Source organism: Methylobacterium sp. J-070, from assembly GCF_022829385.1.
GTDB lineage: Bacteria > Pseudomonadota > Alphaproteobacteria > Rhizobiales > Beijerinckiaceae > Methylobacterium.
The window spans coordinates 1-57,671 of the sequence record NZ_JAKSXX010000101.1 but is presented as its reverse complement, the minus strand read 5'-3'; the positions used below and the strand labels follow the sequence as shown (position 1 = coordinate 57,671).

Here is a 57,671-nt window from a genome sequence, read left to right as displayed (position 1 = left end):
GCCGACGCGCGCAGGCTGGCAGAGGCCGACATCGTGGTCGTCAACGGCCTCGGGTTGGAGGGCTGGCTCGACCGGCTGATCCGCGCGTCCGGCACCCGCGCCCGGGTGGTGACCGCTTCGGCCGGCGTCCAGCCGATCGCCGCACCCGACGCGCATGCCCGGGGCAGCCAGGATCACGGCGAGGAAGATCACGGCGGCCCGGATCACCGGGATCACGCCGTCGATCCCCATGCCTGGCAGGACGTCGCCGACGCGCGGATCTACGTGGCCAACATCCGGGACGGCCTCGCGGCGGTCGACCCGCCCCATGCCGAAGCGTACCGGGCCGCGGCCGCCGACTACCTCGCGAAGCTCGACGCCCTGGACCGGGACGTGCGCGCGGCGATCGCCGCCATCCCCCCGGAGCGGCGGCGGATCATCACGACCCACGACGCCTTCGGCTATTTCGCGGCGGCCTACGGCCTGCGCTTCGTCGCGCCGCAGGGCCTCTCCACGGACAGCGAGGCGAGCCCTCGGGACGTGGCGGCGATCATCCGGCAGATCCGCCGCGACCGTATTCCCGCGGTGTTCCTGGAGACCATCAGCGACTCGCGCCAGATGGAGCAGATCGCCCGCGAGAGCGGGGCGCGCATCGGCGGCAGGGTCTATTCCGACGCCCTTTCGGGACCGGACGGACCCGCGTCGAGCTATCTCGCCATGATGCGGTCCAACCTGCGGGTGTTCTCGGCGGCGCTGGCCCCCGACTGAGGATCCGGACGCCGCCGAACCTTCGCCTTCACGGCGTCGGACATGACATAGCGTAAACCGGCGGTTAAGAGGCCACCTCTAGCCTTACGGAATGGGTGCCAGCCGACCTCGTGCGCGAGGGCTCAGGGCCGTGGGGCCTTGTCAGAACGCGTAGCTCGGAGATCGCGTGGCTTGGGGGCCTGACCGCTGGCGCTTCTATCGGCTCGTCGCGCGCGAGATCGCGCGCGCGGCCCGCGCGACCGGTGCCAGCCTCACCGCGTCGCCCGACATCCTGGCCCGGATGCGCGTCAGCGGGCTGGTGATCGCCCCGCACGACCTGCGCACCTCCGACGCGACCTTCGCGGACGACATCTATGCCGGGCTGTTCGTGTTCGCCGGCCGCTCCCTGGCGGCGAGCGGCGGCTCGCCCTTCGATTACGCCGCGCCGTCGCCGGAATGGGCCGACGAGCTCTACGGCTTCGGCTGGCTGCGCCATCTGCGGGCCGCCGACACGGCGCTGGCCCGGGCCAATGCCCGCGCCTTCGTGGCCGACTTCATCGCCGGGCGGGGCGACCCGGCGCTCGCCCGCCAGACCCCGGTGGCGGCCAGGCGGCTGATCTCGTTCCTGTGCCAGTCGCCCCTCGTCCTCGAGGGCGCCGACCACGCCTTCTACCAGAACTTCCTGAAGGCCATCGCGCGCAACGCGCAGCAGCTGGAGCGCGACATCCGGCGCGGCGTGCCGCCGCAATGGCGTCTGAACGCCGCCGTGGCACTCTGCTACGCGGGCCTGTGCTGCGAGGGGATCCAGCCGATCCTGCGGCGGGCGACCCGGGTCCTGTCGCGGGAGCTCGACCGTCAGATCCTCACGGACGGCGGCCACCGCTCCCGCGATCCGCGCTTCGCCATGGAGCTGCTGCTCGACCTGCTGCCGCTGCGCCAGAGCTATCTCAGCCGCAGCGTCGAGCCGCCGATGGCCTTGCTGCGGGCCATCGACCGAATGCTCCCGCTGCTGCGGCTCCTGCGCCATCCGGACGCCTCCCTGAGCCACTTCAACGGCATGGGCGCCACCGACGCCGACCACCTCGCGACCCTTCTGGTCTACGACGGCGCCCTGGCGCGACCGCTGATGCACGCGCCGAATTCCGGCTACGAGCGCCTGGAGGGCGGGCGGGTCGTGATCGTGGCGGATGTCGGCGCCAGTCCGCCGCTGCCGTACTCGGTGAACGCCGGGGCGGGCTGCCTCGCCTTCGAGATGTCGAGCGGCCCGCAACGCATCGTGGTCAATTGCGGCCTCCCGGCGAGCGGACCGGACCTGCGCCTCCTCGCCCGATCCACGCCGGCGCATTCCACCGCCTCCGTCGCCGATGCCTCGTCCTGCCGGTTCCTCACCCGCACCGGCTGGTGGGGCGAGCGCCAGCTCGCCGGGTGGCTGATCCGGCGGCGCGGCGCCGTCGTGCTCAGCGGCCCGTTGGCCGTCGCGGCCGAACGCGCCGAGGAGGCCGACAGCGTGACGCTGGCCGCCCGCCACGACGGCTACGCGCCGACTTTCGCCATCGTCCACGAGCGCCGCTGGCAGCTCTTCGCCGCGGCCGCGCGGCTGGAGGGGCGCGATGCGTTCCTGCGTCAGGGCAAGGGGCGGAACCGGGGACGCCAGCGCGCGCACGACGTGGCGATCCGCTTCCATCTCCATCCCGGCATCGCCGTGCGCGGCGTGCCGGAGGGGCTCGAACTCGCCTCGGCCCTCGGCGAGGTCTGGACCTTCCGTGCCGAGAACGCCGAGATCGCCCTGGAGGAGAGCGTCTACTTCTCGGGCCTCTCCGGGCCGCGCCGGACCGACCAGATCGTCCTCCATCTGCGCGTGTCCGAGGATGTCGAGGTGCGCTGGAGCTTCGAGCGCCTCGCGGCCGCGCCCCCGCGGCGGGGCACGTCGCCCTGACGCCGGGGTGACGAACGCCGCTTCACGGCCGCGCGCAGGCCCGGCGGAGATGGCGCGTCTCCTGGCGTCCGGCGCGGGGCGAGACTGAACCGGCCTTCGTCGCCTCGGCCCCCCGCATGCGGCTGGCCGGGTTCCCCGGTTTCATGCTACCGGCGCCGGACTTACGGATTTCGGCACGAAGCTATGGCGCACGATCTGGTGCGGGTCTCCCGCGCGCTCCTCTCGGTCTCGGACAAGACCGGCCTCGTCGACTTCGCCCGCGCGCTGCATGCGCGCGGCATCGCGCTGGTCTCGACGGGCGGGACGCACCGCACCCTGCAGGAGGCCGGGCTTCCGGTGACGGAGGTCGCCGACCTGACGGGCTTCCCCGAGATGATGGACGGCCGGGTGAAGACCCTGCATCCGGCGGTGCACGGCGGCCTGCTCGCCATCCGCGACAACCCCGAGCACCAGGCGGCGCTCGCCGCACACGGGATCGGCGCGATCGACCTTTTGGTGGTCAACCTCTACCCGTTCGAGGCGACCATCGCGGCCGACAGACCGGATGCCGATTGCATCGAGAACATCGATGTCGGCGGCCCGGCGATGATCCGCGCGGCGGCCAAGAACCACGCCGACGTCGCCGTCGTGACCGACGTGGCGGATTACGCGGCCGTTCTCACCGCGCTGGAAGCGGATCACGGTGCCACCGGGGGCGCGCTGCGCCGGCGACTGGCCCAGAAGGCGTTCGCGCGCACCGCGGCCTACGACGCGGCCATCGCGAACTGGATGGCCGGACGTTTCGGCGCCGATGAGCCGGCCCGGTTCCGCGCCTTCGGGGGCACGCTCGCCCAAGCGCTCCGCTACGGCGAGAACCCCCACCAGGCGGCCGCCTTCTATCGGGCACCCGGCCGGGCGCGCCCGGGCGTGGCCACCGCGCGCCAGCTTCAGGGCAAGGAGTTGTCCTACAACAACTTCAACGACACGGACGCCGCCTACGAGTGCGTGGCCGAATTCGACCCCGACCGGACGGCGGCCGTCGCCATCATCAAGCACGCGAACCCGTGCGGCGTCGCCGAGGGCGCGAGCCTGCTGGAGGCCTACGAGCGGGCGCTGGCTTGCGATCCGACCTCGGCCTTCGGCGGCATCGTGGCGCTGAACCGAACCCTGGATGCCGATGCCGCCCGCAAGATCGTCGAGATCCTGACCGAGGTGATCATCGCCCCGGATGCGACGCCGGAAGCGGCGGCGATCGTGGCGGCCAAGAAGAACCTGCGGCTCCTGCTGGCCGGGAGCCTGCCCGACCCGCGGGCACCCGGCGAGACCGTGCGCACACTATCGGGCGGCTTGCTGGTCCAGAGCCGGGACGCCGTGGTGGTCGACGAGATGCCGCTCAAGGTCGTCACCCGGCGCGCTCCGAGCGAGGCGGAACTCGTGGATCTCCGGTTCGCCTACCGGGTGGCCAAACACGTGAAGTCCAACGCCATCGTGTACGCCAAGGGCGGCGCCACGGTGGGCATCGGCGCCGGGCAGATGTCGCGGGTCGACTCGTCGCGCATCGCCGCCTGGAAGGCCGCCGAGGGCGCCAAGCGCCTCGGATTGTCCGAGAGCCTTGCGGTCGGGTCCGTCGTGGCGTCGGACGCGTTCTTCCCCTTCGCGGACGGCCTGATGGCCGCCGCCGAGGCGGGGGCCACGGCCGTCATCCAGCCCGGCGGCTCGCTGCGCGACGCCGACGTGATCGCCGCGGCCGACGAAGCCGGCCTCGCCATGGTGTTCACCGGCTATCGCCACTTTCGCCACTGACGGCGCCGTCCGGCGCGTCCGCCGATCTCCCGGCTGAACCGGTTTTCGAGCCTGCGCCGCGGCCGCGGGACCGCGCGCCCTCCTGATCCGTCCCTTTGAGGCCCGACGTGATGCCCGGACGGAACGGTCCAGGGTCGATGGCCGCCCCTGCTTACGGCCGCGCTCGGAACCGCGCGCGGGCGCCCGGCCGTTAACGATACATCGAGATCCACCGGCCGGATCGGTGCGGTGCGGCCCGGCCGCGAACGCCCCTGGATCGCCAGTCATCTGCTTATGAGCTGCGAAATCAATACCCGTATTAATTTCTGGTCTCTCAGCAAAAAGTCGAATAAGTCTTCGCGGCTCGATCGCACGAAGGGAGAAATCTCCGCCTCTTTTCGTAGAGTGCTTGATCTTTTCCAGTCAGACCGGCATATTTGCCCGCCAGATCCGCGACTGAGGCAGAATTTATATCAAAATAGGTACTTCAAGGTGGTGATATGCTTGTCGCTGCAATGTTGTTCGGGGTTGGATGGCTCATCGGACGTGTCTTCACGGTGATCATACTGGGAATGACGTCCTGCGTCATCATGTTCACCGCACTGACCATCTTTACGAGCGTCTATGGCATGGACGGTCTCCATGTCCTGATCACCTTAGGCTATCTAACGGCCCACCAGTCGGGATATCTGCTGGGGGCTTACTGGAGCGGCTATCAGCAGGATCACTGACGCTGCGGCCATCACCACAACCACACGAGCCGCCCCGCTGCGTTGTTGACGGCAACCCAGATCGCGATTGTCACGACGGTCCAGCCGATCACAAGCATAAGTGGTGGCTTGGCATTGGCTTTGCGCCGCAAGGTCATAAGGCGATCGTTCACGTTCCGGATCCGGCTATTTGCTCTAGGCCGCTCTATACGATCCAGAACCTCTTATGGTTCCGTGAAAGGCGATTTTCCCCGTCGAAAAGTGCTTATTTCTTTATAACTAGAAACGACAATATCTCTTCCGATTTTGAATAATGCGGGATTAAAATCGGAGCCACGTAAATCGAAAGCAGTTTTGCTTTTCGTAAACATCGTTATGACCGTCGCAACGAATTTCACATCTTAAGGAAAGACGCCGGGATTTGCCTCCATAAGCGGTGGCGTGAGGCTCGTTCCGTGACGCAGCGCACGCGACGCGACGACCCGCGGGCTCCGTCCCGGTCCGCGGGATACGGAACGGCGGCTCTGGTCCGCTGACGCGCGGCCCGGCAGTTCGACGCGGCCGGGTTGGGGCCCGACGCGCCGACACGCCGGACGCGCGGTGGTACAATCCGCGGCTCGATCATGCTCCGCCGACAGGGATGCCGGTGCAGTTCCGGCCTCCACAGCGAGCGTGTTCCGGAATCCGACGACCCCGGAAGGCGCTTCAGGCCGGGCCGCGGCGCTCCCGGCCTGGGTGTGCAATCCGGACGGTCGCCCTCAGGTGTCCGCGAAGATGTCGCGGTCCTTGGTCTCGGGCACGAAGATCAGACCGATGATCACGGTCGCGACCGCGATGACGATCGGGTACCAGAGCCCGAAGTAGATGTCGCCGGTCTGCGCCACCATGGCGAAGGCGGTCGCCGGAAGCAGGCCGCCGAACCAGCCGTTGCCGATGTGATAGGGCAGCGACATCGAGGTGTAGCGGATCCGCGTCGGGAACAGCTCCACCAGCATGGCGGCGATCGGGCCGTATACCATGGTGACGAACAGGACCAGGATGAACAGCAGGCCGATCACTCGGGCGACCTGCGGCCGGAAGACGTCGAACGGGTTCGACATCTTCACGATTCCCGGGTCGCCGGCCTTCGGGTAGCCCGCGGCCTGGAGCGCTACTGTGGCCGCCTTGTTGGCCTCGGCCGCGCCACCCTGGGGATAGGGGATCTCGGTGTCGTTGATCCGGATCGTCGTCGGCTGGCCGGCCGCTCCGGGGGCGGTGGCGTAGCGCACCGACGCCTTCGACAGGAAGTCGCGCGCGAGGTCGCAGGGCGCGGAGAACACGCGGGTCCCGACCGGGTTGAACAGGGTCCCGCAGGCGGCCGGATCGGCCGTCACCGTGACCTGCACGCTCTCGATCGCCGCCTCCAGCTTCGGGTTCGCCGCGGAGGTGATGCCCTTGAAGATCGGGAAGAAGGTCGCCGCCGCGATGGCGCAGCCCGCCAGGATGATGACCTTGCGGCCGATCTTGTCGGACAGCCAGCCGAACACCACGAAGAAGCCCGTCCCGAGGAGCAGCGACCACGCGATCAGCAGGTTGGCGGTGTAGCCGTCGACCTTGAGGATCGATTGCAGGAAGAACAGCGCGTAGAATTGGCCCGTGTACCAGACGACGCCCTGGCCGGCGACGAGGCCGAACAGGGCGATGATGGCGAACTTCGCGTTGCGCCACTGGCCGAACGCCTCCGTGAGCGGCGCCTTCGAGGTCGTGCCCTCTTCCTTCATCTTCTGGAAGGCCGGGGATTCCGAGAGCTGCAGGCGGATCCACACGGAAACTCCGAGGAGCAGCACCGAGACCAGGAACGGGATGCGCCAGCCCCATTCGGCGAAGGCCGCCTCGCCGGTGAAGCTCCGGGTCGCCAGGATCACGAGCAGCGACAGGAACAGGCCGAGCGTCGCGGTGGTCTGGATCCAGCTCGTGTAGAAGCCGCGCCGGCCGTTGGGGGCGTGCTCGGCCACGTAGGTCGCCGCCCCGCCGTATTCGCCGCCCAGCGCCAGGCCCTGCGCCAGCCGCAGGACGATCAGGATGACCGGTGCCGCGATGCCGATGGTGGCGGCGTTCGGCAGGACGCCGACGATGAACGTCGACAGGCCCATGATCAGGATCGTGACGAGGAAGGTGTACTTGCGCCCGACCAGATCGCCGAGGCGGCCGAAGACCAAGGCGCCGAAGGGCCGGACGATGAACCCGGCCGCGAAGGCCAGCAGGGCGAAGATGTCGCGCGTCGCGGGCGGATAGGCCGAGAAGAACTGCGCGCCGATGATCGCCGCCAGCGAGCCGTAGAGATAGAAATCGTACCACTCGAACACGGTGCCGAGGGAGGACGCGAAGATCACGCGCTTCTCGGCCGAACTCATCGGCCTCGGGGCTCCATCGGTCCGCGGGATCGCGGTTGCCACAGCCATGACTTGGTCCTCCCAGACGACTTGAGCCTTCCGGCGGTCGACAGAAGGCTGACCGATCCGCCGCGCTGCCTCGCCTTGCGCGACGCGCAGATCACCAATGCGTTACCGGAAGAGGCGTCGGGGTCAATTGGTAAAGCGTTCGTGATCGGAGCCATCAACACGGGCGGCTGCGGACGTGTGCGGCCCGACCCCGGAAACGACGAGGGGCGCGGCTCGCGCCGCGCCCCACCAGTTCGGAATCTTCGGCGGTGTCGTCAGTGCGCGTGCGCGCCGGACGCGCCGATCCCGGTCTCGGAGCGCACGAACTGCGCCTCGAAGGCCGCGCGCTCGCGCTGAGCGCGCCGGGACCGGTCCATCAGGGACACGACCCAGATCGTCGCGAAGGCGAGCGGCATCGAGAACAGGGCCGGGTTGTCGTAGGGGAACAGCGGGGCGGGGTTGCCCAGGGTCGTCACCCAGACGGCCTTCGACAGCACCACCATGATGACCGCCGCGAGGAGGCCGACGAGACCACCGGCGAGCGCACCCCAGGTTGTGGTGCCGCGCCAGAGGATCGACATGGCCAGCACCGGGAAGTTGCAGCTCGCCGCCACCGCGAAGGCCAGCCCGACCATGAACGCCACGTTCTGGTTCTCGAAGATGTAGCCGAGGAAGATCGCCACGATCCCGATCACCACGGCCGAGATCTTCGACAGGTTGACCTCGTGCTTCTCGGTGGTGCGCCCGCGGGCAATGACCTGGGCGTAGAGGTCGTGGCTGATCGCCGAGGCGCCGGCGAGCGTCAGACCGGCGACGACCGCGAGGATCGTCGCGAACGCCACCGCCGAGATGAAGCCGAGGAAGTACGGGCCGCCCACCGCGTTGGCGAGGTTCACCGCCACCATGTTGGTGCCGCCGATCATGTCCTTCAGCTTGTCGAAGGTCCCGGCCGCGCCGAGCTTGAAGTAGCTCGGATCCGACATCAGCAGGGCGATGCCGCCGAAGCCGATGATGAAGGTCAGGATGTAGAAGTAGCCGATCAGGCCGGTGGCGTAGAACACCGACTTGCGTGCCGCCTGGGCATCCGAGACCGTGAAGAACCGCATCAGGATGTGCGGCAGTCCGGCGGTGCCGAACATCAGGCCGACGCCGAGCGAGATCGCCTCCACCGGGTTCGACACGAGGCCGCCCGGCGCCATGATGGCGTCGCCCTTGGGATGGACCTGCACCGAGGCGGCGAACAGCGTCTCCGGGTTGAAGCCGTAGCGGTACAGCACCGCGCCGGCCATGAAGGTCGCGCCGCCGAGCAGCAGGCAGGCCTTGATCACCTGCACCCAGGTGGTCGCCTTCATGCCGCCGAAGGCGACGTAGACGATCATCAGCACGCCGACGATGATCACCGCGTAGAGGTAGGGCAGTCCGAACAGGAGCTGGATCAGCTTCCCGGCGCCGACCATCTGGGCGATCAGGTAGAAGGCCACCACCACCAGCGTACCCACCGCCGAGATGATGCGGATCGCGGTCTGGTCGAGGCGGAAGCTCGCCACGTCGGCGAAGGTGAACTTGCCGAGGTTGCGCAGGCGCTCGGCGATCAGGAACAGCACGATCGGCCAGCCGACCAGGAAGCCCGTGGAGTAGATCAGCCCGTCGAAACCCGAGGTGTAGACGAGACCGGAGATGCCGAGGAACGAGGCCGCCGACATGTAGTCGCCGGCGATCGCCAGGGAGTTGGTCCCGGCCGAGATGCCGCCGCCCGCCGCGTAGAAGTCCGCGGCCGACTTGGTGCCCATGGCCGCCTTGTAGGTGATGCCGAGGGTCATCAGCACGAAGAACAGGAACATGCCGATGGCCGGCCAGTTCGTGGCCGATTGCTGCACGGCGCCGAGATCCGGGCCGGCCGCATAGGCGGCGCCGGCCGCGATCGTGGCGAGCGCGACGCCGAGGAGGAGGCGGTTCATCGGGCGACGCTCCGCTTGAGGGCGGCGCTGAGCGCATCGAAGCGCGTGTTGGCCCGGGCCACGTAGACGCCGGTGAGCGCGAAGGCGAACAGGATCACGAACACGCCCATGAACAAGCCGAGGGACGCGGTGCCGCCGACCTTCACGGCGAGCAGCGACTTGTCGAAGGCGATCAGGCCGATGAAGCCGAAATAGACGACCAGCATGAGGATCGTGAGGGTCCAGCCGAATCGCGTGCGCTCGGCGACGAGCTGCTGGAATTCCGGCGTCCGGGCGATGCGCTCGACCTGCGGGTCGAGGTCCGTCCCCAGGTTGCCTGTCGCCGAGGCCGCCGTGCGCCCCCGGAGGTCGAGTGTCGTGCCGCTCATGGCGTTTTCCTCCCGCGAGGGCACTCCGAGGCCCTCCGGTTCGTCGTGTTGAAAATTCGTGGTTCTTGTTGGAGGCGGCCGCCGGACCGGCGGCCGCCCCGGTCGGTTCCGCGCCGCCGGTCCGGCGGCGCGGATGCGATCAGGCGCGGTTCTGCCGATTCTCGATCAGGTCGTCGACCACGGCGGGCTCGGCCAGGGTCGAGGTGTCGCCGAGCGACCCGAAATCGTCCTCGGCGATCTTGCGCAGGATGCGGCGCATGATCTTGCCCGAGCGGGTCTTGGGCAGGCCGGGGGCGAACTGGATCAGGTCCGGCGAGGCGATCGGACCGATATCCTTGCGGACCCAGGTCACGAGTTCCTTGCGCAGGGCGTCGTCACCCTCCTCGCCGTCGTTGAGGGTGACGTAGGCGTAGATGCCCTGACCCTTGACGTTGTGCGGGTAGCCGACGACCGCGGCCTCGGCGACCTTCGGGTGGGCGACCAGCGAGGATTCGACCTCGGCGGTGCCCATGCGATGGCCCGAGACGTTGATGACGTCGTCGACCCGCCCGGTGATCCAGTAGTAGCCGTCGGTGTCGCGGCGTGCGCCGTCCCCGGTAAAGTACTTGCCCGGATAGGTCGAGAAGTACGTCTGCTCGAAGCGCTCGTGGTCGCCGTAGACGGTGCGCATCTGGCCCGGCCAGGAATCGGCGATGCAGAGGTTGCCCTCGCAGGCGCCCTGCAGGACCTTGCCCTCGGCATCGACCATCTCGGGCTTGACCCCGAAGAACGGCCGCGTCGCCGAGCCCGGCTTCAGCGCGGTGGCACCCGGCAGCGGCGTGATGAGGATGCCGCCGGTCTCGGTCTGCCACCACGTGTCGACGATCGAGCAGCGCCTGTCGCCGACAACGTTGTAGTACCAGTCCCAGGCCTCCGGGTTGATCGGCTCGCCGACCGAGCCCAGCACGCGCAGGGACTGGCGGGAGGTCTTCTTCACCGGGCCTTCGCCGGCGCCCATGAGCGAACGGATCGCGGTGGGCGCGGTGTAGAAGATGTTGACCTTGTGCTTGTCGATCACCTCCCAGAACCGGGCGTTCGACGGGTAGGTCGGGATGCCCTCGAACATCAGCGTGGTCGCGCCGTTCGCCAGGGGGCCGTAGACGATGTAGCTGTGGCCGGTGACCCAGCCGACGTCGGCGGTGCACCAGTAGACCTCGCCCTCGCGGTAATCGAAGACGTACTCATGCGTCATCGAGGCGTAGACCAGATAGCCGCCCGTGGTGTGCACCACGCCCTTCGGCTGCCCGGTCGAGCCCGAGGTGTAGAGGATGAACAGCGGGTGCTCGGCCTCCACGGGCTCGGCGGGGCACGCGTCCGTCACCTGCTCGGCAGCCTCGTCGTAGTAGACGTCGCGGCCGGCCTCCATGGCGACGCCGCCGCCGGTGCGGCGCACGACGATCACGTGCTCGACCAGATCGGTGCCGATGCGCTTGATCGCCTCGTCGACATTGGCCTTCAGCGGCACCTTGCGGCCGCCGCGCAGGCCCTCGTCGGCGGTGATCACCACCTTCGAGGCGCAGCCCTGGATGCGGGAGGCGAGGGAATCCGGTGAGAAGCCGCCGAACACGATGGCGTGGATCGCGCCGAGGCGCGCGCAGGCCAGCATCGCGTAGGCCGCCTCCGGGATCATCGGCATGTAGAGCGTGACGCGGTCACCCTTGCCGACGCCGCGGTTGCGCAGGACGTTGGCCATCCGGCCGACCTGCGCGTGAAGCTCGCGATAGCTGATGTGCTTGGATTCGTCCGGGTTGTCGCCTTCCCAGATGATCGCGGTCTGCTCGCCGCGACGTTCCAAGTGGCGGTCGACGCAGTTGTAGGCGACGTTGGTCTTACCGTCCTCGAACCACTTGATCGAGATCTTGCCGGGCTCGAAGCTAGTGTTCTTGACCTTGGAGAACGGCGTCATCCAGTCGATGCGCTTGCCGTGCTCACCCCAGAAGGCGTCCGGACTGGAGATCGACGCCTCGTACATCTGTCGATACTTGGCATCATCGACGTGAGCGCCCTCGCGCCACGTCGGCTGAACCTCAATGACCTTGCCTTCCATGGCGTTTTATCCCTGCTTGGCGCCCGATCGTATCGCGGCCTTCGCCGCGCAGCCAGGACTTCCAAAGTAACGTAGCCTACATTCCACGATGACGATATCGCCGCCGATCCGCTCGCGCGAATTGCACCTTCACGAGATGAATTGGGCGCAATGTAAGGGGGTGAGGCTTCGGCTTCGCGCTGTCAACCCGAGCGCGGCGGCCGCCTCTCCGACCCGAAGCCCTGAGACTAGGTCGGCGGCACGGACACGCTCCATCCCGCCTCAGCCGTTCACCGCCCGCCGCGTCGGCATGATGATCTCCACCAGGGTGCCGTCCTCGGCCGGAGCCGACAGCCGGAGCCGCCCGCCATTGGCCTCCACGAGGGCGCGCGGCAGGGCGAGGCCATCCTCGCCATCCCCCGCGGGATTGGCCGCCCGGGGGCCCGCGCCGGCCCCCGTGTCGCGCACCCGCAGGGCGATGGCCGCCTGCTCGGTCGCGCCGGTGGAAACGATGACCTGGCCCCCGGCCGTCGAGCGCCGGATGGCGTGCTCGATCACCAGGGAGGCGGCTCGGCTGACGGAGCGCTCGTCGGCCTCAAGGTCCGCGAGGTCGGTGGAGAAGCTCGTCCGCACGACGATGCGTCCGCGCGCCGCCTCGGCCTGAAGTTGCGCGATGCACCCGGCCGCGACGTCGTTGAGGTCGAGCGGACGTGGCTCGAGCCGCAGGGAGCCCGCCTCGACGGCGGCGAGATCCAGAAGCGTCCCGACGCGCTCCAGCATCGTCTCGCCCGACGCCCTGATCTCGCCGAGGCAGCCGCGGTAGCGCGAGTCCCCCAGGGGGCCGAACGGCTCCTTCAGCATCGCGTCGGCCAGCTCGATCATGCCGGTCAGGGGCTCGCGGAACGCCCGGTCGAGGCGGCCGAGCGCTGCGCCGGGTGCCGTCGGAGCCTGGCCGTCGGGGTCGTTTCCGATCGGGTGCAGGATCCCCGGACGACGGGCCGGCTGGTCGAGCACGGCGACCCGCAGGCCGTCGGCGCGTGCCGCCGTCACGTCGAGGGCGACGGTCCGGCCGGCGAGCGATACGGCCCGCGGCCCCCGGACCGCACCGCGCAGGAGATCGGCGACGGCCAGCACGCTGTCCCGATCGAACAGCGCGATGAAGCTGCCGCCGACGATCTCCCGGGGATCGCAGGCGAGCAGACCCGCGGCGGCGCGGTTGATCGCGACGATGCGCGCGGTCCCGTCGATGGTCACGACCCCGGTTTCCAGGGCGTCGAGGGCGGCCTCGGCGCTGGCCGTGCGCTCGGCCTGGGCCGCGCGGGCCAGACGCTCGGCCGTGAGCGCGCCGGCTGTGTCGGCCTCGTCGAGCGGACGGACGATCAGGCATTCGGCGGGCTCGCCGGCCCATGTGCAGGGCCCCGGAAGGGCTTCCACCGGCCGGGCGCGCCCGTCGGCCGCCGCGAGGGTCGTCCGCCGCGCGGCGGATTCGGGAGCGTCCGCCTGCGGAAGGCCGGGGAACAGACCGGCGAGGCCCGCCGCCGTCAGGCTCGCGAGATCGTCGTGGCCGCTCAGTTCGAGGAGCTTGCCGTTCGCCGCGAGGATCGCCCCCGCCCGATGCACGAGGGCCGGCAGGGGCAGGCCGGCGAGCAGGCCCGATTCCGCACCCGCGGTGCCGGGACCATGCGGGTCCGGCGGAGCGGATTGCGGTCCCGGGAACGGCATGATCGCGCCGCCCTCCGGCCTCGACGCCGCGGTGTCGGGCCCGACCTCGTCGCCGGCGTAGCGCGCGCCGAGCGCCCGGGCGATCTCCCGGAAAGCGGCATGCTCGTCCGTGGACAGGGGCACCGAGACCGGACCGGGAGCCGTCGCGGCGGAGGGCTGAACTCCCGACGGCACCGGCGGTGTCTCGGGCGCGATCGGGCGCGTCGCATCCGAACCTGCCTCGGACCGGGCCGGCGGCGCGCTGCGGATCAGGCCGAAGCCGGCAAACCCCGAGTAGGCCGCCTCGCCGCGTCCGAGCGGCGCGCCCGACATCTCGACCTGAAACGAACCGGTGCCGACATCGAGGGTCGCCCGCTCGCCCCGGAAGGTGCGCCTCGCGGCCAGGGCCGCGAGGATCCCGTCCGCGCCGGCGATCCGGCCGGCTGCCGCCAAGTCCTGTACCGTCCGCCCTACGAGATCCGCCAGGACCTGCGGGCCGCTCAGGGTCGTCAGCGTTCCCGTCGCATCGATCCGCCAGAGGAAGCGGTCCTCCCGCTTCGCCGCCCCATCGGATGCCCCGGGGTCCGGCGGCGTCGACGGGTTCGGCGGATCATCCGCACGGGCGGATTTCCCCCGGGGCAGCGTCAGGGGCGTGGTCGGCACGATGAGGATCGCCGCCGCCCGGTCCTGGTCGAAGCGGGCGAGCCAGCACAGCATGGGCGGGGCGAGCCGGCGGGCATCGAGTCGCAGGCGGGCGAGCCGCGGCGGCGCATCGGCGGGAGCGATGGCGGCGATCCGCCGGCAGAGGTCCGCGAGGCCGGGACCCGCCAGGCCATCGGCCAGCGGACGCGCGTTCTGCGAGGCGTGCAGGATCTGCCCGGCGTCGGGATCGATCACCAGATGGGCGGATCCGGGCTTCGCGAGCGCATCTGCCAGCGTCGGCAGGCGCTGCCAGGCCGCGAAGGCGGCGGCGAGCGCCGGACCGGCTGCTCCGGCAGGCGGTGTCAGTGTCGTCTCCAAAAGCCGCGACCTCGAACCCACACCCGGTCGCGCATCCCCGGAACCGTCCGCCCGAGAAACGCGCGCGACCACGACGTCTTTGTAACTCCCTTACGCCGTGACGCTGGACTCTGGCACCAACCGTCACACGTTTACGTCATGTCAACCTTAACGCCATTGGCGCGGGTGGCATATGGTGCCGAATCGGTTATTTTGCACTGCACAAAGCGCCATCCACAGATCAAAATCGAGAGGAGACGACACATGAGCAACCCCCCGAACTACGAAGTCCCGGCCGAGATGCGCGACTTCGCCGAGAAGAGCGTCGAACAGGCCCGCAAGGCGTTCGACAGCTTCATCGGGGCCGCCCGCCGCACGGCCGATACCGTGCAGGGCTCCGCCGAAGTGGCGCGGTCCAACGCGCTCGACGTCTCCTCGCGCGGCTTCGAATACGCCGAGCAGAACGTGAACGCTGCCTTCGATCTGGCGCAGAAGCTGGTCCGCGCCAGAGACATGCAGGAGGCGATGCAGCACCAGGCCGAGTTCGTCCGCAGCCAGTTCGCCGCCATCCAGGCGCAGGCCAAGGAGTTCAGCGGCTTGGCGCAGAGCGCGATGCAGCAGGGCGCCGAGCGCGCCAAGTCGGCGATGCAACAGGGCGCCGACGAGGCCCGCAAGGCGATGGAGCAGGGCCAGGACGCCGCCAAGCAGGGCGTGCAGAACGTCCAGGACGCCGCTTCGCACTGACGCCGATGAGTCGGTGACAGGGCGGCGGCCCGCTCCCGGTCCCCGGGGGCGGGCCGTCTCGTTTTCGCCCGTATTGCCGCCGAGATCCCGCCCGGCGGACGGGATGGATCCGCGCCGAGCGAAGGATTCAGGCATGCGCCTCACTGTCTCCGGCCGGACCGGCCTGCGTCATCCGCTCCGCGTGGGCCTCGCGATGCTGGCGCTCGCCGCAACGCTGCCCGGCACGACGGCGCGGGCCCAGTACATCGAACGACCCGGCTACGGCGCGCCGCCGTCCGACGAGGTCGAGCCGGGCTACGAGCGCGGCTACCGCCGGGCGCCGCGCCGCTCGGAGCGCGCCCCGGTGGGATTCAATTGCGATGCCGTGCAGCAGGGCATCACCGGCCCGAAGCCGTATTCCTGCCCGCTGCCGGGCCCGCGCCCCCTCGGCGTGCGCTGCTTCTGCGACCTGCCGATCGCCTCGTTCAGCCCGCCGCAGACAGCGGTCGGACGCGTGGTGCCGTAGGGTCCGACGCAAAGACCGCGCTCACCCCTTGCGGGTGGCGCGGTCCTTGGCGTGGGTCCGAGCCGAAACCCCTTGGGGATCCGGCCGACCGATCAGTTCAGAACGACAACCTTGGCGCCGACCTTCACGCGCTCGTAGAGGTCGGTCACGTCGTCGTTGGTCATCCGGATGCATCCCGACGACACGGCCTGACCGATCGTGTCCGGCTCATTGGAGCCGTGGATGCGGTACTCGGTGTGGCCGATATACATGGCGCGGGCGCCCAGCGGGTTCTCGATGCCGCCGGCCATGTAGCGCGGCAGGTCGGGGCGGCGGGCGATCATGGCCTTGGGCGGCGTCCACGACGGCCACTCGCGCTTGGCCGTGATGGTGTTGGTCCCGCTCCAGCTGAAGCCCGGGCGACCGACGCCGACGCCGTAGCGGAGCGCCTGGCCGTTGCCGAGCACCAGGTACAGGCGCCGCTCCGCGGTGGAGACGACGATGGTGCCCGGCGCGTAGGCCGCGTCGAACGCCACGACCTCACGGGGGATCGGCTGGACCTGGGCCTGCGGGGCCGCCTGGACGCCCTGGCCGTAGCCCGGAGCGTAAGTGCCCTGGTAACCGTACTGGCCCTGATCGGAATAATAGTCGTCGGCGCCCTCGGTCCCGAAGGGATCGTACGACGAAGCTGCAAGCACCGGCGAGGCGGCAAGAACAGCGACGCCGAGGAGTGCGGCGAGTGCGGTGACCCTGGTCTTCATGAGTGGCCTACCTGTGCAATAACCTTTGCCATTACAAGCGTGAGCATAGGCAGGCAGTTCCACGCACATGCCAAGATTTTGTCGACCGGGGGAATACGCAGGGCCGCCCGACCGTGCGGGCCCTGTCAGGCGACCTCGTCGGTGTGGACGTCGAAGCGCGCGAGATGCGCGTAACCGAAATTCGTCGAGATCGCGCAGTCGGTGGCATCGCGGCCGCGGGCCATGACGATACGGCCGATGCGGGGCTTGTTGTGCCGGGCATCGAACGTGTACCAGCGCGGCCCCTCGGGGCCGGCGAGGTAGACCTCGAACCAGGCGGAGAAATCCATTGGTGCGGGGTCCTTCGGCACGCCGATGTCGCCGAGGTAGCCGGTGGCGTAGCGCGCCGGGATGTTCATGCACCGGCAGAACGCCACCGCCAGATGGGCGAAGTCCCGGCACACACCCTCGCGCTGCATGAACCCGTCATGCGCGCTGCGGGTGGCGTCGGCGCGCTGGTAATCGAACCGGATGCGCTCGTGGGTGTAGTCGACGATCGCCTGGACCCGCCCCCAGCCTTCCGGCGTCGTGCCGAACAGCGACCATGCGGTTTGCGACAGCTTGTCGGTGTCGCAGTAGCGGGAGCCGAGCAGGTAGATCATGACCTCGTCCGGCAGGTCCTGGACGGGGATCTGGCGGGCCTCCGGGACGACGACGTCGGGCAGGCCGGAATCCTGGACCGTCACGTCGGCCGAGACCGTGAGCTGCCCCGGCGGCGCGATGATGCGGTGGCAGATGTTGTCGAAGCCGTCCCGGTACTCCCGGGCCGGGATCGGCGGATCGAAGGTGAGCACGTGCGGTGTCAGCACGTCGGACATCCGGGAGGGATGGACGCTCAGCATCAGGATCATCGGGGTCGGCTGCGACAGCGTGAAGGCGATATCGAAACCGGTCTTGATCTTCATTGCGGCCACCTTGCTCTGTCGCCATTCGCGCGGGGTCGCCACGCACGCTCGTTCCGGGTCCGGGGGCTCAACGCGCCAGAGTCGGCGGTGCCCCGTGGGGGGCGCGGGTCGTGAGGGTGTCGTCGAGCCGTTCGATCACGTCGACCTCGACGCGCATGCCGAGATCGTCGCTGGCGAGGCCGAAGAACGATCCGTGCAGCGGCACCGCCTGCGCGGGGCTGCGGGCCACTGCCACGCGGATCAGGTCGCGGTTGCCCACGATGCCGTTGGTCGGGTCGAACTCGACCCAGCCGGCACCGGGCAGGTAGACCTGCAGCCAGGCATGGGTCGATCCGCCGCCCACGTGGCGGGCGCGGTCGTTGCGGGGATTGTAGAGGTATCCGGAGACGAAGCGGGCGGCCATGCCGAGGGCCCGCACGCCCTCCATCATCAGAACCGCGAAGTCGCGGCACGAGCCGATCCTGCCGCGCAGGGTCGTCAGCGGATCCTGGACGCCCTTCTCGGACCGGGCGAGATAGGTGAAGTTGGCGCGTACGCCGCGGGTCATCGCCGCCAGCAGATCCTGCGTGGGAATGCGCCCCTGCGCGGGCAGGAACCCGCGCGCCCAGGCGTCGACCTCGTGGCGCGGATCCGGCCATTGCCGCTCGATCGATCGGGCGAGGTCCGGCATGTCCTCGGCGCCGTAGCCGAAGGGATAGTGGGTGGCGTGAGGGGCCAGCGGGAAGACCGGCGCGTGCTCGGGCGTGTGTTCGAGGGTGATGCCGCAGTCGAACGTGAGCGTCTCGGCGCGGGTCTCGAAGGTCGTCACCGCCACGCAGTTACCGAAGACGTCGAACATCCAGCGCAGGCTGGCCGGCTCCGGCGTGACGTCGAGGGTCGCCTCGATCAGGCGCTGATCGTAGCTGTCGCGCGGGCGGAACATGATCCGGTGCTCGCCAAAGGAGACCGGTCGCCGATACCGATAGACCGTTCGGTGACGGACAGACAGGATCGGCAAAGTCGACAGCTCCGGGCTCGTGCCGAGTCGATCGCCGGCGATGCAAGGCTCGGGCCCGGCGCGGGCGACCCGCCATGCCGGGGCGACTCTCGGCAACTTGGACGGCCGGCGAACGGGGCCGCATTGCGGGCAGACCGCCGTCACAGCACCGGCGGTGGCGACTCCGCGGCGGCGCGCTCGGCCTCGACCAGGACGTCGAGGGCGCGCCAGGGCTTGGCAATGAAAACCGCTTCCGCCGGCAGGTCGGGCCGGGGCAGGTGGTGGCCGGAGGTGATCACCAGCCGCGCCCGGGGCCACAGCGTCGCCACGGCCCGGGCGAGCTGCAGGCCGTCCATCTTACCGGCCAGACGGATATCGGCGAAGACGAGCGCAACGTCGCCACCCCGGGCCTGCAGGACCGAGAGGGCGGCCTCGGCGCTGTCGCACCCGACCACGTCGAGTTCGGTCTCCTCCAAGAGCGTCTCCGCGAGGGCACGGATCTCGGGTTCGTCCTCGACCACGAGCGCAAGGCGCGGGTGCTCGTGGACCGTCGGCGCGGGGGCCGCCTCGCGCAGGGTGGGCGCCCGGTCGTCAGCCTGGCGGACGCGACGCACCAGAGCCGCGAGATGCTCCGGCACACCCTCGGACACGAGGTCGTCGTAAATCGACGCGAGTTTCAGACCGATCTGATCGAGCGGAAGACCCGGTGACAGCGTATCGGTGAGCGGAAGGGGCGCGCTCGTCTGGTGCTTTTTCAAGGACTTCCCCCGAAGTCGGACCACCGCGCCTATCGTGAAAGCGGCGCCTGGGGAGGAAAGTCGGCAATCCGTCGCTGGTTGCGCAAGATATCCCGAAACCCGCGGCGTCTCACCGACGCGTTACTGCGTGGCGGTGCTGGCTTCGGCATCCGCGTAGGCCATGACGCCGGAGACCGCGCGGACGTTCTGGTAGCGTGACCCGCGGGTGCTCATCATCGCCTCGAACTTCTCGTGGACCTGGGCCACCGACAGGCTCAGCGGCTTGCGGTGACGGCCACGGCCGACGAATCGACCGGCTGCGAAGAAGATCGAGCGGTTGGCCCGGGCCGGGCCGGGCAGCAGGGCGGCCGCGGCGGCGGCCGGCTTGTTGACGACGTTGGCGAGGAACTCCCCGGCATCGTCCGGCCCCAGGAAGTGGGCGAGGTAGACCTCGCCGAGGGTCAGTTCGCGCCCGATCCGCAGCGCGATGCGGGCGGCGTCGCGCTTCAGCATCTCGCCGGCCATCAGCGCCGACAGGTAGGGATCGCGGCGCAGTTCCAGGACGCGGGTGCGCTCGGCCGGGTCGGTGATCACCGGCCGGTCGTTGGCGTCGGCCGTGATCAGCGCGGCCTCCTTCTCCAACCCGTACTTGGCGCCGAAATCGCGCACCACACCGAGCCACGTGCGCTCGATGAACTGGTAGAGGCCGGTCGCCGAGGAGGTCTTGGCCTGGACCGCGGTGACGAAGCTCGATTCCTTGTCGGCGACCGCCATGAGCAGGACCGGATCGGTCTGGACCGCCTGGGCGGCGCGCACGATCTTCTGCACGAGGTGGCGGCGAATCTTCATCGGGCCGAATTCGAGGATGTCGTTCGGGTCGCCGCCCGCGCTCTCGGAGAGCAGGAAGTCGTACGACACCCGGTCGACCGTGTTGGAGCCGATCTCGGTGTCGAGATCGTGTACGGCGGCGAAGCTGGACGAGGCCCGCAGCGGCGTCTGCTCCAGCTCGGTGCTGAGCGCCACCATGTGGATCCGCGGGCGGGGCATCGGGATCTCGGTGGCGGCCTCCGCGGGGGAGACCGCCGGCGACAGTCCGACTCGGCCGAGGTCGACCCCCGATCCGATCAGGGCGGCGCTCAGTCCGCCCGCGATCAGCGACACCGTGAGCAGCGAGCGGAACAGGGCAGGGCGGCTCCCATGGGCACGGCCCAGCATGGGCTGGGCGGCGATCACATCGGCGCGGCCCGAGCCGAACTGGCCCTGCTTCCCGGTGATGGTCCTCGGCGATCCGACCGTGCGGCCCTGCATCGTTATCCCGACTCTCCACACGCCAACATGGCGCCACGGACCCACCATCGCTTGACAGTTGTGGCGACAACACGGCCGCGCTTGTGGCCGAGTTGCGACATCCTGCGGAGAATTCGCGGCGGGCCGCCCGTGACTCGCGCCGGATCCGCTCTTAAGAGGGCGCCAAGCGGGTGCCGCGCGACAATGGCGTGGCGCCCCGTCCCCGTGTGTCCTGCCAGAGTCAGCCCCCGATGAGCGGCGTCAACGAGATCCGGTCGACCTTCCTCGACTTCTTCGCCAAGGCGGGGCACGAGATCGTGCCGTCTTCGAGCCTCGTGCCGAAGAACGACCCGACGCTGATGTTCACCAACGCCGGCATGGTGCAGTTCAAGAACGTCTTCACCGGCGTGGAGAAGCGCGCCTACGACCGGGCGACGACGGCGCAGAAATGCGTGCGGGCCGGCGGCAAGCACAACGACCTCGACAACGTCGGCTACACCGCGCGCCACCACACGTTCTTCGAGATGCTCGGCAACTTCTCGTTCGGCGACTATTTCAAGGACCGCGCCATCGAGCTGGCCTGGACGCTGATCACCAAGGAGTTCGGGCTGAAGCCCGACCGGCTCCTCGTGACGGTCTACGCGGACGACGACGAGGCCGCCGGCCTGTGGAAGAAGATCGCCGGCTTCCCGGACTCCAGGATCATCCGGATCGGGACGTCGGACAATTTCTGGCAGATGGGCGATACCGGCCCCTGCGGCCCGTGCTCGGAGATCTTCATCGACCAGGGCCCGGCGCTGCAGGGCGGCCCGCCCGGCTCTCCGGACGAGGATGGCGACCGCTTCCTCGAGTTCTGGAACCTCGTGTTCATGCAATACGAGCAGGTCGAGCCCGGCACGCGCAATCCGCTGCCGCGGCCCTCGATCGACACCGGGATGGGCCTGGAGCGCATGGCGGCGATCCTCCAGGGCGTGCACTCGAACTACGAGACGGACCTGTTCAGGGCGCTGATCGACGCCGTGGCGCATGCGGTCGCGCGGGCGCCCGAGCCCGCCACCCAGGCCTCCTACCGGGTGATCGCCGACCACCTGCGGGCCGCCTCCTTCCTGGTCGCCGACGGCGTGCTGCCGGGCAACGAGGGCCGCGGCTACGTGCTGCGCCGGATCATGCGGCGCGCCATGCGCCACGCCGAGATCCTGGGCGCCCGGGAGCCCACCATGTACCGCCTCGTGCCGACGCTGGTTCGGGAGATGGGCCAAGCCTATCCCGAGCTGATGCGGGCCGAGAGCCTGATCGCCGAGACCCTGAAGCTCGAGGAGACCCGGTTCCGCCGCACCCTGGAGCGCGGTCTGACGATCCTCGATTCGGAGAGCCGCGAGCTCAAGGCCGGCGACAAGCTCTCCGGCGAGACCGCCTTCACGCTCTACGACACCTACGGCTTCCCCCTCGACCTCACCCAGGACGCCCTGAAGGCCCGGGGCATCGGCGTGGACACGGAGGCCTTCTCGGCGGCGATGCAGCGCCAGAAGCAGGCGGCGCGCGAAGCCTGGAAGGGATCGGGCGAGGCCGCCACCGAGACGGTCTGGTTCGGCCTGCGCGAGCGGGTCGGCGCCACGGAGTTTCTGGGCTACGAGACGGAGACGGCGGAGGGCATCGTGACCGCCCTGCTGCGCGACGGCGCCGAGGTGGCGAGCCTCGCGGCCGGGGAGAGCGGCCTGGTCCTGGTCAACCAGACGCCGTTCTACGCGGAATCCGGCGGCCAGGTCGGCGATACCGGTCTGATCGTCGGCCCGGGTCTGCGGGCGCGGGTCACCGACACCGAGAAGAAGCTGGGCGACCTGTTCGTGCACCATGTCAGCGTCGAGGAGGGCGCCCTCGGCCTGGAGCAGCCGGTGGAGCTGAAGGTCGATCATGCCCGCCGCCGGGCGATCCGCGCCAACCACTCGGCCACCCACCTCCTGCACGAGGCCCTGCGGCAGGTGCTGGGCGACCACGTCGCCCAGAAGGGCTCCCTGGTGAGCCCGGACCGCCTGCGCTTCGACATCAGCCACCCGAAGCCGATCGAGGCCGAGGAACTCGCCCGGGTCGAGGACCTCGCCAACGCGGTCCTGCTCCAGAACGTCCCGGTGGTGACCAAGCTGATGGCGGTGGACGACGCCATCGCGTCGGGGGCCCGGGCGCTGTTCGGCGAGAAGTACGGCGACGAGGTGCGGTTCGTCTCGATGGGGCTGCCGGTCGACGGCAAGGCCGCTTCGGGACGGCCGAAGACCTTCTCCGTCGAACTCTGCGGCGGCACCCATGCGGAACGCACCGGGGATATCGGCGCGATCACCGTGGTGGCCGAGAGCGCGGTGGGCGCGGGCGTGCGCCGGATCGAGGCGCTCACGGCCGACGCCGCGCGCCACCACCGGGCCGAGGAGGCCCGGACCCTGGCGGCTCTCGCGGGTCTCCTCAAGGCGCCTGTCTCGGAGGCGCCCGACCGCCTCGCGGCGCTGATGGAGGATCGGCGGCGCCTGGAGCGCGAGCTGAGCGAGACCCGCCGCAAGCTCGCCATGGGCGGGGAGGGCGGCCCGGGTTCCGGCGCGCGGCAGTCCGAGATCGCCGGCATCGCCTTCCGTCGCTCGGTGGTCGAGGGGCTCGACATGCGCGACCTCAAGCCGATCGTCGACGAGGAGAAGAAGCGGCTGGGCTCCGGCATCGTGGCGATCGTCGGCGTGGCGGCCGACGGCAAGGCGGGGCTGGTGGTCGGCGTCACCGACGACCTCACCGAACGCTACGACGCGGTCGGCCTCGTGCGCGCCGGCGCCGGCGCGCTGGGCGGCAAGGGCGGCGGCGGCCGCCGCGACATGGCGCAGGCCGGCGGCCCGAACGGGGCGGGGGCCGAGGCCGCCCTCGACGCCGTCCAACAGGCGCTCACCGAGGCCGCCTGAGGCGGCCTCGACGGGGCCGGCGTTCCCGCGATCGGGTCTCGGGACGGCGGGTGATCAGTTCACCCGCGTCCAGGTCTGCCGCTTGCAGAAGACGCTCATCACGCAGCCGGCGACTTCGAGGCTGTTGGGCCCGGTGAGGCGGAGCGAGCCGGAATAGGTCTTGCCGTCGTTCGGGTTGTAGAGCGACCCGGAGAAGCCGGCGCCGTCGGCCTGCGGCGCGTTGAGGATCTGGATGCCGACCACGCTGCGCCCGCGCAGGGCCGGGTCGGGGTTCTTCGCATCGAGCCCCTTGCCGGGCGCACTCACGATGCTCCCGCAGAAACCGCCGCCGCAGGGCGTGATCCGGACCCGCGAGGTACCGGTCTCCGTGAGCCATGTCCCGGACGGATCGGCGGCCCGAGCGGGACTGCAGGCGAAGCCGGCCGCGAGCGCCGCCAGGATCGCCGGACGTACCATGGAACGCATCCTTACACTCCCGTAACCGTCTCTCGTGTCCGCTCAGTGCTGAGCCTGAGGCAGGGCGCTGCCCAGGTAGGTCTCCACGACCTCGCAGAACGGCAGGCCGGCCCCCGTCGTCAGCACGGCATCGACCTCGAACAGCGGATCGGACGGACCATGCGCACCGGTCTGGTTCCCGGCGCGGACCGCGACCGTGCGGCGCACCGGGGCGAGCGTGCGGACCACCCGGCCGAAGGGCGTCCGGGTGCCGTCCAGCGTGGCGTTCATGTCGGCCGTCAGCCGGGCCGGGACGTACCAGTTGTCCGCCTCAGACAGGACGCGGTCGCCGCAGGCGAGGCGCACGCGCCGATAGCGCACCGGCTCGTCGGGACCGATGCCCAGCCGGACGCGCTGCGCGGCGGTCAGGGGCTTGTCCGGCCCTGCCAGGCGCTCCGCCACCAGACGGGGATCCGCGGCGAGCTTGTGGTCGGCGCACCAGCTCTCGAGGGCGAAGGTGGCGCTGTGGGCCGCCAGGATCCGGCTGCGCAGGGCCGCGGTCAGCACCTCCGCGCTCGCTCCGGCCGGGGCGTCGATGGTAGCCGGCGCCTCCGCCCGGGCGTTCCGTGCCGCGCTCACCGGCAGAATAGCCGTCATGACGAGGCCGACCGGCAAGCTTTTCCGGATCGCGAGGCGGATCCGGGCAAGTCCTGGCCCGATCGCGGTCGATCCTCGGAACAGTGGTTCAGCCCGCCACGGCATCGCGCCACGCATCCTCCCGATCGAAGCCTCGGTTTCAGCTGAGCGGCCTTCGCGAGGGCGCCCGGCAGAACGCTGCGGGCCGGCCGATCTCGGACCGACTCGACGCCGTCTACCGAGATCTAGCCAGGAAAGTCCGCAGGGTCGAGATGCGCCGTCTTGGGTCGCCGCGCCACGGGCGGCAGGTCGGTGCAGAGACCGAGCGCGGCCTCGGCCGCCAGGCCGATCGTCTCGCCCAGCGTCGGGTGCGGGTGGATCGTCCGGCCGATGTCGGTGGCGTCCGCCCCCATCTCGATGGCCAGCGCGACCTCGCCGATCATGTCGCCCGCGCTCGGGCCGACGATGGCGCCGCCGAGCACGCGCTTCGTCCGGGCGTCGAACAGCAGTTTGGTCAAGCCGTAATCCGCACCGTTGGCGATGGCGCGGCCCGAGGCGGCCCAGGGGAAGCGCGCCACCTCGACGGCTCGGCCAGCGGCCTTCGCGGCGGTCTCGGTGAGGCCGACCCAGGCGATCTCCGGGTCCGTATAGGCCACCGACGGGATCACGCCGGCGTCGAACCCGGCCCTGTGCCCGGCCGCCACCTCGGCGGCGACATGGCCCTGATGCACGGCCTTGTGGGCCAGCATCGGCTGGCCGACGAGGTCGCCGACGGCGTAGATGTGGGGCACGTTGGTGCGCATCTGCGCGTCGACGGGGATGAAGCCGCTCTCCACCGTCACGCCCGCCGCGCCGAGGCCCAGGGCCGCGCCGTTCGGACGCCGACCCGCCGCCTGGAGCACGAGGTCGTAGGTCTGCGGCTCCGCCCCGCCCGCCAGGGTCACGGCGACGCCGTCGGTCTCGGCCGTGACGGTCACGATCTCGGCGCCGGTCTGCACGCGGTCGAATCGGTGGGCGTTGCGCTTCGTCCAGACCGCCACGAGGTCCCGATCCACGCCCTCCATCAGGTTCGGCAGGCGCTCGACCAGGTCGATGCGCGCCCCCAGGGCGCTGTAGACCGTCGCCATCTCGAGGCCGATGATGCCGCCGCCGATCACCAGCATGCGCTTCGGCACGAAGGGCAGCGCCAGGGCGCCGGTGGAGTTCACGATGCGCGGATCCTCCGGCAGCATCGGCAGCGCCGTCGGCGTCGAGCCCGCCGCGACGATGGCGTTCGCGAAGGTGACGCAGCGTTCCCCGCCCGCATGGAGGGCCACCGAGACCGCGTGCGGTCCTGTGAACTGCGCGGTGCCGCGCACGACCTCGACCTTGCGCTGGCGCGCCATCTGGGTGAGCCCGTCGGTGAGCCGCCTCACGGTGGCGGCCTTGAACGTCCGCAGCTTGGCGAGGTCGATCGTGGGGGCGCCGAAGTGGATGCCGTGGTCGCCCAGGCGGGCGGCTTCCTCCGTGACGGCGGCCACGTGGAGCAGCGCCTTGGAGGGGATGCACCCGACGTTGAGGCAGACGCCGCCGAGGGTCGCGTCGCGCTCGACGAGAATCACCCGCCGGCCGAGGTCGGCGGCGCGAAAGGCCGCCGCATAGCCGCCGGGTCCGCCGCCGATCACCAGGACGTCGCAGGCGGCATCGGCGGGCGCCCCCGCCGACGGGACGGAGGGCGCCGCAACGGGCGGGGGGCCCGCCTCCGGCGTCCCGCTGCTCCGCTCGGCCTTCGCCTCCGCGGCCGTGTCCGCAGCGGCGATGCGGGCGACGAGCGTGCCGGCCGAGACGGTATCGCCGAGGCCCACCAGCATCTCCACGAGACGTCCGGCGATCGGGGACGGGATATCCAGGGCCGCCTTGTCGGATTCCACCACCAGCAGGGTCTGATCCTTGGCGACCGCTTGGCCGGGCGCCACCGGGATCTCGATGACGGGCACGTCGGCGTAGTCCCCGAGATCGGGGACGCGGATGTCGAGGGTCTCGGACATGGCGGATCCCGTCACAGGAGGGCGCGGCGCAGGTCCGACAGGACCGACGCGATGTGGCCGAGGAACCGGGCGGCGGCGACGCCGTCGACCACCCGGTGATCCCAGGACAGGCTCAGCGGCAGGATCAGGCGCGGCCGGAAGGAATCTCCGTCCCAGACCGCCTCCATGCGCGAGCGCGCCGCGCCCAGGATCGCGACCTCGGGGGCGTTGATGATCGGGGTGAAGCCGTCGCCGCCGATGCCGCCCAGCGACGACACCGAGAAGCATCCGCCCTGCATGTCGGCGCCCGCGAGGCTGCCGGCCCGGGCCTTGTCGGCGAGCGCCGCCATCTCGGTGGCGATCTCGATCAGGCCCTTGCGGTCGCAGTCCCGGACCACCGGCACCATCAGGCCTCTGGGCGTATCCACCGCGAAGCCGACATGGACGTAGTCCTTCAGGACGAGGTCCGAGCCGGCCAGGGAGGTGTTGAAGCGCGGATAGGCCCGCAGCGCCGAGGCCGCGGCCTTGATCAGGAACGCCACCATGGTGACCTTCGCGGGCGGCGTGCGCGTCTCCTTGTTGAGCGCGACCCGGAACGCTTCGATCTCGGTGACGTCGGCCCGGTCGAAATTGGTGACGTGCGGGATGGTGAGCCAGTTGCGGCTGAGGTTGGCCCCCGAGATCGTCTGGATCCGCGACAGGGGCTCGCGCCGGACCGGGCCGAAGTTTTCGTACTTCACCTCCGGCCAGGGCGGCAGGCCGGCGCCGATCCCGGAGGATGGGGCGGGCGCCTGAGCCGGGGCCTGAAGCGCCGCCTTGACGAAGGCGTGCAGATCCTCCCGCAGGATCCGCCCCTTCGGGCCGGTCGCGGCCACGCGGTCGAGGGGGACGCCGAGTTCGCGGGCGAGCTGGCGCACGGACGGGCTGGCGTGGACGTCGCCCTGCGCGACCGGCCGCCGATCGTCGTTCGACGGCGCGGCCGGGGGAAGGTCTGCTCCGGATATGCCACGCGCGCTCCCCCCCCCCTCTGCGGGGGAGGATGGCCCGGCCGTCAGGGCGGGTCGGGAGAGGGGAGGGCCGCCTCCGGACAGGTCATGTCCGGGGCCGAAACCCGCAGCGTCGCGCTGCCCCTCTCCCCCCCCGCTCCGCAGGGTACCCTCCCCCGCAGAGGGGGGAGGGGGAGGCGCGTCGGCCGCCTCGACCACCAGAATCGGCGTCCCCTCGGAGACCTTCGAACCCACCGCGACCAGCAATTCCCGCACGATGCCGGCGACCGGGGAGGGGACCTCCATGGTCGCCTTGTCGGACTCGATGCTGAGGATCAGATCGTCGACGGCGACGCGGTCGCCCGGCTTCACCAGCAGTTCGATCACCGGGACGTCCCGGTAATCGCCGATGTCCGGGAGGGCGATCTGTAGCGCGGCGCTCATGCGGGCGGTCTTCCGTGGCTGTGCCCGTCTGGGGCGGAAGGGTCTTCTGGTGGAGGGAGGGTCCGGGCGGGGACCTCGCACCGGGTCTGCGACGGCGGGCGGATCTCCCACCCGCACCGCTCATCCCGAGGCGCCCGCGTCGGCGGGCCCCCGAAGGAGCCCTCCAGCCGGCGGCGCGATCCCTGGAGGGCTTCCTCGCGGTTGCTGCGCAGCACCTCGGGATGAGGCTGCGGATCGGAGATCTCAGATCGTCCAGGGCGCCGGCGTGTCGGCGTCGATGCCGTATCGGCGGATCGCCTCGGCGACGGTCGCGCGCGGCACCGTGCCGGCCTCGGCGAGCGCGTGCAGGGCGGCCACCGCCACGTGCTGCCGGTCCACCTCGAAGAAGCGGCGCAGGGCGTTGCGGGTGTCGCTGCGCCCGAACCCGTCGGTGCCGAGCGTCACGAACCGGGCGCCGACATAGGACGCGATGAGCTGCGGATAGGCCCGGACGTAATCGGTCGCCGCCACGACCGGCGTCGAGCCCGGCAGCAGGGCGGCCACGTGGCTCGTGGGCGCCTCGGACTCCGGATGGAGCATCGCCTGCCGCTCGGCCTCGCGGGCGTCGCGGGCCAGCTCGCTGAAGCTCGTCACGCTGAACACCTCGGCGGCGACGCCCCAGTCCTGCGCGAGCAGGCCGGCCGCCGCGATCACCTCCGGCAGGATCGCCCCCGAGCCGAGGAGGCGGATCGCGGCCTGCCCGGCTTCCGGCCCGGAGAGGCGGTACATCCCCTTCAGGATCCCGGCCTCAGCGCCCTCCGGCATGGAGGGCTGGGCGTAGTTCTCGTTCATGGCGGTGAGGTAGTAGAACGCGTCCTCGCCCTCCTCCATCATCGCCCGCGTGCCGCGATCGACGATCACCGCCATCTCGTACGCGAAGGCCGGGTCGTAAGCCCGGCAGTTCGGGATCGCGGCGGCGGCGAGATGGCTCGATCCGTCCTGGTGCTGGAGACCTTCGCCGCCGAGGGTCGTGCGGCCCGCCGTGGCGCCGATCAGGAACCCGCGGGCCCGCTGGTCCGCCGCCGCCCAGATCAGGTCGCCGACCCTCTGGAAGCCGAACATCGAGTAGTAGATGTAGAACGGCAGCATCGACAGGCCGTGGACGCTGTAGGACGTGGCCGCCGCGGTCCAGGACGAGATCGCCCCGGCCTCGGTGATGCCCTCCTCCAGGAGCTGCCCGTCCTTCGCCTCCCGGTAGTAGAGCATCGAGCCGGCATCCTCCGGCTCATAGAGCTGCCCCTCGGGCGCGTAGATCCCGACCTGCCGGAACAGGTTGGCCATGCCGAAAGTGCGCGCCTCGTCGGCGACGATCGGGACGACCCGCGGCCCGAGCTCCTTGTGCTTCAGGAGGTTGCCGAACAGGCGCACCACCGCGGTGGTGGTCGACATCTCCTTGCCGGCCGCCTCCAGGGCAAAGCCCGCATAGGTCGAGAGCGGCGGCACCGTCAGGGTCGGCGCCGTCCGGCGGCGGGCGGGCAGCACGCCGCCCAGGGTCTCCCGACGCTCGCGGAGGTAGCGCATCTCGGCGCCGTCCTCGGCCGGCTTGTAGAAGGCCAGGCCCTCCACCTGCGCGTCGGTGAGCGGCAGGGCGAAGCGGTCGCGGAAGGCGCGGAGCGCGTCGACGTCGAGCTTCTTGGCCTGGTGGGCGGTCATGCGCGACTCGCCCGCGCCGCCCATGCCGTAGCCCTTCTTGGTCTTGGCCAGGATCACCGTGGGCCGGCCCTTGGTGGCCTTGGCGGCCGCGAAGGCGGCGTGGAGCTTGCGGAAATCGTGGCCGCCGCGCTTGAGCCGATCCACGTCGGCATCCGACATGTGGGCGACGAGTTCGCGCACCTCCGGGTCCTCACCGAAGAAGTGGGCGAGGTTGTAGGCACCGTCCTTGGCGCCGAGCGTCTGGTACTTGCCGTCGACCGTGTCGGCGAAGCGGCGCAGCAGGGCGTGGTTGGTGTCGCGGGCGAAGATCCCGTCCCACTCCGAGCCCCACAGCACCTTGACGACGTTCCAGCCCGCGCCGCGGAACAGGCTCTCCAGCTCCTGGATGATCTGGCCGTTGCCGCGCACCGGCCCGTCGAGCCGCTGCAGGTTGCAGTTGATGACGAAGGTCAGGTTGTCGAGTTTCTCCCGGGCCGCCAGCGCCAGGCCGCCGATGGATTCCGGCTCGTCCATCTCGCCGTCGCCGAACACGCCCCAGACGTGGCGCCCGGACGTGTCGGCGAGCCCGCGGTTGGCGAGGTAGCGCATGAACCGCGCCTGATAGACCGCGTGGATCGGCCCGATCCCCATCGACCCGGTGGGCACCTGCCAGAAATCCGGCATCAGCCAGGGATGCGGATAGGAGCACAGCCCGTCGCCGGCGATCTCCTGGCGGTAGTGCTTCAGCTGCTCCTCGGACAGGCGCCCTTCGAGGAAGGCCCTGGCGTAGACGCCCGGCGCCGAATGCGGCTGGAAGTAGACGAGGTCGCCGTCCGCGCCGCCCTTGAAGAAGTGGTTGAACCCGACCTCGAACAGCTCCGCCGCCGAGGCGTAGCTCGCCACGTGGCCGCCGAGCTCGCCGTAGGCCATGTTGGCGCGCACCACCATGGCGAGGGCGTTCCAGCGCATGATCGAGGTGAGCCGCTCCTCGATGTCGAGGTCGCCCGGATAGCGCGGCTGCTTTTCCAGCGGAACCGTGTTGCGGTAGGGCGAGTAGGGCAGCGCCTCGTCGAGGATGCCGATCTCCTTCGAGCGCCGCTCCAACCGATCGAGGATGAACCGCGCCCGGGCCGCGCCCTCGGTGCGGAACAGGGATTCCAGGGCGGCCAGCCAATCCTGGGTCTCGGCCGGATCGTGATCGACCTCCGCGGAGCGCGCGATGCTGGCTTTCGGCGGTATGGCGTTCATCGGCGCGGGCTCCGTGTTTCGATGGGAGCATACGGATTCAGCCGCGGGGCGACATGCCGAATTTTTGTCACGCGCACGCGATCATTGGCATATTTTGCCGGATTGACGGATCTTGACGGTCAATCGTGCCGTCGGTCGGCGGGTGGCGGCGCCAGCCTCGAAGGCGATGGCGCGGAGAGGCCCCCCGGGCGCCGAAAAATTCTCCTCCGATGCCGTGATGTGCGGCATGCTATGCCGATTAAAAACCGGAGAACGGAAAAGTGGTCTCCCAGTCGGTCCGTCTCGATGCCGCCAGCCTGCGCATCCTCGAACGCCTGCAGCAGGACAGCGAGATCAGCGTCGCGGAGCTGGCCGAGCAGGTCGGCCTGTCGACGTCACCCTGCTGGCGTCGGGTCAACGACCTGAAGGAGGCCGGCATCATCCGCGGCTGCGTCGCCGTGGTCGACCCGCTCAGCCTGGGGCTCGCGGTCAACGTGTTCGTGCACGTCTCGCTGGAGAAGCAGACCCAGGCGGCGCTGCAGGCCTTCGACGAGGCGGTGCGCAGCCGCCCGGAGGTGATGGAGTGCTATCTGATGAGCGGCGAGGCCGACTACATGCTGCGCGTGGTGGTGGAGGACCTCGGACAGTATCAGAAGCTCGTCCTGGATCACCTCACCCGCATTCCCGGCGTGGCGAACATCCGGTCGAGCTTCGCGCTGGGGCAGGTCAAATACACCACGGCGCTGCCGCTCGGGCACCTGACGCGCTGAACCGGAGGGCGAAGCGCCTCCGACGGGGTACGGGCGATTCAGAGCGTCTGTCTGTGGTAACGAGACCCCGGCGGGCATCGGCACTTGCCGTCGAACGCGAGGGGAGGATGGTGGAGCCTAACGGGATCGAACCGATGACCTCTTCCATGCCATGGAAGCGCTCTCCCAGCTGAGCTAAGGCCCCACTCTATCCGCCGCGGTTTGGGTCCCGCGGTGTCTCGCCGGTCCGGCTGGCGTCCGGCGAGGGCGGTTCTATAGGCGGCTCGCGCCGCGGACTCAACCCCTTTTTTCGCGATTGTTCGGGGTCTCGTCGATGCCGCGGCCTCAGCCCTCCTCGTCGTTCTCGATGTCGCCGTCGATCAGGTCGGCGACATCGTCATCGCCGCTATCCTCCTCTTCGAGGAAGGTGTCGTCGTCGGCCGTGTCGCCGTCTTCGGCCGTCTCGTCCTCCGGCGTCGGATCCGCCTCGTCCTCGGCGGCCTCGACCTCGTCGAGGGACACGAGCTCCGGACCCTTCTCGTCCGTCTCGTCCTCATCGTCGGTCGCCACCGGCGCGCGCGCCAGGACGGGCGCCGCGACGCGGCTGGTTGCGGCCGCCTGATAGATGGTGCCGCATTTCGGACAGACGGCGGGGTCGCGGGCGAGGTCGTAGAACTTCGCGCCGCAGCTCATGCACTGGCGCTTCAAGCCAAGTTCCGGTCGGGCCACGGGCGGACACCTCGTCGTCAATGCTGTCTCGGGGGGAAGCGGCCCCGTTAGTCGCGGGCGCCGCACCTGTCAATCGAGGCAGCGGGGGCGTTTCCGAGGTGTACCGGTCCCGGTCGAGGCCGTGGATGACGCCGGGCATCACGCGTGTTAACCGCGCGGCGCATTCACGGTCCGATTGCAGCGCCGCGGCGATGCCGCGCGACGCGCCGGATCCCGGACCACCCCAGAGCCCGAACGGACCTCCCGTGTCGCACGCTTCGATTCCCGAACCCCTCACGGCAGCGCCGGGCACGCCCCTGCGGGGGCGCCTGCGTCCGCCGGGCGACAAGTCGATTTCCCACCGTTCCCTGATCCTCGGCCTGCTCAGCGAGGGCGAGACCCGGGTCGAGGGGCTCCTGGAGGGGGACGACGTGCTGCGTACGGCCGCCGCCGCGACGGCGCTCGGTGCCGGCGTCGAGAGGCTGGGCGCGGGGCGCTGGCGGGTACGCGGCGTCGGCATCGGCGGCCTGAGCGACCCGGCCGACGTGCTCGATTTCGGCAATGCCGGCACCGGCTCCCGGCTGATGATGGGGGTGGTCGGCGGCCAGCCCGTCACCGCCACCTTCGACGGCGACGCCTCGCTGCGCTCGCGGCCGATGCGCCGGATCCTCGATCCGCTTGCCCGCATGGGCGCGCAGGTTTTGGCCGAAGCGCCGGGCGGTCGCGTGCCGCTGACGCTGCGCGGCCTGAAGGAGGCGATCCCGATCACCTACGAGACCCCGGCGGCCTCCGCGCAGATCAAGTCCGCGGTGCTGCTCGCCGGTCTCAACGCGCCCGGCACCACGACGGTGATCGAGGCGGCCGCCACCCGGGACCATACCGAGCGGATGCTGCGCCTGTTCGGCGCGCAGGTCAGCGTCGAACCCCACGGGCCCGGCGGCCACGGGCGGCGCGTGGCGCTCACCGGTCAGCCGACCCTGCGCGGCACCGACGTGGTGGTGCCGGCCGATCCGTCCTCGGCGGCGTTCCCGCTGGTGGCGGCGCTGATCGTCCCCGGCTCCGACGTGGTGATCGAGGGCGTGATGATGAACCCCCTGCGCACCGGGCTGATCACGACGCTGCTGGAGATGGGCGCCGCGATCGAGCGCGTCGCCGAGCGGGAGGAGGGCGGCGAGACCGTGGCCGACCTGCGGGTGCGGGCGAGCCGGCTCCGGGGCGTCGACGTCCCGGCCGAACGGGCGCCGGCGATGATCGACGAGTATCCCGTGCTGGCGGTGGCGGCCGGCTTCGCCGAGGGCCGGACGCGCATGAACGGCCTGCACGAACTGCGCGTGAAGGAATCCGACCGCCTCGCGGCCGTGGCGGCGGGGCTCGCGGCCAACGGGGTCCGCCACGCGGTGGAGGGCGACGACCTCGTGGTCGAGGGCGACGGCACGGCGGCCCCGGGCGGCGGCACGGTGGCGACCCATCTGGACCACCGCATCGCCATGGCGTTCCTGGTGATGGGGCTCGCCACGCGGGCCGCGGTGACGGTGGATGACGGGGCGATGATCGTGACGAGCTTCCCGAGCTTCCTGCCGAGCATGCAGGCCCTCGGCGGCCGGATCGGGGGGTGAGCCGCATGCCGCTCGTCATCGCGATCGACGGACCCGCCGCCTCCGGCAAGGGCACGCTCGCCAAGCGCCTGGCCGACCATTACGGGCTGCCGCACCTCGATACGGGGCTCCTCTACCGGGCCGTGGCGCTGGCGCTGATCGATGCCGGCCTCCCCCTCGAGGATCAAGCGGCCGCGGGCCAGGCGGCCCGCGACCTCGACGCGGGGAAGCTCGACGATCCGCGCCTGCGTGAGCGGGCGATGGGCGAGGCGGCCTCGCGCATCTCGGCGGTGCCGGCGGTCCGCGCGGGCCTGCTCGCGTGGCAGCGCCGCTTCGCCACCGATCCGCAGGGCGCCGTGCTCGACGGGCGCGACATCGGCACCGTGGTCTGTCCCGAGGCCGGGGTGAAGCTGTACATCACCGCCTCCTCGGAGGAGCGGGCCCGTCGACGCCACCGGGAACTGGCCGGCCGCGGCGAGGCCGCTTCCTTCGCGGCGATCCTCGCCGACATCGAGGCGCGCGACGCCCGCGACGCCTCCCGCGCCGCCGCACCCCTGCGCATGGCGGACGACGCGGTGCGGCTCGACACGACGGATCTCGACGCCGATGCCGCCTTCGACGAGGCGCGGGCGATCGTGGAGCGCGCCCGGGGCGACGCCGCCTGAGCGTGGCTCGGGACCCCGTGTTGACCCTCCGGTCCCGCTCACCTATTGCGGACCCGCTGTCCCCGACAGGCCGCTGCCGGCGGCCCGGGACGCGAGCGCGTAGCTCAGCTGGTAGAGCAACGGACTTTTAATCTGTAGGTCCTGGGTTCGAGTCCCAGCGCGCTCACCAACATCTACAAGCACTCAGTTGAGAGGACCCGCCTTAGCCGGCGGCGCTAGCTACCCTATAGCTACCGCTGCGAGTTGAGGCCGTGTCGGAGCCGATGGGCAAACGGGTCTCTCCGCTGCCTCAGCGCGAAGCCAATTCAAACCGACGAAGTGCCGCGCTTACCCGAAGCGTGGCCGTTTAATCGGGATGAATTGAGGTAATGCTCAACGACACAGTTCCAGCGTTTCGTTTCAACCGACTCAGCCCCCACGCACCGTTTCAGCCGCCGCGCCGCCGAGCTTCGCCAAAGGCGCCCGACGGGCCGACAGCTGCCAAGGCTGGAAGTGGGTCTGCCGAGTCAGGTAGTGTCAGCGCTGAGGCTGGCGGCCGGGACGCTGTGGCGGCCGAAGCCGAACGCTTATTGCATCAGGTCAACGGTGTCGGATCGCAGCCGCTCGACGGTGCAGGTTGGCTGCAGCGAGCCGGCTTGAACATCCGCAAGGCATCGGACGCTCAGGACCTCGAAGTCATAGCCTTGGCCCATGCGACCTACGTCCAAGTCAGCGCCAGCCCCCTTCGTGGCGCGATCATGGCCGAGCTTGAAACCCTGAGTGGGTGTAAGCGCTCGCGCACCACCCACGACCTCCACCTGATCGCCGAGCGGTTCGTCTCGTATGGCGGGGCGACCGCGGCCGAGCAGCTGGCGGCTCGCAAGCTGATCAGCCGAGACGTACGGGCGATTCAGCACCTCGAAACGGCAAAGGTGCTTCCGAGCCGGGTTCAGGCCCTTGCCGCGACGCCGGGCGAAGGGCTGCATGCCTGGGCACGTCAGCGCGCCGTGGCGGAGCGGGTGTGCTTATCCCCGCCGAGTGCCATAGCGGCCGCACGTCGGGCAAGGGCTGAGGCGCGCCAGCGTGCGCTGACCCGCGAAGTGACGATTACAACGCGCCGGCCGGACGGCTCCTGAAAGGCACGACGACGCTATGCCATCACCTGCGTACTGGGGGCCGAGATCGCGAGGCTGCGACGGCGCTTGAAGGGTCTTCAGATGATGGCCAAGCGCGAAGCTTCCCCTCGCTGACCGAGGTATTGGTTGAGCGGCATATGCTCAACCCCGGTGCTGGAATGCGCCAGGAGCGGAGATCGGCGTGACGCCTGTTAGCGGACGTATGAGAATGCTACACTCCGCCTAGACGCTCCTATGCCAGGGCGCCGCCCCGCCCCAAAATGTTCCGCCCTGTTCGGGGCAAGGGATCCATCACCGGGGATCCTCCGCTTGGGCGGGCGCACTCAGAAGCCGTAGAGCTTGGCCGGGTTGGCCACGAGGATCCGGTTCCGCACGGCCTCATCGGGGGCCCAGTTTGCCAGGAGGTCGAGGAGCACGGCATCGTCCGGCTTCGCGTCGGCCGGGGAGGTCGGATGCGGCCAGTCGCTGCCCCAGACGAGGCGCTCGGGGGCGAGTTGCACGTAGGCGCGGGCGAGGCGGCTCCGGTCCGCGTAGCTCGGCGGCCCGACCTTCGAGAGAATGTAGGCGCCGGTGAGCTTCACCCAGGCACCGTGCGTCTCGATCAGGTCGGCGATCACCTTGAAGCCCGGATGGTCGGGGCCGGCGGGTTCGGGCAGATGGCCCATATGGTCGAACACGACCGGGACCGGCATGCCCTTCAGGGTATCGGCCAGGTCCACGATCCTGTCGCCGTCAGAGACCAGCTGGATATGCCAGCCGAGATCGGCGATCTTCCGTGCGACCGTCACCATGTCGGTGATCGGCGCCCCGCCCGGCAGGCGCGTCCCAAACCGCACGCCCCGGATGCCGGCCCCGTCGAGGCGCTTCAGCTCCTCGGGCGTGACCGAGGCGTCGAGCATCGCGATGCCCCGGGCGGTGGGCCCGAACGCGTTGAGGGACTGGACGAGGAGGCTGTTGTCGACCCCGTAGGTCGAGGGCTGCACCACGACGTGCCGGGTGATGCCGAGCCGGCGCATCAGGAGCTTGTAATCCGCGACGCTCGCATCCGGCGGCCGCAGGGTCGCGCCGGGGGCGGCGGGGAAGCGCGCGTCGTAGATATGGTGGTGGCAATCGGTGGCGTCCGGCGGCACGGCAAAGGTCGGCCGATCCGTGCCCGAGGACCAGGGCACGGTCTGCGCCGCGGCGGGCCGCAGCCCGGCGGCGATGGTGCCGCCGGCCAAGAGGGCCGCGAGATGCGCGCGGCGGGTGATCGGGGTGGTCATCCGTCCGGTCCGTTCAGTGATGCGAGAAGAGCGTCTGGCCGGCGACCGGCATCCGCGCCGTCAGGATGCTGCCGGTCTGGGATTCGGTGATGAACAGGGTCGTTCCGTCCGGGCCGCCATAGGCGACGTTGGTGGTCGAGATCCCGGCGGGCGATTTCACCCGCAGCAGCGGCTCGGCGACCGGCGACAGGCGCCAGATCGATCCGAACCCGGTATGGGCGACGATCAGGCAGCCCTCGGCATCCAGCGCGATGCCGTCCGGTCCGCCGAGGCCGCCGTGCAGTTGCGCGAACACGCCGACCTTGGCGACGAGGCCGCTGGCGTTCAGGGGAATGCGCCAGATCTGCTGGGCGCGGGTCACGGCCACGAACAGGCTGCCCATGGCATCGTCGATGACGATGCCGTTCGGGCTCGGCACCGTATCGACCAGGCAGGTCAGCTCGCCGGAGGGGCGCAGGCGGTAGACCCGGCCGGTCGGGTCCTGCAGGCCGGTCTGGCCCTGGTCGGTGAAGTAGAGGTCGCCGTTCTTGGCGAAGGTCAGGTCGTTGACCCCGCGAAAGCCCTCCGAGCCCGCATTCTCCAGGAACGGCGTCACCGCCCCGGTGTCGGGATCGAGGAGCATCAGGCCGCGCTTGTAACAGGTGATGAAGATCCGGCCGTCCCGGTGGATCTTCATGCCGTTGGGCCAGCCATCGTATTCGGCGACGAGTTCCGAATCGCCTGCTTGGTCAATGCGGAAGATCCGGCCGAAGGGAATGTCCGTCACGTAGAGCCGCCCGGCCCGGTCGAAGACAGGGCCTTCGAGGAAGGAGTCGATCGCGTGACCGCCCCGGTTGGCGTTCGCCCAGGCGGTCGGCCGGGCGTTGCGGAAGTGGTCGGGCAGGCGCGTGAAGATCTCGGCCGTCACGGCCGGCGGGGGAGCGAAGAACGACATCGCAAGTCCTCGGTGATCGATCGTGGACGGTGGCTCAGGCAGGAAGCGCCGCCCCTTGCGCCTCGCGGGCATGAGCGCGGCTGATCAGGATCACGCTGATCGCGGCGGCGGCATCGAGCGCCGCCACGGGGAGCATGCCGAGGGGGAAGCTGCCGGTCGCGTCCTTCACGAGGCCGACCACGTTCACCATCAGGCCGCCGCCGATCAGGTTGGAAATCGCGTTGATTCCGGCGAGCCCGGCCGCCAGCGTCCCCGGGGAGAGCCACCCGGCCGAGAGCGCCCAGAACGGCCCCTTGAACGCGTAGGCGCCGACGAGGGCGAAGGTCACGGCCAGGACGGCGGTGGCGATGCTGCTGGTCAGGTTCAGGTACGACAGGCCAAAGGCGGCGATCAGCAGCGGGATTGCCGTGTGCCACCGCCGTTCACTGTGCCGGTCCGAATGGCGGCCCCAGAGCACCATCAGCACCGTGGCGATGCCGTAGGGGATCGCGTTGACGAAGCCGGTCTGCAGGTTGGTCAGCCCGAAGGACTTGATCATCTGCGGCTGCCACACCGACAGGACGCTGCCGGTCGCCGAGGCGCCGGAGCAGACCAGCGCCATGGTCAGGAAGTACTTGTTGCGGGCGAGCTGCCAGAGGGAGATGTGGCCGACTTGCTTCTTGCGCGTTGCTTCATCGTCGAGGCGCCCGACGAGCCAACTGCGCTCGGCATCCCCGAGCCAGCGTGCATCGCTGGGCCGATCCGTGAGCACGAACAGGCAGGCAATGCCGAGGAGGATTGTGGGGATGCCCTCCAGCACGAACAACCACTGCCAGCCCTTGAGGCCGAGGGTGCCGTCGAGTTCGAGCAGCGTCACCGAGAGCGGCGAGCCGAGGAAGGTCGCGAGTGGGATCGAGACCGTGAAGGTCGCCATGATCCGCGCCCGATACGTACTCGGCAGCCAGTAGGTCAGGTAGAGGATCGCGCCAGGGAAGAATCCGGCTTCCGCCGCGCCGAGAATGAAGCGCATCGCGTAGAGGGAATAAGGCCCGACCACGAAGGCCATGCACGCCGTGACCAGCCCCCAGGTGATCATGATCCGGGCGATCCAGCGTCGGGCGCCGAACTTCTGCAGCGCCAGATTGCTCGGCACTTCGACCAGGAAGTACGAGACGAAGAACAGGCTCGCCCCGAAGCCGAACATGGCCGGGGTGAGCCCGAGATCCTTGTTCATCTGCAGGGCGGCGAAGCCGACGTTCACCCGGTCGAGCAGGGCGCAGAAATAGCAGACCATCAGGAACGGAACGAGCCGCAGGATCACCCGGCGCATCGTCGCCTTCTCGAGCGCGTGCGTGTCTTGTTCGGAAATGCTCACGTTCCATCCTCCCATCGATATGAGATGCGGCCCGTCCGACGTTCGTCGTGCGTGAGCCTTTGACGATCCCGCGGCTCGGAGGTCAGATCCCCTCGCAGCCCGCCTCCGCGAGGGCGCGCTCGACCCAGGAGCGATCGACGGTGCCAGCCCTGATCGCCGCCATGGTCTTCGCCTCGCCCTGCTGCTTCTTGTCGGCGGCGGCGAAGACTTCCTCGGTGTGGTCGAAGGGCACGCAGACGAAGCCGTCGTCGTCGCCGACGATCAGGTCTCCCGGCTCGATGACCATGCCGTCGATGGCGATGGTGGCGTTCATCTCGCCCGGCCCATGCTTGTAGGGGCCGCGGTGGGTGACGCCGGCGGCGAAGACCGGGAACGAACCCGAACGGATCCAACCGCAGTCCCGCACAGCCCCGTTCACGATGACGCCTGCGACGCCTACGTGCTGCGCCTGCGAGAGCATGAGTTCGCCGATGATGGCGTTGGTCAGATCGCCGCCCGCATCGATGACGAGGACGTCGCCGGGCTTCGCGCGGTTGAGAGCGGCATGCACCATCAGGTTGTCGCCGGGCCGCGTCCGGACGGTGAGGGCGACCCCGCACAGTACGCCGCCGGCGTGGAGGGGCCGCAGTCGCGGGCCGCCGTGGCTCATGCGGTTCATGGAATCGCTGATGTTGGCGACCGCGATGCTCTTGAATTTCTCGACGGTGGCGGGGGCGACGGTGCGGAGGCGCGGATGGATCTTGAACCCGATGGGCATGGCTGTTCGTCCTTGATCAGGCGATGGGGGATCAGTTCCGGTCGACGGGCTTCAAGCCGGCCTTGAGCATCATGGCGTCGAGGGCCTCCTGGTAGGTCGCCGGCACGACGCCCTTGAAGTGGTCCTTGAGGCCGAGGCTCTCCTTCCAGCGCAGGCGCTGGGCGACGGCACGGGCCATGATCGGCTCGACCCCGGCGTCGGCGACCGCCTCGGCCGACATCTCCAGCTCCTCGGCGCGGCGCTTGGCGTGGATCACCCCCGACGGCGTCAGGCTCTGCACCGTGTCCATCCACGGACGGGCGAGGGTCTTCGACGCGGAGGCGAGGACGACCTCGTCGATCCCGTATTGCCGGCCGGCGAGCAGCATCTCGTCGGTGAGCGCCTCGATGCCCTTGATCAGCACAGAGCGGATGATCTTGATGCCCGATGCCGTGCCGAGCACCGGCCCCATGAACGCGATCTGCATGCCCCAGGGGTTCAGCATCTCGCATACCCGCTCGCCAGCAGGACCGCTCGACAGCATGCGCATCGCGTAGCCGTGTAGCGGCGTCCCTTCGATGGAGCAGTCACCGAGAAGTGCGCCGCAGGCCTCCAGCCTTGCGGCCACGCCCTGCTTGATCTTCGGCGTGGCGGAGGCGAAGTCGAGGAAGGTGTGGCGGTTCGTGAGCACGGGGGCGAAGGCGTCCGCGCTCTCCAGCGAGGCCACGCCCGGCGTCACGCTGACGATCAGGTCGGCCGCTTCGGCCAGCTCCCCGTTCGATCGCACGAGCGTGACACCGGCGTCCCGCGCCCGCTCCTGGATGAGGTCGGCGTAGGGACCGTCGAAGGCGTACTTGTCGTAGCAGGCGATGCTCTCCAGGCCGGCGCCGCGCAGGCCCGCCCCGAGAGTGCTGCCGATCTCGCCGTAGCCGACGAGGCCAAGCCTGAACTGTTCGCGATCTGCCATGGGGTTCTCCTTGGGGTGTTCCCGGTGAGGGTCAGGTCAGCGATGCGGACCGACGGGGTGCGGCGGCGGTGGCGCGCGCGTGGTCGAGAAGGACGGAGACGGGATGGGGCAGGTGGACTCCGTCCACGAGCTTGGCTTGTGATCGGCACGAGTAGCCGTCGGCCATCAGCCGGCCCGTGCGGCCCCACTCGGCCACGTGGTTCGCCCAGCTGAGTCGGTAGATGCGCTCGGACATCGCCCGGTGCTCGGCCTCGTGGCCGTAGGTGCCCGCCATGCCGCAGCAGCCGGACGGGAGGACCGTGAGGTCAAGGCCGTGGGCGTCGAAGATCGAAGCCCAAGCCGCCACCGCCGGCTGCGCCGTGGTGCGCTCGGTGCAGTGGGGCAGCAGCCAGAACGTCTCGCGCCCGCCCGCCCGCGGCACACCATCCAGCCGACCGGCGAGCCACTCCTGCACGAGCTGGACGCGCGGCACGTCTCGGCCCGGCAGCGCCTCGGCGTACTCCGACCGGTAGGTCAGGGTCATGGACGGGTCGAGGCCGATCAGGTCGACGCCGGTCGCGGCGAGGCGGTCGAGTTCGGTGGCGTTCCCGGCGGCGAGGCGCTCGAACCGGCCGAGGAAGCCGTGGACGTGCAGCGGCTTGCCGTTCGGCCGGTAGGGCGCGAGCCAGGGCCGGACACCGGCCGCGATCAGGAGATCGAGCAGGTCGAGCAGGACCGGCGTCTCGTAGTAGCTCGTGAAGGCGTCCTGCACCACGACGACGCTGGTCAGACGCTCGGGGGCAGACAAACCGGACAGCGCCTCCACGGTCGCGAGCCTGACGCCTCGCCGGGCGATCTCCCGCTCGAGGTTCAGGCGCGAGAGCTTGGGGGTTTTGACGAGACCGATCGCATCGGCGGCCTTGAGCGACGTGGCCAGATTGACGAGGACAGGCGCCTTGGCGAGCCAGGGCACCAGAGCTTCCAAAGAAGCGAGCGCGTGGTGGCGGAGCGGCCGCAGGTAGCGCCCGTAATACAGTTCCAGGAACTTGGCGCGAAAGGCCGGAACGTTCACCTTGATCGGGCACTGCCCGACGCAGGACTTGCAGGCGAGGCAGCCGTCCATCGCCTCCTTGACGAGGTGCGAGAAGTCGTCCTGGCCCCGGTGTCGGGCCAGCGTGTTGCGCACCCGGTTCGGCAGGATGCGCCAACCGGACGCCCCACGCTGACGCCGCGCCTGCGCGACCGGGTCGACGCTCACCGCGGTGAGGCGGCGCAACCACTCGCGCATGAGTTGGGCGCGACCCTTGGGCGAGTGACGGCGCTCGCGCGTGCCTTTCCAGGACGGGCACATGGCGTCGTCCGGGTCCCAATTGAAACAGGCGCCGTTGCCGTTGCAGTGGAGCGCGTTGTCGTAGCTCTGCCGTGTGTCGAGCGGGATGGCACGGTCTTGCGCGCCCTTGAGCGGTACCTCGTCGATGCGCAGCAGCCCGCCCGCGTCGGGCGCCGCGATCTTGCCGGGGTTGAGCTGGTGATGCGGGTCGAACGCCGCCTTGATCGCCTGGAGTTGAGGGTAGAGCGGGCCGAAGACGGTCGGGACGAACTCGGAGCGCACGCCCTTGCCGTGCTCGCCCCACAGCACGCCGCCGTATTTCCGGGTCAGGGCCACCACCTCCTCGGTCACGGAGCGGATGAGGGGCACCTGCTCGGGGTCCGTCAGGTCGATGGCCGGGCGCACGTGGAGCACGCCCGCGTCCACGTGGCCGAACATCCCGTAGGCGAGGCCGCGGCGGTCGAGGGCCGCCCGGAACTCGGCGATGTAGTCCGCGAGGTTCTCCGGCGGGACGGCGGTGTCCTCCACGAATGCGATCGGCCGGCGCCCGCCCTGCATCGCGCCGAGCAGGCCGACCGCCTTCTTGCGCATGCCCCAGATCCTCTCGACCGGATCCGACGCGCCGGGCCGCGGCCCCACGCCCGAGGCCGCGCCTTCGGCCTGATCGCCATCTTCCGCCGCCCGGGCGCCGCCATCGGCCGCGAGGGCATAAGCTCGCTCGTCCGGTGTCGGGCGCCCGGGCGCGGCCCGACCGTCGGAGTTGCGCGCGACCGTGAAGCCGCGCCGCCCGAACCGACGACCTTCCCGGCTTAGCCTGTCCGCCACGCGGGCGAGTTGAGCCTCTAGTTGATCTGCTTCGTCGGCCAGGAGCTCGACGAGGTTGACCCCGGCCGCCGGACCCTCGGGATCATCCGGGAAGTACGCGGCGACCTCGTGCCAGACGATGTCGGTACGGGCGAGGTCGAGCACCTTCGAGTCGACGGTCTCGATCGACGCCGCCTGGATCTCCACCAGGGCGTGGGCGTCTCGCAGGGCGGCGTCGAAGCTGTCGTAGCGGATGTTGACGAGCGCCGCGTGGCGCGGGATCGGCAAGACGTTCAGCTCGGCCTCCGCGACGAAGCCGAGCGTGCCTTCCGCCCCGCATAGGACCGAGTTCAGGTTGAAGCGACCGTCGGCTTCGCGGATGTGGGCCAGGTCGTAGCCGGTGAGCGAGCGGTTGAGTTTGGGGAAGCGCTCCGCGATGAGCGCACGGTTTTCCCGCTCGACGCTGTCGACCAGCCTGTGCACGGCCCCGACGCGGTCGGGACGGGCCGACACGGACGCCAGTTCCTCGTTGCCGAGGGGCCGCGATATCCAAACCGTGCCATCGAGCAGGACGGTCGTGAGCGCGAGCACGTGTTGGCGGGTCTTGCCGTAGAGACAGGAGCCCTGGCCGCACGCGTCCGTGTTGATCATTCCGCCGATGGTGGCGCGGTTGGAGGTCGAGAGCTCCGGCGCGAAGAACAGGCCGTGAGGCTTCAGGGCCGCGTTGAGCTGGTCCTTCACCACACCCGCCTCGACCCGTGCCGTGCGGCGCTCCGGGTCGATCTCCAGGATGCGGTTCATGTGCCGCGACAGGTCGACCACGAGGCCGTCCGTGAGCGACTGGCCGTTGGTCCCGGTGCCGCCGCCTCGGGGGGCGATCTTGACCGCGCGGAAGCGAGCCTCGTTGAGCAGCCGCGCGATGCGCACGAGGTCGTCTGTGCCCCGTGGGAAAGCGATGGCCTGTGGAATGAGCTGATAGATGGAGTTGTCGGTGGCGAGCACCGTCCGATCGGCGTCTCCGAGGGTCAGGTCCCCCGAGAAGCCCCGCGCCCGCAACTCGGCGCAGAAGTCCTGGTAGATCGTGGACGCGGCGGATTGGGATGGGAGGCGCGGGATCATGGGTTCACGCCAAGAGGGCGGCCGGGACGGCGTCCCGCCGCACGAGCCGGCCGAAGACGACCATCAGGGTCGCGCCGAACAGCAGGGTGCAGCCGATGGCCAGCAGCGGTGCCGTGAACCCGCCGGAGAGGTCACGGACGGACCCGATCATGTACGGGCCGGCAAAGCCGCCCAGGTTGCCGATCGATACGATCATCGCGATCCCGCCCGCGGCCGCGCGGCCGGTGAGGAAGCCCGAGGGCACGGCCCAGAAGGTCGCGACGCAGGCGTTGATCGATGCCACCGCCACGCAGAGCGCGGCGATCGTCAGGACCGGAGTCGGTGTGAAGGCGCTGGACACGAGGGCGGCCGAGCCGACGAACAGCGCGATCGCGGGGTAGATCGTCCGGTCGCTGCCGCGATCCGACATCCGGCCCCACGCGACCATCGCCACCGCGCCGCAGAGGTAGGGGATCGCCGTCACGAAGCCGAGCAGCGTTGTCGAGACGCCGAGCTGCTTGATGATCTGCGGCAGCCAGAGCCCGATGCCGAGCGAGCCGATGATGGTGCAGAAGTTCACGACGGCGAGGGTCAGGACGCGCCAGTTGCGCAGGGCCTGACCGAGCGTAAGGCTGTGCTTCTTCTCGATGGCGGCCTTCTCAGCGGCCAGCTGGCCGATCAGGAAGTCGCGCTCCGGAGCGGACAGCCAGTCTGCTTTCTCAGGCCTGTCGGTCAGCACGAACCAGCAGGCGACGCCGAGCAGCATCGCGGGCACGGCCTCAAGGATGAGCAGCCACTGCCAGCCCTTCAGACCATAGCCCTCGAACTGAACCAACGCTCCTGAGATCGGCGAGCCGAAGATGTTGGCGACAGGGATGCCGAGCAGGAACAGGGCAGTGGCGCGCGCCCGCACCGCCGAGGGGAACCACAGGCTCAGGTAGAGGAAGACGCCCGGCACGAAGCCCGCCTCCCCGAGACCGAGCAGGAAGCGTGCGATGCCGAACTGGATCGGTCCGGTCATGAACGCCGTCGCGGCGGAGACCATCCCCCAGGTGATCATGATCCGCGCGATCCAGCGCCGGGCGCCGACCCGAATCATGATCAGGTTACTGGGGATCTCGGCGGCGAAGTAGCCGAAGAAGAACAGTCCAGCGCCGATCCCGAAGGCGGTCGCGCTGAGCCCGATGTCGTTGTTCATCGTGAGTGCGGCGAAGCCGACGTTCACCCGGTCCAGATAGCTGACGACGTAGCAGAGGAAGAGAAACGGCAGGATCCGCCTCATCATCTTCCGGTAGAGGCTTCGCTCATCGACCCCGAAGGTCTGAGCACGGGCCGGCTCGGCCGGTTGCCCTGGCGCCATGACGTCGACTCCCGAATCACCATTTTGAAACGGTGTTTCGTTTTTATCGCTGTTGCGGACCGCGCTGTCAACGGCGGCGTTGGCAACCCGGCGTCATGGCTTGGTGGCCGGAAGGCCGATGGTTATGGATCGCGATCCCCGATCATCGCGGAGCCGGAGTAAGCACGAAGCCATGGCGAAGGAGGCTCGCACACGACCGAAGCTCGAAGGGGTGGCCTCGGCCGATAGAGTCCTGACGGTGCTGACGGCATTCCGACGCGGCGACGACGCCCTCGAACTCGCGGAGCTCACCCGCCGCACGTCACTCGTGAAGAGCACAATCATGCGACTGTGCATCTCGCTGGAGAAGTTCGACTTGATCGAGCGACTGGATGACGGGCGCTACCGCCTCGGCGTCGAGGCGGCCCGGATCGGCTCGGTCTACCAGCAGTCCTTCGCCTTGGAGGAGCGGATCGTCCCTGTGCTGGAGCGGCTCGCCGCCGAGTCGCTGGAGACGGCCTCGTTCTACATACGTCGCGGCAACCAGCGGATTTGCCTATTCCGGGCAGACTCGCCGTCGCCGCTACGGATGAACGTCCGCCCAGGCGATATGCGGCCGATGGACGAATCCGCTATCGCACAGGTCCTACGAACCTTCGGCGACCGGAGGGCTTCGGACAGGGCTACGATCGAGATCCCGCTCTACACATCGGGCATCACCGATCCCCATGTTGCGTCGATCGCGATGCCGGTCTTCGGCACCGAGCGGAGGCTGATCGGAGCTCTCGCCCTCTCAGGTCCCTCATCGCGCCTCACTGCAGACCGAGCGAAAGACCTGGAAACGCGGCTGCGGGAAGCTGGCGAGAGACTATCGTCGGAGCTTGGCGCCCAACTGTGATCGGTCGCGCCATAGCATCGAGCTGACGCCGCGAAGGCGCTCGGCACAAGGCGCACGTCGGCTTCGGCGTGATGCCGACCAGCAAGCGGAAGAGTTGCTTTCGGCCAGAGCCGGTCGCGCGCCTGGCGTCCCTGAATGGCTGGGTTGGGTGGATTGCTGCCAGCCCGCTTCAGAGCGGCAATACCGTCGAAGCAGACATCGAGGCGTTTCCAGTTACACCCTCGCATCTTTGCCAAGCTGAGCCGCCATCGGAGAGCGTGGCTGACCCAACTCCGAGTTCCGCTCCGGCTGCCCGGATAGCGAAGGTCGGCGGGTACTGAGCCGTCGACGTCCTCCCCGAATGCAGCACAACGGTTGTCTGGTCGACCAAAGCCGGCTTGGGCGGCTCGGATGTCCGCATCCGCGATGCGGTCGGGCGCCCAGGCTGTGCGAGTCGCTGACTCAAAGACGTGTGCCTCAAGCGGTGGATGTCCGCTTCGACACCGATGCGAGCGGCGGGGCATGCCGCAGGTCGGGCGGCGTCTTGAAGTCTCGGGCCGCGCCGCGAGATGCCTGAACGCCGCGCGGAAAGCCGCTGCGATCCCGATAGGAGCGCTTCCGGCCCACCGCGCGGCTGTGCCGGGCCGTGCTGGCCTGCGCGTCGAGCAGGTCGACCGCGGTGATCCCGACCAGCACGGCCAGGGCGACGGCGACGTTGCCGCGCTTCGGGTTGTCGGACCGCAGCGCCGTCAGCACGGTCGCGATGTCGAGGCCGTCGCCGGCGACCCGGCTCCAGAGACCGAGATTCTTGTCGACCGATAGCGAGAGGATGCCGCTGCCGATCTCCCGGGCGCCGTAGACACGCACCAGCGCCTCCTTGCCCTCCATGCCGAGCGGCCGGGTGATGCGCTGAGGCGCCAGGAGTTGCGTGAGGCCGAGGCCGAGGCTGAACCAACCGAGCCCCTTGGCGAGGCTGTCCGGCACGCCGCGCGAACTCGGCCCGGAACGCAGGACCTTCGGATCGCCCTGGGACCGCGTGATGTTCGAAAGGCTCGCGATGCTTGAGATGTTCGTCATGGTCTTCCTCGCGAAGGGTCAGGGCTTGAGTACGACCTTGATGCAGCTGTCCTGCTTGTCCCGGAACGTCCGGTACATCTCGGGTCCTTTGTCGAGCGGGACCTCGTGGGTGATGACGAAGGAGGGATCGATCTGCTCCTCCTCGATCCGGCGCAGGAGATCTCCGGTCCAGCGCTGGACGTGGGTCTGTCCCATGCGGATCGTCAGGCCTTTGTTCATGGCCGCGCCCATCGGGATCTTGTCGACGAACCCCCCGTAGACGCCCGGGATCGAGAGGAGGCCGCCCGGTCGGCACACGTAGATCATCTCCCGCAGCACGTGCGGCCGGTCGCTCTCGGCGAGGAGGATCTGCTTGGCCCGGTCGTAGACCGTATCGGGCATGGCGGCCGTGACGTGGCTCTCCATGCCGATGCAGTCGATGCACTTCTCGGGGCCCTCGCCCCCGGTCAGCTCGTTGAGCCGCTCGACAACCTTCTCGGTTTCGAAGTTGATGACGATGGCGCCGGCCGCCTCGGCCATCTCCAGCCGCTCCGGCAGACAGTCGATGGCGATAACCTGCTCGGCGCCGAGAAGGACGGCCGAACGGATCGTCATCTGGCCGACCGGCCCGCAGCCCCAGATCGCCACCGTGTCGGTGGGCTGGATGTCAGCCTGCACCGCCGCCTGCCAACCGGTCGGGAAGATGTCCGAGAGGAAGAGCAGCTTTTCGTCGGGGATGCCCTCGGGCACCTTCTGGACCGTGGTGTCGGCGAACGGCACGCGCAGGTACTCGGCCTGCCCACCCGGGTAGCCTCCGGTGAGATGCGTGTAGCCGAACAGGCCCGCCGTGGTGTGGCCGAAGACCTTATCGGCGAGGTGCTTCTTGCGGTTGCTCCGCTGACACACGGAAAAGTAGCCGCGCTTGCACTGGTCGCACTCGCCGCAGACGATGGTGAACGGCACCACCACACGGTCGCCCTTCTTCACCTTCCCGTTTAGACTGCGCCCGGTCTCGACGACCTCGCCCATGGTCTCATGGCCCATGACGTCGCCCGGCAGCATGGCGGGAATGAAGTTGTGGAACAGGTGAAGGTCGGAGCCGCAGATCGCGCAGCTCGTGACTTTGATGATCGCGTCACGCCCGTCCTCGATCTCCGGATCGCTGACAATGTCGCAGCAGATGTCTTCCTTCCCATGCCAAACCAAGGCTCGCATTGCCGTCTTCTCCCATCGGCTCAAGTGCGGGGCCAAGTCCGGGCGGCCGGCGCTTACGGACTTGGGTCGTCGCGGGGATGGTGTCGGGATTGCAAGGGGGCGAACCGGGCCCGGGCGGGCGCCGTTCCTGCGGACAATCCCCTAGGAAACCTCCGGCTTGAGCGGAGCCGCGAACCAGGGGAGGTCTGCCTGCGCAGGCGGCACCGGCTTGCGGCAGGCCGTCGACGGGACCGAGCGGCCCAGATAGGCGTGCGGAGCCCGGCACCGATCCGCCCGGGCGCAGCCGGCATCCAGTTGCACGCTGCCCTCGGGCGGGCGTATTCGCCAAGGGAGGCCGCGCACGAATCCCAGCGCCGCGTCGGCCGGGCCCCTCAGGCATCCAGCGGCGGATCGCATTTCCGGACGAAGGCCCGCATGGCGTGAATCGAGCGCAGGGTGCCGGGATCCGTACCGCGCTCCAGCGCCTCCTGCTCCAAGGCCTGGATCTGCTCCGACAGGAGCCGGCGCCCATGGGGCGCCGAATTCGGCAACCGCTCCTGCACCCGAGCGACCAGCTTGCGCATCATCGGTTCGTAAACAGGCTTGGACGGCCCCTGGATGCGGCCACCCTTCGCGGGGTTGTCGGCCGGTCAGAGACGGTCACACGGAGCCTGGCGCAGGCGATGCTACAAGGCGACGCGCTTGCGCGCCCGCCAGAACGCCCGCCCCGGCATGATCGCCGGGCGGGCTGCCGAAGCGGCAGGACGCGAACCTGCCGCGCGAGGCTCCCGTTGGCACGTGCCCGACGCCGCGTTGGTGTCGCCGCTGCCTTGGCCGGCGGCCGCATCGGACTTCGCGGAGCCGCGATCCGCAGGATCCGAATAAGCGAAGGACCCGTTCGTCTGCGGGTTCGGATTGCCCGGCGTATTCGCGGCCGCCGTCATGCCGCCCATGAACGCGCCCCGTTTTCAGCGCGACATGCCGACCGTTGCGAGCAGCAGCGTGGTCGGCGTGCTGGTGGGCTCGAGACCCGCCGCCTGCTGGAAGCGGCGCGCTGCCGTCGCGGTCTGCGGGTTCCAACGCCCGTCGACGGCGCCCTTGCTGTAGCCCTCTTGGGTCAAGGCCTGCCGGGTTTGCAGCCCGCCCGCCGAGCCGATCTAGATCTGTGTGCCCTGCCCATCCGCCTGGTCCCGGGTGACGCGCTGATTGCTGTCAGCCCATTGCTGCGCCTGCGCGGAACCGCCGGCCAAGGCCGCGATTCTCGTGCCGAGAAAGACCTGCTTCGATGCCCTGAAGACCTCCGGGTATGGAGTTTGGGACGAACCGGGGCCGCCCGGGCCTGCTTCCTCCGGACGAATCTGCAAGAGTTCTCCCGGGTCGGTGAGTTTCTGAAGCCGAGAAAAACTTATCTGAAAACCGGATCAAGTGCGCACCGACCCTACGGAAATGCCCGGATCGTTCCGGGAAAGGCCGATCGTTACTGTTGCACTTCGAGCGCGCCCTGGTCGGCCGCCGGTCCGGAGCGGTGCCATGACCGACTTCATGTCGGATGAAGACTGCGCAGCCTGTGCGCGCGAAGCCGCCGCGGCCATCGAGGTGGTCCTCGACCAGCGGTGCCCGGAACTGAAGCGCGCCTTCTGGAGCGCCGTGGAGAAGCGTTACCGGCCGGGCGCGGAACCCGGGGGCCGCCTCCGGCAGCACCGAAGCCGAGCCGGGAGATGCAGCCGCCTACCTGATCCCGATCGGGATTGTCCTAAGGATTGATCGCAGGAAACGAGGGCGGCAGCAGCCGGTTCGAACCGAGGGTGGCGCCTGTGGCGCACGGGGCCTTGCGACCGGCTGATCATGGTGTCCGTCCTCGAACGCGCGTCGGGCGTCCTCGTGATGGGCATCGTCCTCCTCGACGTCTTCCTCACCGTCCTCTATGCCCGCATCGGCACCGGCCTGCTCGCCGAGCGCGCCGCGCATCTCACCTGGATGGTCTTTCGCCGCGCGGCCGAGGCGGCCGGGACGCATCGGGGCGCGGTGCTGTCCTTCTGCGGACCGGTCATCCTCCTGCTCTACGTCGTGCTCTGGGCTCTCGGCCTGACGCTCGGCGCCGGGCTCATCATTCATCCCGGGCTCGGGACCGGCGTTCAGGCGAGCAATGGCCCGACCCCCACGGACCTCCTCGCCGCGCTGTATGCCGGCGGCGGCAGCATGGCGATCGTCGGAGCCAGCGACTTCAGGCCCGCGACCGACGCCTACCGGCTCGTCTACCTGGTGAATTCGCTGATCGGGATGTCGGTGACCTCGCTGGTGCTGACCTACGTCATGCAGGTCTACGGCGCCCTGCGGCAGCGCAACGCGCTCGGCCTTCAGCTCCATGTCCTCTCGGCGGAAACCGCCGACGCGGGCGCGCTGCTGGCTCGGCTCGGACCAAGCGGGCAGTTCAGCGGCGGCTACAGCCACCTCGTCTCGCTCGCCGACGCGATGACCGAGATGAAGGAGACCCACCACTTCTACCCGGTGCTGTTCTACTTCCGCTTCCAGAAACCCTACTATTCGGTCTCGGCGCAGGCCTACCTCGCCCTCGACACCGTGTCGCTGATCCGCAGCACGCTCGCGGACGAAGCCGCGGCATGGTTGAAGGATGCCGCGGCAGTCGAGGCGCTCTGGCGGGTGGCCCAGATGTTGGTCGTCACCCTCGAAACGACGTTCCTGCCGGGTGATCATCCGGTCGCGAAAGCCGTCGATCCGCGCAAGTGGCAGCGCTGGCGCGCCCATTGGGAGCGGGCCGCGTCCCGGCTCGCCGAGGCCGGCATCGCGGTCGCCCGCGACGATGCGGCGGCGCAGGCCTACATCGACCTGCGCGCCCAGTGGTGGCCACACATTGCCCGGCTCGCACCCGCGATGGCCTATCGGAGCGCGGAGATCGAAGCGGGCGGATCCGAGGAGTCCTGAGGAACGGGCCGGATGCACGCGCCGTGTCGGAACGGGTGAATAGACTTCCCATCTCGGAGCGAGCCCGATGGAGACAGTCGTCGCGATCACCATGACGAACACCGCCGGACCCGGACGCGTTCGTTCGCCGCGGCGGACGGCTCCGGAAGGCGTCGATGCCGTCTCTGCACGGATCCGCAAGCTCGACAGCTATGCCCCGCTCACGGAGCTGGAACGGGCGCCCCTCGTAAGCTTGGCCCGCAATGTCCGGACGGTCGAGCGGCACGCAATCCTCGTGGAGCAGGACGACGTGGCCGACCACGCTCTCATCGTCTTGTCCCGGTTCGCCGGGCGGTACAAGCGTCGCGCATCGGGCCGGCGCCAGATCCTGGCCTATCTCATTCCCGGGGATTTCTGTGACCGCGGCGCCCTCCAGGGGTACTCGCTCGACCACACGATCGAGACCCAGACCCGCTGCCGGATCGCCAGGGTCCCGCGCGCCGCCTACATGGCGCTGTTCGGCCAGCATCCCGGTATCGCGCTCGCGCTGCAGCGGGCGAAGCTCTTCTGAGAAGCGGGGTCGAAGCGGTGTCGCGCAGGTCGTGCCGTAGGATCATTACTTGCCGTCGCGGCAGTCGCCGCCTCAAGGACCAAGCCCAAGCGATTCAACTTTTGGGCGTGTCGCTGTTCGCTGACTTCGTTTCCCTGAAGCGATCAGTACCGGCCTGCTCTATCGACGACGGACACCCCAGGCTCTGCCCAATCCTGCCAGATCGAGTAGAGCGCCGCCATCACGACCGGCCCGACGAAAAGGCCGACAAGCCCGAAGCTCTCGAGACCGCCGAGGATGCCGATCATGGTCCATACGAGCGGCATTCGCGCGGACCCACCGATGAGGGCTGGTTGAACGAAGTTGTCGCCGGCCAGCATGACGGCGGCGCCCCAGCCGAAGACGCTGGCCGCCTCGAACCATGCTTCACGCTGGACCACCAGCAACAGCGCCGCGGCCGTGAACGCAATCCAGGCTCCGAAGGGCAACATCGCGAACGCGACGGTCAGGAGAGTGAAAAGCCCAGCCTGCGGCAGACCCGCGACCCAGTAGCCAAGACCAATCAGCAATCCCTCTCCGATGGCGACCAACACCGTTCCATTCACGACGCCTCGGATCGCAAAGGCCAATCGCTCGAACAGCCGCTCGCCCGGATTCCCAAACCACTCTTCGGAAACGCAGAGCACGCGCGTTCCGGCCTTCTCCCCGTCCCGGAGGAGCGCGAAAAGAGTTAGAAAGGTCACAAAAGCCAAGAGTGCGCGATAGGCGATCTCTCCTCCGAAGCCGCGCATCCAAGCCGCCCACGATTCGAAGTTCATTTCCGCGAAGAGCGCCTGTAAGCCTGCTGGTTCGCTGACGTGAGACCGCCACCAGCGATCCAGGTGCGCGCCGAGAATGGGAAGGCGCCCCATCCATTCCGGCATCTCAATGCCTCTCTGCTGGACGCGATCGATCCATCCGAGAACGGCCTGTCCTTCCCGGCCGAGCTCAGCGGCGGCCAGCAACAGAGGCGTCATCAGCACGGCCGCACTAAATAGGGTGACCAGAGCGGGAGCGAGCCAACCGCGGGACGTCCCGGCGCGTTGCGCCCGGCTATAGAGGGGCCAGATCGCCACGGCGATGATGACGGCCCAGACAACCGCGGCCAAATATGAGCGTGCCGTCCAGAGCGCGATCAGGAGCACGGCTGCCGCGAGGCCTGCCCTGCGCCTGCGGCGCGTAGGGTCTCCCGTCAGGGGAGATTCGGTCGGATGCATCGGTGCCAGGACGTCCAAGGGTTCTGTCCTCCGCCTTTTGCTACATCGGGGAGGACGGAACGGCGCCTATCCGGTTTCACCCTAGGGATTCACCCAGCTGCCTGACCGGTGGTGAGGGCGCTAAATGGTGGCCGTTCACGTTGGGGCGTGAATATGCTTGTTCGATCGCACAATCATATAGACCAAGCTCATCGCCTTAGCGTCGCGAATCGTTATTCCGGACTATTACGATCATCACGTGCGCGAACGCGTCCGATTTTCGATAGCAGATCGATCGTCCCGCGTGACCTGAAAGCGCCGAGCTCCGAACGATGATTACTCACGGTCACGTTCGGAGACCAAGAGCTGTGTTGCCTGACGGCGCACGGTTACGCTACCGCATGTTGCCTGATTGAGGGTATCGATTTGCCGGCCCGCACCAACAGCGTCGCCATCGAGGTCCTCAGGCAGACCTTCGAAAACGCGCCTGGCCTGGTGGCGGTGTTGACCGGGGTGGAACACAGGATCGAGTACCTCAACGCCGCCGCCGCCGCCTCTTCTCGGGCCGCAGCATCGTCGGGCTGCCCCTCGCCGCAGTTCCAGGTTTGGTCGGGCGAAACTTCGGCGGGATTCTCGATGAGGTCAACCGCACCGGCCGTCCGTTCCGCGAGGATGCCGTTCCCATACTTCTCGGCGACGAAGGCGCCCCCGCGATGCGGTATTTCGACGTCTTGTTTCAGCCCATCTTCACCCCGGGCGGTGAAGTCAGCGGCATCCTCAACCAATCCAACGAGGTCACCACGCGGGTCCTAGCGGAGGCGGCTCTGCGCCAGAGCGAGGCCCGGTTCGGCAACATCTTCAACCAAACGACCGTCGGGATCGCGCAGACCGATATGGATGGCTTTTTCGTCCTGGCGAACGAGAGATACTGCGAGATACTGGGCCGGACGCGCGAGGACCTTGGGCGCTTGCGGGTGCAGGATGTCACGCACCCGGACGACGTCCCACGAAACGTCCAGATGTTCCGCGCTCTCGCCGAGGGCGGTCCGCCTTTCGTCATCGAGAAGCGCTACGTTCGGCCGGACCGGACCACCCGCTGGGTCCGCAACAACGTATCCCTAGTCCACGACTCGCAGGGGCACCCTGAATTCATTACGGCCATCAGCGTCGACATAACAGCCGAAATGGGAGCGCAGCTGGAGCTGGCGCGGCAGGCGGAACGGCAAAGCCTGCTGGTGCACGAACTCAACCACCGGGTCAAAAACACGCTCACAACGGTCCAGGCACTCGCCGCGCGGATCGTGCGGGACCGATCTGACCCCGAGGGAGGCTATCAGACTTTCGTCGGGAGGTTGATGGCGCTCGCGCATGCACACGATGTCCTCACGCACGAACAGTGGATCGAAGCCGACCTTCTGGATGTGGTCGCCGGAGCTGTCTCACCCTTTCAGGGTGAGCAGGCGCGCATCGCCGCGAGGGGGCCGTCACTGATCGTTTCCCCGGGACAGGTCCTTGCCTTGTCCATGGCGCTGCACGAGCTCGGCACCAACGCAACGAAGTATGGCGCGCTGAGCTCTGCCGACGGGCGCGTATCAGTCACGTGGGCAACGGACGACGACCTGGTGATGACCTGGGAGGAGGCCGGAGGTCCGCCGGTGCCACGCCCCACTCGCCGAGGCTTCGGCTCACGCCTCCTGGAACGGGCGCTGACGAACGAGCTCGGCGGCAGCGTGAACCTTGCTTTCGAGCCAAGTGGGGTAAAATGCGTCATCCGCACACCGCTCAGGCGGCTGTTCTCGCTCGATCCGCGTGAGGCCACATGCCCGATCTGAAATCAGGCTCACGCGTGCCTTCCAGCGTACGCACGCGGTGGTGCTTGGGCTGTGGTCGAACCGTCGCGGAGAATAAGGCGTAGCCGAAGCTTTCGCCCTATCAACGCTCTGCTCTTTTAGCTGAGCTGATGCGCCGCCTCGAGCAGAATCGCCTTTCACCCCACAAGCAGATGTCGGATGTGTAGCTGCACAAGGACCGTTACCGCTGACTTTAGGCGCGGCTCTTAAAGTGTCAGCTTTCATTGCCGGCCTCGACGATCTTACATGAAGGGGTCAGCCGGTCGAGCCGCGCCATAGGAACGACGCAGTCGATGCCGAGGCGATCTACGAGACAACTTGTGGCCCTCTGGAATTATCCGCTTCCGACATCGAAGAGAATTGTCCTTTGGTCTCGCGATAGATTTGAGCCTTTTCCTTAGGAAAGCCCCTTAGTTGTCATCCGGATAGCGCAAGGTCGGACTGCACGCCACTTGCTCAGGCACTTCACTTGAGGTCGGGAAACGCCATGAAAGAAGTTTCCTATGCCCAACTGACCGATGTTGCGGAAAAAGACTTGTCCCATGCCCGTATCGTGAGGTCGACCGAACATAGCGTGTGCGCCTTCCAGCGGGGCATCACATGCGAACCCGCCTAATCGCCCAGATCGGCGCTGATCAGCGCGACTGCGACGACGTTGCGTTGCAGAAGACGATACTCGTCAGCATTGTGTTATCATCGGCCTTCGTAGCCGCGATATGGGGCAGCATTTATATTGCTGCCGGTGCACAGACCGCTGGCGCCATCCCCACAGCGTACAGCGCATTGTCGCTGTCTAACACGGCCCTGTTCGGGGCGTTTCGCTGCTACGGATTTTATCGATCTACCCAGCTTGCTCTAATATTGCTATTGCCATGGCTTATGACTATAGTACTTGGTAGTTTCAACAATTCTAGCGCAGTAATAGTTTGGTCGACGCTTTGCCCATTAGGAGCTCTTGTTGTCCACGATCATCGAGCCGCCATCGGTTGGTTGTTGGTCTTCCTTCTCCTGCTTGCTGCCAGCGCGCTCCTACAATCCCCTGGCGCCCCCTCTGCGCTGTCACCATTGATTATAATTCTTTTCTTTTCAATGAATATTGGTGGCGTTCTCATCATCGTATTTTGTATGCTTTATTATTTCATTGATCGAAAGAATAATTTCCAATTGAGATCTGAAATGCTATTACTAAATATCCTTCCCATCGAGATATCGAACATACTAAAGGGTGAACCTCGGACAATTGCCAATCAATACGACGAAGCAAGCATATTATTCGCTGACGTCGTTCGTTTTACTACTTTAGCTCAATCGATGTCGCCGATCGAGCTTGTAGAACTACTCGATGAAGTATTCATGTGTTTTGATTTTTTGGTTGATAAATATCATTTGGAAAAGATCAAAACTATTGGCGATTGTTATATGGTTGTTTCCGGCGTGCCGCGCCAACGTGCCGACCATGCTCACGCTTTGGCGCGCTTTGCGCTTGATATGCAAGCGTGCGTGGCTGCGCGTGAGTTCCACGGTAGGCGACTAACATTCCGCATCGGCATGAATTCAGGCCCAGTGGTCGCCGGTGTCATCGGTCGGAAAAAATTCATCTATGACCTTTGGGGCGATGCTGTAAACATGGCGAGCCGCATGGAGTCTCAGGGCCAGAGCGAAACTATTCAGATCACGCACGCAACTTATAATATAATCAAAGATGATTTTGTTTGCGAAGCGCGCGGGTCTATAAAAGTAAAGGGGTCCGGGGAGATGCAGATATGGCATGTATTGAGCGAAAAGACTAAAGTTATGGGACTCGACGGAACAATAATACTATAAGGTTCACGCACGCTGTTGTCGGTGTGGCGACACCTTACGCGACCTGGGACGAAGAGCAAGTGTCCGGCGGCCGACGTTTGCTGAGCCTGATTTGCCAAGCACAAGCGGACGGACCATTCCAGACACGGTGGTAGACATTTGACACGGGACCTTCCTAGAGTCGATCTCGGATCGTGAGTAGACCGTAAACTGTGCGACGGGGTTGGGTCGATAGCGGGCGGTCCGCTTTTCCGGCCGGCCTCTCCCGGAGCCGTCATTCCGCTTACGGCCAGACCACGTCGGGCCGCATCGCCAGCGAACAGGCGATGGCCACGCGCTGCTGCTGGCCGCCGGACAGCTCGCCGGGATAGGCGTTCTCCTTGCCGGCCAGCCGGACCTTGGCGAGCAGCGCCCGCACCCGGGCCTCGACCGCGCGCCTCTCCTGCCCGAGTACGTGGATGGGGGCCATCATCACGTTCTGCAGCGCGGTCTTGTGCGGGAACAGGTTGTACTGCTGGAACCCCATGCCCACCTTGCGCCGCAGCGCCAGCTTGTCGAGCCGGGGATCGGTCACCTCGATCCCCTCGACCTCGATCGAGCCCGCGCTGACCGGCACCAGGGCGTTGATGCAGCGGAT

Annotated in this window: 45 protein-coding genes, 2 tRNA genes and 1 pseudogene (1 of these 48 running past the window's edge); 17 read left to right on the top strand and 31 right to left on the bottom strand. The window is 68.7% G+C overall.

Annotated elements, in window-relative coordinates:
- From MKL01_RS07525 to MKL01_RS07510, 4 genes are all read left to right on the top strand, one after another.
- Window positions 1-747, top strand: the 3' portion of a protein-coding gene (locus MKL01_RS07525; RefSeq protein WP_243904687.1) for a metal ABC transporter solute-binding protein, Zn/Mn family. 207 nt of this gene lie to the left of the window's left edge; 747 of the gene's 954 nt are visible here — the last part of the coding sequence; the start codon falls outside the window, past its left edge; its stop codon occupies window positions 745-747.
- A gap of 166 nt (window positions 748-913) precedes the next feature.
- Window positions 914-2,662: a heparinase II/III family protein gene (locus tag MKL01_RS07520; RefSeq protein WP_243904589.1), complete on the top strand. Its 1,749-nt coding sequence runs from the start codon at window positions 914-916 to the stop codon at window positions 2,660-2,662.
- A 183-nt stretch (window positions 2,663-2,845) separates the two neighbouring features.
- Window positions 2,846-4,444: a bifunctional phosphoribosylaminoimidazolecarboxamide formyltransferase/IMP cyclohydrolase gene (gene purH / locus MKL01_RS07515; protein ID WP_243904588.1), complete on the top strand. Its 1,599-nt coding sequence runs from the start codon at window positions 2,846-2,848 to the stop codon at window positions 4,442-4,444.
- 479 nt (window positions 4,445-4,923) lie between these two features.
- Complete coding sequence (locus tag MKL01_RS07510) at window positions 4,924-5,154, top strand: hypothetical protein (RefSeq protein WP_243904587.1); 231 nt, start codon at window positions 4,924-4,926, stop codon at window positions 5,152-5,154.
- A gap of 11 nt (window positions 5,155-5,165) precedes the next feature.
- On the opposite strand, the gene MKL01_RS07505 is transcribed toward MKL01_RS07510, so the two are convergent.
- The 6 genes from MKL01_RS07505 to MKL01_RS07480 all read right to left on the bottom strand — a co-directional run bounded on the left by MKL01_RS07505 (window position 5,166) and on the right by MKL01_RS07480 (window position 14,665).
- Window positions 5,166-5,306: a hypothetical protein gene (locus tag MKL01_RS07505; protein WP_243904586.1), complete on the bottom strand. Its 141-nt coding sequence runs from the start codon at window positions 5,304-5,306 to the stop codon at window positions 5,166-5,168.
- A gap of 585 nt (window positions 5,307-5,891) precedes the next feature.
- Window positions 5,892-7,574: an MFS transporter gene (locus MKL01_RS07500; protein ID WP_409566215.1), complete on the bottom strand. Its 1,683-nt coding sequence runs from the start codon at window positions 7,572-7,574 to the stop codon at window positions 5,892-5,894.
- A 254-nt stretch (window positions 7,575-7,828) separates the two neighbouring features.
- Window positions 7,829-9,511 (bottom strand): cation acetate symporter, encoded by a 1,683-nt coding sequence (locus MKL01_RS07495; protein WP_243904585.1) that lies wholly within the window; start codon window positions 9,509-9,511, stop codon window positions 7,829-7,831.
- The gene (locus tag MKL01_RS07490; RefSeq protein WP_243904584.1) at window positions 9,508-9,879 is read right to left on the bottom strand and encodes a DUF485 domain-containing protein; all 372 of its coding nucleotides are present in this window, start codon (window positions 9,877-9,879) and stop codon (window positions 9,508-9,510) included. The genes MKL01_RS07495 and MKL01_RS07490 overlap by 4 nt, the downstream gene beginning before the upstream one ends.
- 139 nt (window positions 9,880-10,018) lie before the next feature.
- Window positions 10,019-11,965, bottom strand: a complete 1,947-nt coding sequence (gene acs / locus MKL01_RS07485; RefSeq protein WP_243904583.1) for an acetate--CoA ligase — start codon at window positions 11,963-11,965, stop codon at window positions 10,019-10,021.
- Between the two features lie 261 nt (window positions 11,966-12,226).
- On the bottom strand, window positions 12,227-14,665 hold the full coding sequence (locus MKL01_RS07480; RefSeq protein WP_243904582.1) for a PAS domain-containing sensor histidine kinase: 2,439 nt from the start codon (window positions 14,663-14,665) through the stop codon (window positions 12,227-12,229).
- A gap of 243 nt (window positions 14,666-14,908) precedes the next feature.
- Between MKL01_RS07480 and MKL01_RS07475 the strand changes: the two genes are divergently transcribed.
- Both MKL01_RS07475 and MKL01_RS07470 read left to right on the top strand, forming a co-directional pair.
- Window positions 14,909-15,388 (top strand): phasin, encoded by a 480-nt coding sequence (locus MKL01_RS07475; protein WP_243904581.1) that lies wholly within the window; start codon window positions 14,909-14,911, stop codon window positions 15,386-15,388.
- Between the two features lie 133 nt (window positions 15,389-15,521).
- Window positions 15,522-15,893 (top strand): hypothetical protein, encoded by a 372-nt coding sequence (locus MKL01_RS07470; protein WP_243904580.1) that lies wholly within the window; start codon window positions 15,522-15,524, stop codon window positions 15,891-15,893.
- Between the two features lie 92 nt (window positions 15,894-15,985).
- Here the strand turns inward: MKL01_RS07470 and MKL01_RS07465 are convergent, their stop codons facing one another.
- The 5 genes from MKL01_RS07465 to MKL01_RS07445 all read right to left on the bottom strand — a co-directional run bounded on the left by MKL01_RS07465 (window position 15,986) and on the right by MKL01_RS07445 (window position 20,598).
- On the bottom strand, window positions 15,986-16,633 hold the full coding sequence (locus MKL01_RS07465) for a L,D-transpeptidase (protein ID WP_243904579.1): 648 nt from the start codon (window positions 16,631-16,633) through the stop codon (window positions 15,986-15,988).
- A gap of 125 nt (window positions 16,634-16,758) precedes the next feature.
- A complete protein-coding gene (locus MKL01_RS07460) occupies window positions 16,759-17,577 on the bottom strand; it encodes a transglutaminase-like domain-containing protein (protein WP_243904578.1) in 819 nt (272 codons plus the stop codon).
- A gap of 67 nt (window positions 17,578-17,644) precedes the next feature.
- The gene (locus MKL01_RS07455; RefSeq protein WP_243904577.1) at window positions 17,645-18,574 is read right to left on the bottom strand and encodes a transglutaminase family protein; all 930 of its coding nucleotides are present in this window, start codon (window positions 18,572-18,574) and stop codon (window positions 17,645-17,647) included.
- A gap of 140 nt (window positions 18,575-18,714) precedes the next feature.
- On the bottom strand, window positions 18,715-19,311 hold the full coding sequence (locus tag MKL01_RS07450; RefSeq protein ID WP_243904576.1) for a response regulator: 597 nt from the start codon (window positions 19,309-19,311) through the stop codon (window positions 18,715-18,717).
- A 120-nt stretch (window positions 19,312-19,431) separates the two neighbouring features.
- Window positions 19,432-20,598, bottom strand: coding sequence for a transglycosylase SLT domain-containing protein (locus MKL01_RS07445; RefSeq protein ID WP_243904575.1), 1,167 nt, complete (start codon window positions 20,596-20,598; stop codon window positions 19,432-19,434).
- A 230-nt stretch (window positions 20,599-20,828) separates the two neighbouring features.
- Between MKL01_RS07445 and alaS the strand changes: the two genes are divergently transcribed.
- Complete coding sequence (alaS, locus tag MKL01_RS07440) at window positions 20,829-23,507, top strand: alanine--tRNA ligase (protein ID WP_243904574.1); 2,679 nt, start codon at window positions 20,829-20,831, stop codon at window positions 23,505-23,507.
- A 54-nt stretch (window positions 23,508-23,561) separates the two neighbouring features.
- On the opposite strand, the gene MKL01_RS07435 is transcribed toward alaS, so the two are convergent.
- The 5 genes from MKL01_RS07435 to mdeB all read right to left on the bottom strand — a co-directional run bounded on the left by MKL01_RS07435 (window position 23,562) and on the right by mdeB (window position 30,933).
- The gene (locus tag MKL01_RS07435) at window positions 23,562-23,972 is read right to left on the bottom strand and encodes a DUF2147 domain-containing protein (protein ID WP_243904573.1); all 411 of its coding nucleotides are present in this window, start codon (window positions 23,970-23,972) and stop codon (window positions 23,562-23,564) included.
- A 33-nt stretch (window positions 23,973-24,005) separates the two neighbouring features.
- Complete coding sequence (locus MKL01_RS07430) at window positions 24,006-24,599, bottom strand: hypothetical protein (protein WP_243904572.1); 594 nt, start codon at window positions 24,597-24,599, stop codon at window positions 24,006-24,008.
- Window positions 24,600-24,823: 224 nt separating this feature from the next.
- A complete protein-coding gene (gene lpdA, locus MKL01_RS07425; RefSeq protein WP_243904571.1) occupies window positions 24,824-26,605 on the bottom strand; it encodes a dihydrolipoyl dehydrogenase in 1,782 nt (593 codons plus the stop codon).
- Window positions 26,606-26,616: 11 nt separating this feature from the next.
- Window positions 26,617-28,014, bottom strand: a complete 1,398-nt coding sequence (locus tag MKL01_RS07420) for a 2-oxo acid dehydrogenase subunit E2 (RefSeq protein WP_243904570.1) — start codon at window positions 28,012-28,014, stop codon at window positions 26,617-26,619.
- Between the two features lie 243 nt (window positions 28,015-28,257).
- Window positions 28,258-30,933 carry an alpha-ketoglutarate dehydrogenase gene (gene mdeB, locus MKL01_RS07415; RefSeq protein ID WP_243904569.1) on the bottom strand — a complete coding sequence of 892 codons (2,676 nt, stop codon included), beginning with the start codon at window positions 30,931-30,933 and terminating at the stop codon, window positions 28,258-28,260.
- Between the two features lie 260 nt (window positions 30,934-31,193).
- On the opposite strand from mdeB, the gene MKL01_RS07410 reads away from it, so the two are divergent.
- Window positions 31,194-31,682: an Lrp/AsnC family transcriptional regulator gene (locus MKL01_RS07410; protein ID WP_243904568.1), complete on the top strand. Its 489-nt coding sequence runs from the start codon at window positions 31,194-31,196 to the stop codon at window positions 31,680-31,682.
- A gap of 108 nt (window positions 31,683-31,790) precedes the next feature.
- Here MKL01_RS07410 and MKL01_RS07405 read toward each other — a convergent pair.
- Window positions 31,791-31,866 (bottom strand) — tRNA-Ala (locus MKL01_RS07405).
- A 140-nt stretch (window positions 31,867-32,006) separates the two neighbouring features.
- Window positions 32,007-32,390 (bottom strand): TIGR02300 family protein, encoded by a 384-nt coding sequence (locus MKL01_RS07400; RefSeq protein ID WP_243904567.1) that lies wholly within the window; start codon window positions 32,388-32,390, stop codon window positions 32,007-32,009.
- Between the two features lie 245 nt (window positions 32,391-32,635).
- Between MKL01_RS07400 and aroA the strand changes: the two genes are divergently transcribed.
- The 4 genes from aroA to MKL01_RS07380 all read left to right on the top strand — a co-directional run bounded on the left by aroA (window position 32,636) and on the right by MKL01_RS07380 (window position 35,744).
- The gene (aroA, locus tag MKL01_RS07395) at window positions 32,636-33,985 is read left to right on the top strand and encodes a 3-phosphoshikimate 1-carboxyvinyltransferase (RefSeq protein WP_243904566.1); all 1,350 of its coding nucleotides are present in this window, start codon (window positions 32,636-32,638) and stop codon (window positions 33,983-33,985) included.
- A 5-nt stretch (window positions 33,986-33,990) separates the two neighbouring features.
- Window positions 33,991-34,629, top strand: coding sequence for a (d)CMP kinase (gene cmk, locus MKL01_RS07390; RefSeq protein ID WP_243904565.1), 639 nt, complete (start codon window positions 33,991-33,993; stop codon window positions 34,627-34,629).
- Window positions 34,630-34,722: 93 nt separating this feature from the next.
- Window positions 34,723-34,798: transfer RNA gene (locus MKL01_RS07385), tRNA-Lys, on the top strand.
- A 376-nt stretch (window positions 34,799-35,174) separates the two neighbouring features.
- A complete protein-coding gene (locus tag MKL01_RS07380) occupies window positions 35,175-35,744 on the top strand; it encodes a hypothetical protein (protein WP_243904564.1) in 570 nt (189 codons plus the stop codon).
- A 323-nt stretch (window positions 35,745-36,067) separates the two neighbouring features.
- On the opposite strand, the gene MKL01_RS07375 is transcribed toward MKL01_RS07380, so the two are convergent.
- The 7 genes from MKL01_RS07375 to MKL01_RS07345 form a co-directional block, all read right to left on the bottom strand.
- Window positions 36,068-37,006 (bottom strand): amidohydrolase family protein, encoded by a 939-nt coding sequence (locus tag MKL01_RS07375; protein ID WP_243904563.1) that lies wholly within the window; start codon window positions 37,004-37,006, stop codon window positions 36,068-36,070.
- Between the two features lie 13 nt (window positions 37,007-37,019).
- Entirely contained in the window at window positions 37,020-37,940 is a 921-nt protein-coding gene (locus tag MKL01_RS07370; protein ID WP_243904562.1) for an SMP-30/gluconolactonase/LRE family protein, read from the bottom strand.
- Window positions 37,941-37,974: 34 nt separating this feature from the next.
- On the bottom strand, window positions 37,975-39,309 hold the full coding sequence (locus MKL01_RS07365; protein ID WP_279604463.1) for an MFS transporter: 1,335 nt from the start codon (window positions 39,307-39,309) through the stop codon (window positions 37,975-37,977).
- A 67-nt stretch (window positions 39,310-39,376) separates the two neighbouring features.
- Entirely contained in the window at window positions 39,377-40,051 is a 675-nt protein-coding gene (locus tag MKL01_RS07360; RefSeq protein WP_243904560.1) for an RraA family protein, read from the bottom strand.
- Window positions 40,052-40,082: 31 nt separating this feature from the next.
- The gene (locus tag MKL01_RS07355; protein WP_243904559.1) at window positions 40,083-40,997 is read right to left on the bottom strand and encodes a DUF1932 domain-containing protein; all 915 of its coding nucleotides are present in this window, start codon (window positions 40,995-40,997) and stop codon (window positions 40,083-40,085) included.
- Window positions 40,998-41,028: 31 nt separating this feature from the next.
- Window positions 41,029-44,229 (bottom strand): FAD-binding and (Fe-S)-binding domain-containing protein, encoded by a 3,201-nt coding sequence (locus MKL01_RS07350; RefSeq protein WP_243904558.1) that lies wholly within the window; start codon window positions 44,227-44,229, stop codon window positions 41,029-41,031.
- A 4-nt stretch (window positions 44,230-44,233) separates the two neighbouring features.
- Window positions 44,234-45,568, bottom strand: coding sequence for an MFS transporter (locus tag MKL01_RS07345; protein WP_243904557.1), 1,335 nt, complete (start codon window positions 45,566-45,568; stop codon window positions 44,234-44,236).
- A gap of 172 nt (window positions 45,569-45,740) precedes the next feature.
- On the opposite strand from MKL01_RS07345, the gene MKL01_RS07340 reads away from it, so the two are divergent.
- Entirely contained in the window at window positions 45,741-46,445 is a 705-nt protein-coding gene (locus tag MKL01_RS07340) for an IclR family transcriptional regulator (RefSeq protein ID WP_243904556.1), read from the top strand.
- A gap of 456 nt (window positions 46,446-46,901) precedes the next feature.
- Here the strand turns inward: MKL01_RS07340 and MKL01_RS07335 are convergent, their stop codons facing one another.
- The 4 genes from MKL01_RS07335 to MKL01_RS07320 form a co-directional block, all read right to left on the bottom strand.
- Window positions 46,902-47,501 (bottom strand): hypothetical protein, encoded by a 600-nt coding sequence (locus tag MKL01_RS07335; protein WP_243904555.1) that lies wholly within the window; start codon window positions 47,499-47,501, stop codon window positions 46,902-46,904.
- Between the two features lie 18 nt (window positions 47,502-47,519).
- The gene (locus MKL01_RS07330; RefSeq protein ID WP_243904554.1) at window positions 47,520-48,695 is read right to left on the bottom strand and encodes a zinc-dependent alcohol dehydrogenase; all 1,176 of its coding nucleotides are present in this window, start codon (window positions 48,693-48,695) and stop codon (window positions 47,520-47,522) included.
- Window positions 48,696-49,066: 371 nt separating this feature from the next.
- Entirely contained in the window at window positions 49,067-49,261 is a 195-nt protein-coding gene (locus MKL01_RS07325; RefSeq protein ID WP_243904553.1) for a hypothetical protein, read from the bottom strand.
- Between the two features lie 381 nt (window positions 49,262-49,642).
- Entirely contained in the window at window positions 49,643-49,795 is a 153-nt protein-coding gene (locus MKL01_RS07320; protein WP_243904552.1) for a peptidoglycan-binding domain-containing protein, read from the bottom strand.
- Window positions 49,796-50,519: 724 nt separating this feature from the next.
- Here MKL01_RS07320 and MKL01_RS07315 point away from each other — a divergent pair.
- Both MKL01_RS07315 and MKL01_RS07310 read left to right on the top strand, forming a co-directional pair.
- Entirely contained in the window at window positions 50,520-51,617 is a 1,098-nt protein-coding gene (locus MKL01_RS07315) for a two pore domain potassium channel family protein (RefSeq protein ID WP_243904551.1), read from the top strand.
- A gap of 67 nt (window positions 51,618-51,684) precedes the next feature.
- Window positions 51,685-52,167 carry a Crp/Fnr family transcriptional regulator gene (locus tag MKL01_RS07310; RefSeq protein WP_243904550.1) on the top strand — a complete coding sequence of 161 codons (483 nt, stop codon included), beginning with the start codon at window positions 51,685-51,687 and terminating at the stop codon, window positions 52,165-52,167.
- A gap of 143 nt (window positions 52,168-52,310) precedes the next feature.
- Here the strand turns inward: MKL01_RS07310 and MKL01_RS07305 are convergent, their stop codons facing one another.
- Complete coding sequence (locus MKL01_RS07305; RefSeq protein WP_243904549.1) at window positions 52,311-53,420, bottom strand: AI-2E family transporter; 1,110 nt, start codon at window positions 53,418-53,420, stop codon at window positions 52,311-52,313.
- Between the two features lie 566 nt (window positions 53,421-53,986).
- Between MKL01_RS07305 and MKL01_RS07300 the strand changes: the two genes are divergently transcribed.
- Window positions 53,987-55,213 (top strand): sensor histidine kinase, encoded by a 1,227-nt coding sequence (locus MKL01_RS07300; RefSeq protein ID WP_243904548.1) that lies wholly within the window; start codon window positions 53,987-53,989, stop codon window positions 55,211-55,213.
- Window positions 55,214-55,831: 618 nt separating this feature from the next.
- On the top strand, window positions 55,832-57,055 hold the full coding sequence (locus MKL01_RS07295; RefSeq protein WP_243904547.1) for an adenylate/guanylate cyclase domain-containing protein: 1,224 nt from the start codon (window positions 55,832-55,834) through the stop codon (window positions 57,053-57,055).
- A gap of 271 nt (window positions 57,056-57,326) precedes the next feature.
- On the opposite strand, the pseudogene MKL01_RS07290 reads toward MKL01_RS07295, so the two are convergent.
- A pseudogene (locus MKL01_RS07290) lies at window positions 57,327-57,671 on the bottom strand (ATP-binding cassette domain-containing protein); the annotation flags it as partial.

Coding starts and splice junctions, on each gene's coding strand:
- MKL01_RS07335 (WP_243904555.1), bottom strand. CDS start 47,501: ATGACGAACATCTCAAGCATCGCGAGCCTTTCGAACATCACGCGGTCC.
- MKL01_RS07490 (WP_243904584.1), bottom strand. CDS start 9,879: ATGAGCGGCACGACACTCGACCTCCGGGGGCGCACGGCGGCCTCGGCG.
- MKL01_RS07500 (WP_409566215.1), bottom strand. CDS start 7,574: ATGGCTGTGGCAACCGCGATCCCGCGGACCGATGGAGCCCCGAGGCCG.
- MKL01_RS07445 (WP_243904575.1), bottom strand. CDS start 20,598: ATGCAGGGCCGCACGGTCGGATCGCCGAGGACCATCACCGGGAAGCAG.
- MKL01_RS07345 (WP_243904557.1), bottom strand. CDS start 45,568: ATGGCGCCAGGGCAACCGGCCGAGCCGGCCCGTGCTCAGACCTTCGGG.
- MKL01_RS07365 (WP_279604463.1), bottom strand. CDS start 39,309: ATGGGAGGATGGAACGTGAGCATTTCCGAACAAGACACGCACGCGCTC.
- MKL01_RS07475 (WP_243904581.1), top strand. CDS start 14,909: ATGAGCAACCCCCCGAACTACGAAGTCCCGGCCGAGATGCGCGACTTC.
- lpdA (WP_243904571.1), bottom strand. CDS start 26,605: ATGTCCGAGACCCTCGACATCCGCGTCCCCGATCTCGGGGACTACGCC.
- MKL01_RS07360 (WP_243904560.1), bottom strand. CDS start 40,051: ATGCCCATCGGGTTCAAGATCCATCCGCGCCTCCGCACCGTCGCCCCC.
- MKL01_RS07355 (WP_243904559.1), bottom strand. CDS start 40,997: ATGGCAGATCGCGAACAGTTCAGGCTTGGCCTCGTCGGCTACGGCGAG.
- MKL01_RS07340 (WP_243904556.1), top strand. CDS start 45,741: ATGGCGAAGGAGGCTCGCACACGACCGAAGCTCGAAGGGGTGGCCTCG.
- MKL01_RS07420 (WP_243904570.1), bottom strand. CDS start 28,014: ATGAGCGCCGCGCTACAGATCGCCCTCCCGGACATCGGCGATTACCGG.
- MKL01_RS07470 (WP_243904580.1), top strand. CDS start 15,522: ATGCGCCTCACTGTCTCCGGCCGGACCGGCCTGCGTCATCCGCTCCGC.
- MKL01_RS07430 (WP_243904572.1), bottom strand. CDS start 24,599: ATGACGGCTATTCTGCCGGTGAGCGCGGCACGGAACGCCCGGGCGGAG.
- MKL01_RS07495 (WP_243904585.1), bottom strand. CDS start 9,511: ATGAACCGCCTCCTCCTCGGCGTCGCGCTCGCCACGATCGCGGCCGGC.
- MKL01_RS07350 (WP_243904558.1), bottom strand. CDS start 44,229: ATGATCCCGCGCCTCCCATCCCAATCCGCCGCGTCCACGATCTACCAG.
- mdeB (WP_243904569.1), bottom strand. CDS start 30,933: ATGAACGCCATACCGCCGAAAGCCAGCATCGCGCGCTCCGCGGAGGTC.
- MKL01_RS07460 (WP_243904578.1), bottom strand. CDS start 17,577: ATGAAGATCAAGACCGGTTTCGATATCGCCTTCACGCTGTCGCAGCCG.
- cmk (WP_243904565.1), top strand. CDS start 33,991: ATGCCGCTCGTCATCGCGATCGACGGACCCGCCGCCTCCGGCAAGGGC.
- MKL01_RS07370 (WP_243904562.1), bottom strand. CDS start 37,940: ATGTCGTTCTTCGCTCCCCCGCCGGCCGTGACGGCCGAGATCTTCACG.
- MKL01_RS07315 (WP_243904551.1), top strand. CDS start 50,520: ATGGTGTCCGTCCTCGAACGCGCGTCGGGCGTCCTCGTGATGGGCATC.
- alaS (WP_243904574.1), top strand. CDS start 20,829: ATGAGCGGCGTCAACGAGATCCGGTCGACCTTCCTCGACTTCTTCGCC.
- MKL01_RS07310 (WP_243904550.1), top strand. CDS start 51,685: ATGGAGACAGTCGTCGCGATCACCATGACGAACACCGCCGGACCCGGA.
- MKL01_RS07510 (WP_243904587.1), top strand. CDS start 4,924: ATGCTTGTCGCTGCAATGTTGTTCGGGGTTGGATGGCTCATCGGACGT.
- acs (WP_243904583.1), bottom strand. CDS start 11,965: ATGGAAGGCAAGGTCATTGAGGTTCAGCCGACGTGGCGCGAGGGCGCT.
- MKL01_RS07465 (WP_243904579.1), bottom strand. CDS start 16,633: ATGAAGACCAGGGTCACCGCACTCGCCGCACTCCTCGGCGTCGCTGTT.
- MKL01_RS07295 (WP_243904547.1), top strand. CDS start 55,832: ATGCGAACCCGCCTAATCGCCCAGATCGGCGCTGATCAGCGCGACTGC.
- MKL01_RS07435 (WP_243904573.1), bottom strand. CDS start 23,972: ATGCGTTCCATGGTACGTCCGGCGATCCTGGCGGCGCTCGCGGCCGGC.
- purH (WP_243904588.1), top strand. CDS start 2,846: ATGGCGCACGATCTGGTGCGGGTCTCCCGCGCGCTCCTCTCGGTCTCG.
- MKL01_RS07375 (WP_243904563.1), bottom strand. CDS start 37,006: ATGACCACCCCGATCACCCGCCGCGCGCATCTCGCGGCCCTCTTGGCC.
- MKL01_RS07330 (WP_243904554.1), bottom strand. CDS start 48,695: ATGCGAGCCTTGGTTTGGCATGGGAAGGAAGACATCTGCTGCGACATT.
- MKL01_RS07325 (WP_243904553.1), bottom strand. CDS start 49,261: ATGATGCGCAAGCTGGTCGCTCGGGTGCAGGAGCGGTTGCCGAATTCG.